Annotated in this window: 51 protein-coding genes (2 of these 51 only partly in view); 27 read left to right on the top strand and 24 right to left on the bottom strand. The window is 73.8% G+C overall.

The genetic code is table 11. From position 1 onward, the window contains the following. Together ACZ4E1_RS04340 and ACZ4E1_RS04335 are read right to left on the bottom strand one after the other, a co-directional pair. Positions 1-74, bottom strand: the beginning of a protein-coding gene (locus tag ACZ4E1_RS04340; protein WP_467535693.1) for a SulP family inorganic anion transporter. 1,648 nt of this gene lie to the left of the window's left edge; the window shows 74 of its 1,722 coding nt (coding positions 1-74); its start codon is at positions 72-74; the stop codon falls past the left edge of the window. After that, positions 71-412, bottom strand: coding sequence for an ArsR/SmtB family transcription factor (locus ACZ4E1_RS04335; RefSeq protein WP_188340635.1), 342 nt, complete (start codon positions 410-412; stop codon positions 71-73). Before ACZ4E1_RS04335 ends, ACZ4E1_RS04340 begins: the two co-directional genes overlap by 4 nt. A 140-nt stretch (positions 413-552) precedes the next feature. Between ACZ4E1_RS04335 and ACZ4E1_RS04330 the strand changes: the two genes are divergently transcribed. The 4 genes from ACZ4E1_RS04330 (at position 553) to ACZ4E1_RS04315 (ending at position 4,614) form a co-directional block, all read left to right on the top strand. Next, positions 553-915: a zinc ribbon domain-containing protein YjdM gene (locus ACZ4E1_RS04330; RefSeq protein WP_467535690.1), complete on the top strand. Its 363-nt coding sequence runs from the start codon at positions 553-555 to the stop codon at positions 913-915. A gap of 18 nt (positions 916-933) precedes the next feature. Next, positions 934-1,749, top strand: coding sequence for an alpha/beta fold hydrolase (locus ACZ4E1_RS04325; RefSeq protein ID WP_467535688.1), 816 nt, complete (start codon positions 934-936; stop codon positions 1,747-1,749). Positions 1,750-1,771: 22 nt separating this feature from the next. Next, entirely contained in the window at positions 1,772-3,199 is a 1,428-nt protein-coding gene (gene pdxR, locus ACZ4E1_RS04320) for a MocR-like pyridoxine biosynthesis transcription factor PdxR (protein WP_467535686.1), read from the top strand. 74 nt (positions 3,200-3,273) lie between these two features. Further along, positions 3,274-4,614 (top strand): choice-of-anchor A family protein, encoded by a 1,341-nt coding sequence (locus tag ACZ4E1_RS04315; protein WP_467535684.1) that lies wholly within the window; start codon positions 3,274-3,276, stop codon positions 4,612-4,614. On the opposite strand, the gene ACZ4E1_RS04310 is transcribed toward ACZ4E1_RS04315, so the two are convergent. After that, the gene (locus tag ACZ4E1_RS04310) at positions 4,611-5,489 is read right to left on the bottom strand and encodes an oxygenase MpaB family protein (RefSeq protein ID WP_467535682.1); all 879 of its coding nucleotides are present in this window, start codon (positions 5,487-5,489) and stop codon (positions 4,611-4,613) included. The two genes, ACZ4E1_RS04315 and ACZ4E1_RS04310, sit on opposite strands and share 4 nt — an antisense overlap. A gap of 137 nt (positions 5,490-5,626) precedes the next feature. On the opposite strand from ACZ4E1_RS04310, the gene ACZ4E1_RS04305 reads away from it, so the two are divergent. Next, positions 5,627-5,998: a VOC family protein gene (locus ACZ4E1_RS04305; RefSeq protein ID WP_467535680.1), complete on the top strand. Its 372-nt coding sequence runs from the start codon at positions 5,627-5,629 to the stop codon at positions 5,996-5,998. Here the strand turns inward: ACZ4E1_RS04305 and ACZ4E1_RS04300 are convergent. Continuing rightward, a complete protein-coding gene (locus ACZ4E1_RS04300; protein ID WP_467535678.1) occupies positions 5,995-7,056 on the bottom strand; it encodes an enoyl-CoA hydratase/isomerase family protein in 1,062 nt (353 codons plus the stop codon). The genes ACZ4E1_RS04305 and ACZ4E1_RS04300 overlap by 4 nt on opposite strands. Before the next feature lie 194 nt (positions 7,057-7,250). Between ACZ4E1_RS04300 and ACZ4E1_RS04295 the strand changes: the two genes are divergently transcribed. Together ACZ4E1_RS04295 and secD are read left to right on the top strand one after the other, a co-directional pair. Further along, positions 7,251-7,835, top strand: a complete 585-nt coding sequence (locus ACZ4E1_RS04295; protein WP_467535676.1) for a hypothetical protein — start codon at positions 7,251-7,253, stop codon at positions 7,833-7,835. Between the two features lie 66 nt (positions 7,836-7,901). Beyond that, positions 7,902-10,181 (top strand): protein translocase subunit SecD, encoded by a 2,280-nt coding sequence (gene secD / locus ACZ4E1_RS04290; protein WP_467535674.1) that lies wholly within the window; start codon positions 7,902-7,904, stop codon positions 10,179-10,181. 239 nt (positions 10,182-10,420) lie between these two features. On the opposite strand, the gene ACZ4E1_RS04285 is transcribed toward secD, so the two are convergent. Continuing rightward, complete coding sequence (locus ACZ4E1_RS04285) at positions 10,421-11,434, bottom strand: NAD-dependent epimerase/dehydratase family protein (RefSeq protein ID WP_467535672.1); 1,014 nt, start codon at positions 11,432-11,434, stop codon at positions 10,421-10,423. A gap of 134 nt (positions 11,435-11,568) precedes the next feature. Next, positions 11,569-12,030 (bottom strand): hypothetical protein, encoded by a 462-nt coding sequence (locus tag ACZ4E1_RS04280; protein ID WP_467535671.1) that lies wholly within the window; start codon positions 12,028-12,030, stop codon positions 11,569-11,571. Positions 12,031-12,176: 146 nt separating this feature from the next. Here ACZ4E1_RS04280 and ACZ4E1_RS04275 point away from each other — a divergent pair, with 146 nt between their 5' ends. After that, the gene (locus tag ACZ4E1_RS04275; protein ID WP_467535669.1) at positions 12,177-13,958 is read left to right on the top strand and encodes a translation initiation factor 2; all 1,782 of its coding nucleotides are present in this window, start codon (positions 12,177-12,179) and stop codon (positions 13,956-13,958) included. A gap of 11 nt (positions 13,959-13,969) precedes the next feature. Here the strand turns inward: ACZ4E1_RS04275 and ACZ4E1_RS04270 are convergent, their stop codons facing one another. The 3 genes from ACZ4E1_RS04270 to ACZ4E1_RS04260 all read right to left on the bottom strand — a co-directional run bounded on the left by ACZ4E1_RS04270 (position 13,970) and on the right by ACZ4E1_RS04260 (position 18,566). Then, positions 13,970-14,665, bottom strand: coding sequence for a dihydrofolate reductase family protein (locus ACZ4E1_RS04270; protein ID WP_467535667.1), 696 nt, complete (start codon positions 14,663-14,665; stop codon positions 13,970-13,972). A gap of 38 nt (positions 14,666-14,703) precedes the next feature. After that, complete coding sequence (locus ACZ4E1_RS04265) at positions 14,704-16,722, bottom strand: tetratricopeptide repeat protein (RefSeq protein ID WP_467535666.1); 2,019 nt, start codon at positions 16,720-16,722, stop codon at positions 14,704-14,706. Between the two features lie 167 nt (positions 16,723-16,889). Further along, positions 16,890-18,566 (bottom strand): amidohydrolase, encoded by a 1,677-nt coding sequence (locus tag ACZ4E1_RS04260; RefSeq protein ID WP_467535664.1) that lies wholly within the window; start codon positions 18,564-18,566, stop codon positions 16,890-16,892. Positions 18,567-18,715: 149 nt separating this feature from the next. Here ACZ4E1_RS04260 and ACZ4E1_RS04255 point away from each other — a divergent pair, with 149 nt between their 5' ends. From ACZ4E1_RS04255 to ACZ4E1_RS04245, 3 genes are all read left to right on the top strand, one after another. Continuing rightward, positions 18,716-19,318: a TetR/AcrR family transcriptional regulator gene (locus ACZ4E1_RS04255; protein ID WP_467536643.1), complete on the top strand. Its 603-nt coding sequence runs from the start codon at positions 18,716-18,718 to the stop codon at positions 19,316-19,318. Between the two features lie 196 nt (positions 19,319-19,514). Continuing rightward, on the top strand, positions 19,515-19,880 hold the full coding sequence (locus ACZ4E1_RS04250; protein WP_467535662.1) for an anti-sigma factor antagonist: 366 nt from the start codon (positions 19,515-19,517) through the stop codon (positions 19,878-19,880). 27 nt (positions 19,881-19,907) lie between these two features. Then, entirely contained in the window at positions 19,908-20,384 is a 477-nt protein-coding gene (locus tag ACZ4E1_RS04245) for a hypothetical protein (protein WP_467535660.1), read from the top strand. A gap of 12 nt (positions 20,385-20,396) precedes the next feature. Here ACZ4E1_RS04245 and ACZ4E1_RS04240 read toward each other — a convergent pair whose 3' ends face one another. Beyond that, positions 20,397-20,657 carry a hypothetical protein gene (locus ACZ4E1_RS04240; protein WP_467535659.1) on the bottom strand — a complete coding sequence of 87 codons (261 nt, stop codon included), beginning with the start codon at positions 20,655-20,657 and terminating at the stop codon, positions 20,397-20,399. Between the two features lie 89 nt (positions 20,658-20,746). Between ACZ4E1_RS04240 and ACZ4E1_RS04235 the strand changes: the two genes are divergently transcribed. Then, positions 20,747-21,616, top strand: a complete 870-nt coding sequence (locus ACZ4E1_RS04235) for an ATP-dependent DNA ligase (protein WP_467535657.1) — start codon at positions 20,747-20,749, stop codon at positions 21,614-21,616. Positions 21,617-21,634: 18 nt separating this feature from the next. Here the strand turns inward: ACZ4E1_RS04235 and ACZ4E1_RS04230 are convergent, their stop codons facing one another. The 4 genes from ACZ4E1_RS04230 to ligA form a co-directional block, all read right to left on the bottom strand. Continuing rightward, positions 21,635-22,087, bottom strand: coding sequence for an iron chaperone (locus ACZ4E1_RS04230; RefSeq protein ID WP_467535655.1), 453 nt, complete (start codon positions 22,085-22,087; stop codon positions 21,635-21,637). Positions 22,088-22,150: 63 nt separating this feature from the next. Further along, on the bottom strand, positions 22,151-22,492 hold the full coding sequence (locus ACZ4E1_RS04225; protein ID WP_467535653.1) for a helix-turn-helix domain-containing protein: 342 nt from the start codon (positions 22,490-22,492) through the stop codon (positions 22,151-22,153). A 26-nt stretch (positions 22,493-22,518) separates the two neighbouring features. Next, positions 22,519-22,929 (bottom strand): VOC family protein, encoded by a 411-nt coding sequence (locus ACZ4E1_RS04220; RefSeq protein WP_467535651.1) that lies wholly within the window; start codon positions 22,927-22,929, stop codon positions 22,519-22,521. Between the two features lie 94 nt (positions 22,930-23,023). Further along, positions 23,024-25,114 (bottom strand): NAD-dependent DNA ligase LigA, encoded by a 2,091-nt coding sequence (gene ligA / locus ACZ4E1_RS04215; RefSeq protein WP_467535650.1) that lies wholly within the window; start codon positions 25,112-25,114, stop codon positions 23,024-23,026. A 77-nt stretch (positions 25,115-25,191) separates the two neighbouring features. On the opposite strand from ligA, the gene ACZ4E1_RS04210 reads away from it, so the two are divergent. The 3 genes from ACZ4E1_RS04210 (at position 25,192) to ACZ4E1_RS04200 (ending at position 27,733) form a co-directional block, all read left to right on the top strand. Then, positions 25,192-25,764 (top strand): GNAT family N-acetyltransferase, encoded by a 573-nt coding sequence (locus ACZ4E1_RS04210; RefSeq protein WP_467535648.1) that lies wholly within the window; start codon positions 25,192-25,194, stop codon positions 25,762-25,764. A 190-nt stretch (positions 25,765-25,954) separates the two neighbouring features. Further along, positions 25,955-26,560 carry a hypothetical protein gene (locus ACZ4E1_RS04205; RefSeq protein WP_467535646.1) on the top strand — a complete coding sequence of 202 codons (606 nt, stop codon included), beginning with the start codon at positions 25,955-25,957 and terminating at the stop codon, positions 26,558-26,560. Positions 26,561-26,710: 150 nt separating this feature from the next. Then, the gene (locus tag ACZ4E1_RS04200) at positions 26,711-27,733 is read left to right on the top strand and encodes a metallophosphoesterase family protein (RefSeq protein ID WP_467535644.1); all 1,023 of its coding nucleotides are present in this window, start codon (positions 26,711-26,713) and stop codon (positions 27,731-27,733) included. 43 nt (positions 27,734-27,776) lie between these two features. Here ACZ4E1_RS04200 and ACZ4E1_RS04195 read toward each other — a convergent pair whose 3' ends face one another. Genes ACZ4E1_RS04195 through ACZ4E1_RS04185 form a run of 3 tightly spaced genes read right to left on the bottom strand, consistent with a single transcriptional unit; the run spans position 27,777 to position 32,036 of the window. Beyond that, entirely contained in the window at positions 27,777-28,880 is a 1,104-nt protein-coding gene (locus ACZ4E1_RS04195) for a C45 family autoproteolytic acyltransferase/hydolase (RefSeq protein ID WP_467535642.1), read from the bottom strand. A gap of 57 nt (positions 28,881-28,937) precedes the next feature. Continuing rightward, a complete protein-coding gene (locus ACZ4E1_RS04190) occupies positions 28,938-30,545 on the bottom strand; it encodes an amidohydrolase (protein ID WP_467535640.1) in 1,608 nt (535 codons plus the stop codon). Between the two features lie 45 nt (positions 30,546-30,590). Next, positions 30,591-32,036, bottom strand: a complete 1,446-nt coding sequence (locus tag ACZ4E1_RS04185; protein WP_467535638.1) for a purine-cytosine permease family protein — start codon at positions 32,034-32,036, stop codon at positions 30,591-30,593. Positions 32,037-32,124: 88 nt separating this feature from the next. Between ACZ4E1_RS04185 and ACZ4E1_RS04180 the strand changes: the two genes are divergently transcribed. The 3 genes from ACZ4E1_RS04180 to ACZ4E1_RS04170 are packed head-to-tail and all read left to right on the top strand — an operon-like array spanning position 32,125 to position 34,548. After that, positions 32,125-32,793 carry a TetR/AcrR family transcriptional regulator gene (locus ACZ4E1_RS04180; protein ID WP_467535636.1) on the top strand — a complete coding sequence of 223 codons (669 nt, stop codon included), beginning with the start codon at positions 32,125-32,127 and terminating at the stop codon, positions 32,791-32,793. A 58-nt stretch (positions 32,794-32,851) separates the two neighbouring features. After that, positions 32,852-33,871 carry an endonuclease/exonuclease/phosphatase family protein gene (locus ACZ4E1_RS04175; protein ID WP_467536641.1) on the top strand — a complete coding sequence of 340 codons (1,020 nt, stop codon included), beginning with the start codon at positions 32,852-32,854 and terminating at the stop codon, positions 33,869-33,871. A gap of 11 nt (positions 33,872-33,882) precedes the next feature. Beyond that, positions 33,883-34,548, top strand: coding sequence for a class I SAM-dependent DNA methyltransferase (locus ACZ4E1_RS04170; RefSeq protein WP_467535635.1), 666 nt, complete (start codon positions 33,883-33,885; stop codon positions 34,546-34,548). A gap of 88 nt (positions 34,549-34,636) precedes the next feature. Here the strand turns inward: ACZ4E1_RS04170 and ACZ4E1_RS04165 are convergent, their stop codons facing one another. After that, a complete protein-coding gene (locus ACZ4E1_RS04165; RefSeq protein WP_467535633.1) occupies positions 34,637-36,823 on the bottom strand; it encodes a choice-of-anchor P family protein in 2,187 nt (728 codons plus the stop codon). A gap of 332 nt (positions 36,824-37,155) precedes the next feature. On the opposite strand from ACZ4E1_RS04165, the gene ACZ4E1_RS04160 reads away from it, so the two are divergent. Next, positions 37,156-38,922 carry a serine/threonine-protein kinase gene (locus ACZ4E1_RS04160; RefSeq protein ID WP_467535631.1) on the top strand — a complete coding sequence of 589 codons (1,767 nt, stop codon included), beginning with the start codon at positions 37,156-37,158 and terminating at the stop codon, positions 38,920-38,922. A 14-nt stretch (positions 38,923-38,936) separates the two neighbouring features. Here ACZ4E1_RS04160 and ACZ4E1_RS04155 read toward each other — a convergent pair whose 3' ends face one another. Further along, complete coding sequence (locus ACZ4E1_RS04155; protein ID WP_467535629.1) at positions 38,937-40,220, bottom strand: low temperature requirement protein A; 1,284 nt, start codon at positions 40,218-40,220, stop codon at positions 38,937-38,939. A gap of 152 nt (positions 40,221-40,372) precedes the next feature. Between ACZ4E1_RS04155 and sph the strand changes: the two genes are divergently transcribed. From sph to gap, 3 genes are all read left to right on the top strand, one after another. Continuing rightward, entirely contained in the window at positions 40,373-41,356 is a 984-nt protein-coding gene (gene sph / locus ACZ4E1_RS04150) for a sphingomyelin phosphodiesterase (protein ID WP_467535627.1), read from the top strand. 51 nt (positions 41,357-41,407) lie between these two features. Continuing rightward, complete coding sequence (locus ACZ4E1_RS04145; protein WP_467535625.1) at positions 41,408-42,370, top strand: GlxA family transcriptional regulator; 963 nt, start codon at positions 41,408-41,410, stop codon at positions 42,368-42,370. A 121-nt stretch (positions 42,371-42,491) separates the two neighbouring features. After that, a complete protein-coding gene (gap, locus tag ACZ4E1_RS04140) occupies positions 42,492-43,490 on the top strand; it encodes a type I glyceraldehyde-3-phosphate dehydrogenase (protein ID WP_467535623.1) in 999 nt (332 codons plus the stop codon). Positions 43,491-43,520: 30 nt separating this feature from the next. On the opposite strand, the gene ACZ4E1_RS04135 is transcribed toward gap, so the two are convergent. Continuing rightward, positions 43,521-43,880: a hypothetical protein gene (locus ACZ4E1_RS04135; RefSeq protein ID WP_467535621.1), complete on the bottom strand. Its 360-nt coding sequence runs from the start codon at positions 43,878-43,880 to the stop codon at positions 43,521-43,523. Between the two features lie 171 nt (positions 43,881-44,051). Here ACZ4E1_RS04135 and ACZ4E1_RS04130 point away from each other — a divergent pair, with 171 nt between their 5' ends. Next, entirely contained in the window at positions 44,052-44,762 is a 711-nt protein-coding gene (locus ACZ4E1_RS04130) for an SsgA family sporulation/cell division regulator (RefSeq protein ID WP_467535618.1), read from the top strand. A 208-nt stretch (positions 44,763-44,970) separates the two neighbouring features. On the opposite strand, the gene ACZ4E1_RS04125 is transcribed toward ACZ4E1_RS04130, so the two are convergent. Further along, positions 44,971-47,013: a SpoIIE family protein phosphatase gene (locus tag ACZ4E1_RS04125; protein WP_467535617.1), complete on the bottom strand. Its 2,043-nt coding sequence runs from the start codon at positions 47,011-47,013 to the stop codon at positions 44,971-44,973. A gap of 192 nt (positions 47,014-47,205) precedes the next feature. Here ACZ4E1_RS04125 and ACZ4E1_RS04120 point away from each other — a divergent pair, with 192 nt between their 5' ends. The 4 genes from ACZ4E1_RS04120 (at position 47,206) to ACZ4E1_RS04105 (ending at position 52,729) form a co-directional block, all read left to right on the top strand. Next, a complete protein-coding gene (locus ACZ4E1_RS04120) occupies positions 47,206-49,245 on the top strand; it encodes a SpoIIE family protein phosphatase (protein ID WP_467535615.1) in 2,040 nt (679 codons plus the stop codon). Between the two features lie 184 nt (positions 49,246-49,429). Further along, positions 49,430-51,406: an ATP-binding protein gene (locus ACZ4E1_RS04115; protein ID WP_467535613.1), complete on the top strand. Its 1,977-nt coding sequence runs from the start codon at positions 49,430-49,432 to the stop codon at positions 51,404-51,406. 13 nt (positions 51,407-51,419) lie between these two features. Continuing rightward, entirely contained in the window at positions 51,420-52,205 is a 786-nt protein-coding gene (locus ACZ4E1_RS04110; protein ID WP_467535611.1) for a sigma factor-like helix-turn-helix DNA-binding protein, read from the top strand. 38 nt (positions 52,206-52,243) lie between these two features. Beyond that, complete coding sequence (locus tag ACZ4E1_RS04105) at positions 52,244-52,729, top strand: nucleoside deaminase (protein ID WP_467535609.1); 486 nt, start codon at positions 52,244-52,246, stop codon at positions 52,727-52,729. Positions 52,730-52,810: 81 nt separating this feature from the next. On the opposite strand, the gene ACZ4E1_RS04100 is transcribed toward ACZ4E1_RS04105, so the two are convergent. The 3 genes in view from ACZ4E1_RS04100 to fdrA are tightly spaced (at most 34 nt apart) and all read right to left on the bottom strand, a layout consistent with a single transcriptional unit that may run on beyond the window. Further along, complete coding sequence (locus ACZ4E1_RS04100) at positions 52,811-54,166, bottom strand: cytosine permease (RefSeq protein ID WP_467535607.1); 1,356 nt, start codon at positions 54,164-54,166, stop codon at positions 52,811-52,813. 34 nt (positions 54,167-54,200) lie between these two features. Then, positions 54,201-55,658: a YlbE family protein gene (locus ACZ4E1_RS04095; protein ID WP_467535605.1), complete on the bottom strand. Its 1,458-nt coding sequence runs from the start codon at positions 55,656-55,658 to the stop codon at positions 54,201-54,203. After that, on the bottom strand, positions 55,655-55,918 hold the 3' portion of the coding sequence (gene fdrA / locus ACZ4E1_RS04090; protein ID WP_467535603.1) for an acyl-CoA synthetase FdrA. 1,287 nt of this gene lie beyond the right edge of the window; only the last 264 of its 1,551 coding nucleotides appear in the window; its start codon lies beyond the right edge, outside the window; it ends in the stop codon at positions 55,655-55,657. Before fdrA ends, ACZ4E1_RS04095 begins: the two co-directional genes overlap by 4 nt.

Genomic DNA, 55,918 nt, shown 5'->3' with positions numbered 1-55,918 from the left:
GTGAGGTCGGCGCGGTGCGGCAGCAGGGCGGTGACCCGGCCCACCAGCGACCGGGCGCGGCGGGTCGGCTTCATCGGGTACCGACCTCGGACTCCTGCAGCTCGGCCAGGAGTTCGCCCTGTCCGGCGAGCATCTCGGTGAGGATCCGGCGGGCGGCCCGCATCAGGTCGGCGACGTCGCCGCCGGCGAGCGCGTACACGACGGTGGCGCCCTCGCGCCGGGAGCTGACGATGCCGGAGCGGCGGAGCACGGCGAGCTGCTGCGACAGCGCGGCGGGCTCGACCTCGATGGCGGCGAGCAGGTCGCGTACCGGTGTCGGGCCGTCCTGGAGAAGCTCCAGGACCCTTATCCGCACGGGGTGACCGAGCATCCGGAAGAACTCGGCCTTGGCCTGGTACAGCGGAACCGACACGTGACTCCCCTCCTGAACTGCCCGGACTTCCCTCGCGCCTCCCGGGCTTCCGCATGCGGGAGCTTCCCGAGACGACCGCTTCACCATCTAACGAATTGCATAATTTCGCAATTCCGCGACTCCCTACCTACACTCCCCCGGTGACTGAATCGCTTCCGCCCTGCCCCCAGTGCTCCAGTGCCTACACCTACGAGATGGGCGCGCTGCTCGTGTGCCCCGAGTGCGCCCACGAGTGGTCCCCCGCCGCCGGCGACACCGCGTCCGGCGATGCTGACGCCCAAGGCGTCATCAAGGACGCGGTGGGCAATGTGCTCACCGACGGCGACACCGTGACCGTCGTCAAGGCCCTCAAGGTCAAGGGCAGCCCCTCGGGGATCAAGGCCGGCACGAAGGTGCGTAACATCCGCCTGATCGCGGACGCCGTGGACGGCCACGACATCGACTGCAAGATCGACGGCTTCGGAGCCATGCAGCTCAAGTCGAGCGTGGTCAAGAAGGCCTGAGCCGAGAGGGGAACCGGCATGGGGGACGCCGGATCGTGGACGGAGCGCGTCGTCGTGCGCGACGGGGTGCGTCTGGTGTGCCGGGACCGGGGCGGCGACGGCCGTCCCGTCGTGCTGCTGCACGGCCTGGCCGGACACTCCGGCGAGTGGGACGCCCTCGCCGACGCGCTCGGCCCCCGGCACCGGGTGGTCGCCGTCGACCAGCGCGGGCACGGAGCCAGTGAGCGTCGCCCGGCGGACACGGCCCGCGCCGCGTACGTCGCGGACGTCGTCGCCGTCGTGGAGCAACTGGGCCTGGAGCGGCCGGTCCTGGTGGGCCAGTCGCTCGGCGGCCACACGGCGCTGCTCACCGCCGCCGCGCACCCGGACCTGCCGTACGCGCTCGTGCTCGTCGAGGCGGGCGCGGGCGGTCCGAACGCGGGGGTGCAGGCCGAGATCGGCGGCTGGCTGGAGTCCTGGCCGACCCCGTTCCCGTCCCGCGCGGCGGCCGTGGAGTTCCTCGGCGGCGGCCCGGTCGGCGAGGGCTGGGCGCGGGGGCTCGAGGAGCGGGACGGTGGCTGGTGGCCGCGGTTCGACGCCGACGTGATGGTCGCGTCCCTCGCGGAGATCGCCGAGCGGTCGTTCTGGACCGAGTGGTCGGCCGTCACCTGCCCGACGCTCGTGGTGCTCGGACAGAACGGCATCATCGCGCCCGGCGAGGCGGACACCCTGCTCGCGGCGCGCCCGCACGTGCGCGCGCTGAGCGTCCCCGGCGCGGGCCACGACGTCCACCTCGAACACCCCGGGGTCCTGTACGAAGCGATACGCCGTTTCCTAGGCGAACTGGAGTCCTGACCGACAGGTAGGGTCCGTGATCATGACAGAGACCAGGGAGGCGGCGGGCCGCCCCGCGGCGCCCGAGGTCCCCGGTACGGATCTCCATCTGGAGCTGTCCGGGGAGGGCAGTCTGCGGGTCCGGCTCATGCACGCGCTGCGCGAGGCCGTCCGCTCCGGGCGGCTCGCCCCCGGCACCCGCCTTCCCCCGTACCGCACGCTGGCCCGCGATCTCGGCATCGCCCGCAACACGGTCGCCACCGCCTACGCCGAACTCGTCGAGGAGGGCTGGCTGTCGGCCCGGCAGGGCTCGGGCACCCAGGTGGCGCCGCGCGGCACCCCGCACCGCGCCGCCCCGGCGCAGCGGCCGGGCCGGCCCGAACGGCCGCGGGTCCTGCACGACCTGATGCCCAGCTCGCCCGACGCGTCCTCGTTCCCCCGCTCCGCCTGGGCCACCTCGGCGCGCCGCGCCCTGGCGACGGCCCCCAACGACGCGTTCGGCGTGGGCGATCCGCGGGGGCGGCCCGAGCTGCGGGCGGCGCTCGCCGAGTATCTGGGCCGGGCGCGCGGGGTACGCACCGAGCCCGACCGGATCGTGGTCTGCTCCGGCTTCGCGCACGCCCTGTCCCTGCTGAGCGGCGTCCTGCGCGGCCCGCTCGCGGTGGAGTCCTACGGCCTCTCCTTCCACCGCGGCCTCGCCGAACGGGCCGGCCCGCGCACCGTCCCGCTGACGGTGGACGCGCACGGCGCCCGCGTCGACGAGCTGGCGGGCAGCGGCGCCGAGGCCCTGCTGCTCACCCCGGCGCACCAGTTCCCCACGGGCGGTCCGCTGCACCCGGAGCGCCGGGCGGCGGTCGTCGACTGGGCACGCTCGCACGGCGGCCTGCTCGTCGAGGACGACTACGACGGGGAGTTCCGCTACGACCGCCAGCCGGTCGGCGCCGTCCAGGGCCTCGACCCCGACCGGGTCGCCTATCTCGGCTCGACCAGCAAGAGCCTGTCCCCCGCGCTGCGGCTCGGCTGGATGGTGCTGCCGGGCCCGCTGGCCGAGGCGGTGGTGGCGGCGAAGGGGCCGCGGGAGATGTGGTCCGGGGTCGTCGACCAGCTGACCCTCGCCGACTTCCTGGCCTGCGGCGCGTACGACCGGCATCTGCGGCGGATGCGGCAGCACTACCGGCGCCGCCGCGACCTGGTCGTGCGCACGCTCGCCGAGCGCGCCCCGCACGTCCGGGTGAGCGGCATCGCCGCCGGACTGCACGCGGTCCTCGAACTCCCGCCCGGGACCGAGGAGTCGGCGCTGCGCGCGGCCCGGCGGGCGGGCCTGGCCCTGGACGGGCTGCACGCCTACCGCCATCCGGACAGCGCGATGCCGCCGCGCGACGGACTGGTCATCAGCTACGGCACTCCCCCGGACCACGGCTTCGCGGCCGCCCTGGACACGCTCTGCGAAGTCCTGCCCAAGGCACCCTGAGCCACTGATCCGTTCCCGTGTCCTCACGGAGTGGCAGCCGCGGCCCCGGCGCGGACCGGCCGATTCTCGACCGTATGACTGTCCTCTCCACCGTTCTCTCCCCGCGCGGGGCGGCCCGGCGCTCCCGGGTGCGCGCGACGGGTCTGGCGTGCGCGGTGCTCGCCGGGGCGCTCCCGCTCCTCGCGCTCGGTCCGGCCGCCGCGGCGGCCCCGCTGCCCGGCGGCCGTGACAGTGGCGTCGCGCTCTTCGCCGGGGGCGATCTCCTGGTCCGGGGCGGCGCCGCCGGGGCCGAGGGGCCCGCCGTCGTCCTCGGCGACTTCGACATGAACCGGTCCGGCACGGACCGGGCCTACTCGCTCGGGGCTCCGGGCACCGGCCCCGACCTCCTGACGACCGGCGGCGACGTGACCGTGGCCGGCGGGCAGCGCCTCCTGGCCGGGTCCGGTGCCGTGCGGCACGCCGGGGCCGTCACCGGCGAGGTCGACGCCCGGAGCGTCGTCCGGGACACCTCCGCCGTCGCACGGTACGCGCGGTGGCGCGACGAGTTCACCGGCGTGAGCCGCTGCTACGCCCGGCCCGGCGGCACGCCGCGCGCGGCGACGGGTACCGCCGTGCGGGCCTCCGACGGGCGGATCGTCCTCACCGGCGACGGCGGCTCCCGCCTCCAGGTGTTCGACGTCGACTTCGACCTGGCCGGGGCGGACGACGGCCCGGCGGACCTGTCCTTCGCCAGGATCCCCGACGGCGCGACGATCCTGGTCAACGTCCGCGGCACGCACCGCACACTCCACACCGACGGCGCCGCCGCCGGACTCGACGCCCACCGGGACCGTCTCCTGTGGAACTTCCCGGACGCCACCGACGTGACGCTCACGGGCGGCGGCCGGATCGAGGGCAGCGTCCTGATCGGCGAGCAGAACTCCATGGCCAGAGTGTCGGCCGCCGAGGTCGACGGGCGCTTCCTCACGGCCGGCTCGCTCACGCACACCGGCGACAAGAGCCCCGACGGCGGACCGCGGTTCCACAGCCGGCCGTTCCTCGGCGAGCTGCCGGACTGCTCCGGCGCGTCCTACCGGGTGGGCCGGGTGAGCGTGCTCAAGAAGGACGCCGCGACCGGGTTCGCCCTCCCCGGCGCCGAGTTCGAACTGTGGCGGGAAACCAACAAGGCGCCCGGCCTCCAGACGTCCGGCGCCGGACCCGACACGAAGGTCGGCGGGACCTGCACGACCGACGGCTCCGGGCTCTGCTCCAGTGCCGTCGGCCTCGGCACGTACTACTGGCGGGAGACGGCGGCCCCGGCCGGGTACGCACCGGCCGGCACGGCCGTGTCCGGCCCGCTGACGCTCACGGCGGACAACGCGCCGGACGGCGTCCGTGCCGTCACGACGAGCCGGCTGATCACCCAGACCCCCTAGTTCTGCTCCTCGCGCTCGTGCACGGGGCAGCCCTGGGGGAAGGTGCCGAGCTCCGCGACCCGGTAACCGTTCGGGTAGCCGCGGACGTTGGAGCTCTGGCGGGCGAACTGCGGTGTGCGGCGCGGCGGGAGCAGCCGCACGAGACGGCCGCGCAGCCGCATCCCGCCGCGCACGGTGCGTTCCAGCGCGGGCGGCGGGTCGGCGTAGCCGAACGCGGCGCGCAGCGGGGCGTCCATCAGACACAGCGAGGCCTTGCGCATCAGCGGGGCCAGTGGGCCCGGGTACCAGGACGCCATCAGGTCCAGGGTCGCCTCGGAGATGGCGTGCCCGCCGTCGTCGAACGTGAAGTGGCGGCGCTCGTAGTCCTCCATGAGCGCCTCGAACTCCTCGAAGGTCTCCGGGATGTCGCGAATGTTCATGCGGGCGCCGAGGGCCCGGTAGTAATGGGTCGCCGCCCGCACCTCGTGACGGGAGTAGGGCCGCCAGCCGTAGTCGTCGAGCCAGCGCTTGGGGACCACGACGAACGTGGCGAGCACGTACCGGAAGTCGTCGTTGGAGATGTCGTAGGCGCGGTGCATCTGGTTCATGCGGCGAATCGCCTCGCGCCCCTGCGGCGAGTCGAGGCCGTGCTCGCCCGGCGCGTCGAGGATCAGCACCGTGTCGTCGTAGCGCTTCTGCGGGCGCGCCGTGAACTCCCCCGTGTCACGCAGGAGTCGGCCGATGCTCGGCACCGCGTACGTGCGGTACAGGGCGAAGCCCAGGGCCTGCATCGTGTCCCAGGGGAACTCGTGCGCGGTGCTGATGCGGTAGATCTCCTCGAAGTCCTTCTCCGGGTCGAGGCGGCGGATCTGCTGGAGCCAGTGGTCGCGGGGCACGGGGGTCCTCTCCTGGGGCCGGTGGGCGACGGCGCCCCCATGATCCCGGCCCCGGGGCGCGCGGGTCCACCGGTGCGCGTGTCGGCCGCCGGGAGCCGTCGGTTTCCGGCCGCGCGGGCCGTGACAGGATCGCGTCCATGATCTCGGTGGTGCAGAACGTGGCGATCGACTGTGCGGACGCGTACGAACTGGCGCGGTTCTGGAGCGAGGTGACCGGCGGCGCGCTCGATCCGGAGGACGGCCCCGGCGCCCGCGAGACCCGGGTGCTGCTCCCGGAAGGCCCGGCCCTGTACTTCAACCAGGTGCCGGAGCCCAAGACCGTCAAGAACCGGGTCCACCTGTGCCTGCGCCCCGACACCACGCGCGACCGTGAAGTGGACCGGCTCCTCGGTCTCGGCGCCACGCTCGTCGGGGACCGCCGCGCTCCCGACGGGACGGGCTGGGCGGTCCTCGCCGATCCCGAGGGCAACGAGTTCTGTGTGCTGCGCAGTGCGGCCGAGCGCGGTTAGCCGAGGCCTCCGGCGAGGCCGAGTTCGCGCGCACCGAGCGGGGCGAAGTGGCGCTCCACCTCGGCCTCGGTCACCTCGGCGAGTGTGGCCGGGGACCAGCGCGGGTTGCGGTCCTTGTCGATGATGCGGGCCCGCACGCCCTCGGGCAGGTCGGGCGTGGCGAGGGCCGCGCAGGCCACCCGGTACTCCTGGTCCAGGGCCTGCTCCAGGGTGTCGAAGGCGCGGGCGCGGCGGAGGGCGGCGAGGGTCACCTTGAGGGACGTGGGCGACTGGGCGAGCAGTGTCTCGGCGGCCTCCTTGGGCACCGGGTCGCCGTACGCGTGCAGCCGGTCGACGATCTCCTCGACGGTGTCGGCCGCGTAGCAGGCGTCGATCCAGGGGCGCTGAGCGGCGAGGACGCCTTCGGGTGCGGGGCGCGCGTGGCGGGCCACGACCTCGGCGGCGGGCGCCGACGCCAGTTCGTCGAGGAGGTCGGGCAGCGCGGCGGCCGGCACGAAGTGGTCGGCGAGGCCGCAGAGCAGCGCGTCGGCGGCGCCGACGGAGTCGCCGGTCAGCGCCAGGTGGGTGCCGAGTTCGCCGGGGGCGTGCGCGAGGAGGTGGGTCCCGCCGACGTCCGGGACGAAGCCGATGCCGACCTCCGGCATGGCGACCCGGGAGCGCTCGGTGACGATGCGGAGGCTGCCGTGGGCGGAGAGTCCGACGCCGCCGCCCATGACGATCCCGTCCATCACGGCGACGTACGGCTTCGGGTAGTGCGCGATCCGGGCGTTGAGGTGGTACTCGGCGCGCCAGAACGCCTCGGACCGGGTGCCGTCGCCGCTGCGCGCGTCGTCGTGGAAGAGGCGGATGTCGGCGCCCGCGCACAGGCCGCGCTCCCCCGCGCCGCTGATCACGACGGTCTCGACGGCGGGGTCGTGCTCCCAGGCGTCGAGCGCGGCGGCGACGCTGTCGATCATCGGGGGCGTGAGGGAGTTCAGCGCGCGCGGCCGGTTGAGCGTGATGTGGGCGGCCCGGCCCCGGGTGCTGAGGAGTACGGGGGCGTCGGCTTCGGCGGTCACAGGCTGTCGTTCCTTCCGGTCACGCGTGGTGCTGAACACCGCTATCCCTATCACCCGCCTCCGACCGCCGGTTCCAAAGGCCCCCCGACGCGCTCTCCTTGACCACGGCTCCCGACGCCCCTCCGTGTCGCCTAGCCTGTCCGGAGCGGTACACCCACGGACGACCGGACGAGACGACGAACGGGGAGGCGACGGTGCGCAGTCACGCCCGCTCCGCCCCCGCGCCCGTCGCGCGCGCCGGCTGTCCGGCGGCCCCGCCTGAGGCGCAGCCGGGCCGACCGGTGAGCGCCGCGTCCGCCCGGATGTCACGCGCCGACGGATCCTCTTCCCTGCCGCGTGCGGGCAGGGCCGTACCCAGACCTCGTCCTACCCAGGGCCGCCGCCCGCGGGCCCGGGTCGTCGTCGCGCTCGCCTCGGCCGCGCTCCTGTCCCTCTTCGCCCTGCTCGTGCCGGGCACCGCGGTACCCGCCGCCGGCCCGGGGACGTCGCCGGCGACTGCCGCCGCGGCCTCCTGGGAGGGGCATGGGCCGGACGGGTCCGGGTTCCATGCCGTGCTGTCGGGGCATGTCGCGCGCGGGACGCCGCCGGAGGTGCCCTGGCACCACAAGCCCGGTCTGGTCACGTCCACCGCCGGCGCACTCCCGGCGCGCACGCTGCCGGGGCGCACCGACGCCGGGACCGAACCCGTCCCGGGCACGGCGCGGCACACGCACGACACGGCCGGGCCCCGCGCCCCGCCCGCACCTCCACGCAGTGACGTCACCTCAGGCCGCGCCTGACCTCAGGGTCGGCCGCGCCTCACTTCTTCCTGCCGTGGAGCAGTCATGTCCCGTAAGCATTCCCGCATGCCCTTGTGGCGTGCGCTGATCGCCCTCGCGGTGATCGCGGCGTCCCTCGCCATCGCCCTCACCCAGTCCGCCCGCCTCGGCCTCGACCTGCGCGGCGGCACCCAGATCGTCCTGGAGACGAAGGACGCGCCCGACACGAAACTCAAGGCCGACGCGGAGGCCACCGACCGCGCCCTCGAAGTGCTGCGCCGCCGGGTCGACGCGCTCGGTGTCGCCGAGCCGACCCTGTCCCGGTCCGGGGAGCGGCGGATCATCGTCGAACTGCCCGGGGTCCAGGACCCGCGCGAGGCCGCCGAGGTGATCGGCCGCACCGCCCAGCTCACCGTCCACGCCGTCACCGGCACCGTCGGCAAGGCCGCGAAGGACGACCGGCGCACCCTGCGCGACCCCGACGGCGGAGGCGGTTTCCTCCGGCTCGCCGAACCGGCCCTGAGCGGCGACGGTGTCCGGGACGCCGAGGCCGTCCTCGACCAGCAGACCATGGCGGGCTGGACCGTCGCCCTGGACTTCCGCAAGGACGCGACGGCCGCGTGGGCGCGGCTGACCGGCGAGGCCGCCTGCGCCCCGCAGGGCTCGCCGGAGCGGCGCGTGGCCATCGTCCTCGACGGCCGGATCGTCTCCGCTCCGAGCATGAACCCGTCCGTCCCGTGCCGCACCGGCATCACCGGCGGCGACACCCAGATCACCGGCGGGTTCACGCAGCAGCAGGCCCAGGACCTGGCCGCGCTGGTGAAGGGCGGCGCCCTCCCGGTCCCGGTCGACGTGGTCGAGCAGCGGACCGTCGGCCCGACGCTCGGCGCCGACGCCATCGAGGCCTCGACGCACGCGGCCCTCATCGGTCTCGCCCTGACCGCACTGTTCATCGTCGTCGTCTACCGCCTCCTGGGCGCCCTCGCCACCGTCGCCCTCGCCCTGTACGGACTGATCTCCTACGCGGCCCTGGTCGCCCTGGGCGCCACACTGACGCTGCCCGGGCTCGCCGGGTTCGTGCTCGCGATCGGGATGGCGGTCGACGCGAACGTCCTGGTCTTCGAGCGGGCCCGGGAGGAGTATCTGGGCTCGCGCACGAAGTCGTCGGCGGTGCTCGACACGTCGGTGACGCGCGGCTTCGGCAAGGCGTGGAGCGCGGTCGTCGACTCGAACGTCACGACATTGCTCGCGGCGGGCCTGCTGTTCCTCTTCGCGACGGGCCCGGTGAAGGGCTTCGGCGTGACCCTGTCGATCGGTGTCCTCGCGTCGATGGTGTCGGCCCTGGTCGTCACCCGGGTCCTCGCCGACTTCGCGCTGCGCCGCGCCGCCGTCCGCCGGCGCCCCTCCCTCACGGGTGTGACGACGACCGGCCGGGTCCGCGCCTGGCTGGCCCGCCGCGATCCGCGTCTCGTCCGCCGGCGGCGCCGCTGGCTGGGTGTCAGTTCGCTGCTCGTGGTGGTCGCGGTCGCGGGGATCCTCGTACGGGGCCTGGACTTCGGCGTCGAGTTCACCGGCGGCCGGATGGTCGAGTACAGCACCGCCCGCTCGGTCGACGTGGACACGGCGCGCACGGCGGTGGCGGACGCGGGGTTCCCGCGCGCCGTGGTGCAGGAGTCGGGCGACGGCGCCATCTCCGTACGCACCGGGGAACTGTCCGACGACCAGCAGCAGGACGTGAAGGAGGCGCTGGCCCGGCACGGGGGCGAGGTCACCGTGGAACGGGACGAGATGATCGGCCCGAGCCTCGGGGACGAGCTGCGCACGAAGGCCCTGATCGCGCTGGGGATCGCGGTGCTCGCGCAACTGGCGTACCTGAGCGTCCGGTTCCGGTGGACGTTCGCGGCGGCGGCCGTCGCGGCGATGACGCACGACGTGCTGATCGTGGTCGGCCTCTTCGCGTGGCTGGGCAAGCCGGTCGACAGCGTGTTCCTGGCGGCGCTGCTCACGGTCATCGGGTACTCGGTCAACGACACGGTGGTGGTGTTCGACCGGGTGCGGGAGGCACGGCGGCGCGACCCGCGCACGAGCCTGGAGCGGACCGCCGACAAGGCGGTGGTGCAGACCTTGCCGCGGACCGTGAACACGGGGATGGGGGCGCTGTTCGTCCTGGCCGCGCTGGCGGTGCTCGGGGGTGACTCGCTCGCGGACTTCTCGCTCGCGCTCATCGCGGGGGTCGTGGTCGGGATGGCCTCGACGGTGTTCACCGCGGTGCCCCTCGCGGTGACCTTGGAGTCCCGCGCCCCGGCCGCGCCTGTTCCGCGGCGCGGGGCACGGGAGGTGCGGGGCGGCACGGGGGCGGTCGTCTGACTCTCCCCCGGTGGGGGCTGGTCGCGCAGTTCCCCGCGCCCCTGAGGTGCATGCCCTTCGGGCGCACCTCATAGATGAGGGCTGAGCAGCGCTGCTGCTCAGCCCTCATCGGGGAAATGCGGCGCGCAGCGCCAGGCATTTCAGGGGCGCGGGGAACTGCGCGACCGGCCACGACGGCGGGAGAGCCGCCCGGTCAGGGGCACCCGGCAGACGAGTGGGCGCCCCCGCCCCGAGCGGAGCTACCCGCTCAGGCCGACCTCCGCCAGAATCGCCGCCTCCTTGTCCGGCGCGATCCCGTGCCGCTCCCACCCCGCCTGCTGCCCGGCGACGGAATCCGCCCCGTCCCGGAGCCACGCCCACGTGTCGGCCACGGTCCGGTCGAGCGGACGGCACGTCAGCCCGGCCTCCAGCGCGGCACTCACATCGACCACACCGTCCGTCCCGGGCCACAGCGGCAATTCGGTCCGCCCCCGCACCCCGTGCCGCGCGAGCACCTCCTCGGAGGTCCACACGAGCCGTCCCTGATGCCCCGTTGCGTCGAGGCAGGACGTCAGCAGGTCCCGCATCGTGGCGTGGCCGCGCGGCGCGGTCACGTTGAAGACCCCGGCCGGCGCGGACACGGCGAACGCGGCGACGTCCCGCGCGTCGATCGGCTGCACCGGGCGCTCCGGTTCGCGGGGCGCGAGGATCTCGCCGCCGCGCGCGCACCGCCGCAGCCACCACGGCAGCCGCCCGATGTACTCGCCGGGGCCGAGGATCGAGCCGGGCCGCAGGATCGTGGTGCGGTCCGCGCCGAAGGCCTCGGTCACCGCCCGCTCGCAGCCCGCCTTGCGCATCCCGTCCTGCACGGCGGCGTCGAGCCCTTCGTAGTACTCGGGCCCGGCGTCGGCCGGTGTGTCGTACGTGGCGGAGGACTCGGTCAGCACACCCGCGTCCCAGTTCCGGTAGACGCTGACGCTGGAGACGTAGATGTACCGGTCGGTGACCTCGGCGAGCGCCCGGGCGCCGGCGAGGACGTGACGGGGCGCCGTGTCGGACCCGGAGGTGTCGATGACGACGTCCCACGGGCCGTACCGGGCCAGCCGTTCGAAGTCGTCGGCGCTGGCGCGGTCGCCGTGGACCGCGAGGGTTCCGGGCAGATACGGGGTGCTCTGTCCCCGGTTGAAGGTCGTGACCTCGCAGTCGTTTGCGAGGGCGTGGCGGGCAACTGCTCTGCCGAGGAACCAGGTTCCTCCGAGAAGGAGTACGTGCATGGGTCGATCCTGCCGGGCTGTGACGCTCGCCACCATCGCCCGTAGGACGTACGTGCGGGGGTTCGAAGTGATCACCGGAGTGATCAATAGGCTGAACCCATGGAGTGATCAATACGGGACCGGACCCCCGACCGCTACGGGGCCGGCGTCCCCAGAGCGGTCCGCGCGGCCTCGGTGAACTGCCGTTTCGTGTCCCGCAGATCGTCGGGCGCGGCGTGCCGGCGCAGCGCGGCGACCAGGGCGCGGGCGGCTTCCGCGACCTCGTCCGGGCCCTCCAGCTCGACGGCGCCCGCCGCCCGGTGCAGAGCCGCCTCGTCGCCGGCCTGCCCGCGCCCGGTGCGCTCGGCGAGCAGCCGGTCGTCCGCCGCGGCGAGGAACTCCGTGTACGTGCGCCGCCGCAGCTCCTGCGCGCGCAGCCGCGCCTCGCCGGACAGCGTCAGCCGGACCGACGCGAGCAGCGCGTCCGCCTGCCGCTCCCCCGCGTGCCGGGCCGCCTCGGCCTGCCGGATGCCGGCGGAGCGCCCGTACCAGCCGGTGACGACGCTGCCCGCGAGTGCCGCCCCCGCGGCGATCAGTGCGACTGCCCACTCACTCATGCGGCCATCCTCTCCGCCCGGCGCCCGGCCGCGCCCCGTTTTCCGTGATCGTGCGACGGTAGGATCACCCCATGCCGCCGACCGACCCCGAGAAACCTGCTCTGACCTGCGAAAACCTCCCTCCTGACGCGAGCCCTCCCACTAGGATGGAGACTTCGACGGGCGACGGGCGACGGGCGACGGGCGACGGGCGACGGGCGACGGGCGACGGGCGACGGGCGACGGGCGACGGGCGACGGGCGACGGGCGACGGGCACCGCACCGTGCTGCTCGCGGTCCGGTCCACGGTCGCGCTGCACCGGCTTCTGGACGCGCTGCCGGCCCTCTCCGGTGACGAGCGCATCACGCGTCTGTTCACCCTGATCCCGGGCTCGGAGTTCGGCACGGACGTGCTGTCCGCCGTCGAGGCCGTGGGCGGGCGCGTCCTCCCGTGGAGCGAGGCGCTCGGCCGTTCCTACGATCTCGTCCTCGCCGCCGGCCCGAAGGGCGACCCCGCGCGGCTGCCCGGCCCGCGTGTCCTCCTCCCGCACGGCGCCGGATTCAACAAGGCGATCCCGTCCGAGGGTTCGGCCGACTCCGCGTCCGGACTCGACCCCGCCTTCCTCACCCCGGCCCCCGTCGATGCGGCCGACGACACGGCGCCGCTCGCCCTGTACGCGCTGGCCCACCCGGACCAGCTGACCCGGCTCACGGCCGCCGCCCCCGAGGCCGCGCGCCGCGCCGAGGTCATCGGCGATCCGACGCTCGACCGCCTCCTGGCCTCGCGCCCGCGCCGCGACCGCTACCGGGCGGCGCTGCGCACCGGCCCGCGCACCCTGATCGCCCTCACCTCCACCTGGGGCCCGCACTCCCTGCTGGGCCGGCACCCCGACCTCCCCGCCCGGCTCGCCGCCGAACTCCCCCACGACGAATATCAGTTGGCCCTCATCGTCCACCCCAACGAATGGAGCCGCCTCGGCCCGTACGAGCTCGGTCAGCGCCTCGAACCGGCCCTCGCCGCCGGACTCGTCCTGCCGCACCCCCGCGAGGAATGGGGCGCCGTACTGATCGCCGCGGACGCCCTCGTGACCGACCACGGATCGACGGCGCTGTACTTCGCGGCCACCGGCGCCCGCCCGATGGCCGCGACAGGTCGAGGCGGCGGCGAGCTCATCCCGGACAGCCCCATGGGACACCTCCTCGACCGCATCCCGGAGGCGAGCGACCCGGCAGAGCTCGTGGGCGCGCTCGCCGCCTGCCGCCTCGAACCCGTACGGGAGGCGGCACGGGCGGCTTTCGCCCACGAGGGCGAGGCCCTGCGCCGGCTGGGCGTGGAGCTGTACGACCTGCTCGATCTCACCCCGCGTCCGGGACGGCACGACGCCGCCCCGCTGCCGGATCCCGCACCCGCGCCGCGCGTGCCGACGGCCTTCGACGTGGCGGCCGAGTCCACCGTCCACGGCATCCGCGTCGCGCGCCGCCCGGCCGGGGCGGGCGCTCCGGGCCATCACCTCGCGGCGGAGCACGGGGCAGCGACCGAGCGGCAGGTCCGGTCGGCGGGTCTGCTGTTCCGGCGCCGCGATCTCCGGCCCTCCGGCGGGTCGGCACGGGTCACGTGGACCGCGGACGGCTGGGCGCGGGAGACCCTCGCCGCGTACCCGGGCTGCCGCACGGCCGCCGCCGAACTCCCGGACGACGCATGGCTGTTGCGGATGCGCGGGCGGGAACACCCGTACGTCGTCGAGGTCGGGGCGCTCACGGAGGAGGGGCGGCGGCTGGTGCGGGTCGATCCTGCCGCGGCGGTGTCGGCCGCACACGTCCACCTGGCCACACCCGGACGGCCCCCGGTGACGACGGAGCCCGTCCACCTGACCTGCCTGATCGGTGAACGGGCCTACCCCGTTCGGCTCAGGTCCGCCACGGACGCGGAGGCCCGCCAGGAGCTGTAGTGCCGCTCAGGTCACTTGCGCCAGAACAGATGGTGCGTGACGCCGCTCGGGCTGGGCACGACATCGCAGTGGTAGCGGTCGAGAAGCTCGTCGGGCGACTCCCACAGGCGCGAGCCGGCGCCGAGCTTCACCGGGGAGACCGTCACGTGCAGGGTGTCGATCAGGTCGGCGTCCAGGAACTCACGGATCGTCTGCGCGCCGCCGCCGAGCCGCACGTCCTTGCCCCGCGCCGCCTCCTTGGCCTGCGCGAGCACCGTGGCCGGGTCCGCGTCGACGAAGTGGAACGTCGTGTCGGACAGCGTGATCGACGGGCGGACGTGGTGGGTCAGGACGAACACGGGGGTGTGGAACGGCGGCTCCTCGCCCCACCAGCCCTCCCAGTCCAGGTTCTCCCACGGTCCCCGCTGCGGTCCGAACTTGTTGCGCCCCATGATCTCGGCGCCCATGTTGTGGTGGAAGTCCCTGGTCAGATAGTCGTCGAGGCCACGGCTGCCGCCGGGGTCCGTCCGGTTGGGCCAGCTCGCGGTGGCACCGGCCCAGGCGAACATCGTCCCCGGGTCGGCATGCCCGAAGGGCCGTTCGAGGCTCTGGTTCTCCCCGGCGCCGTAGCCGTCGCTGGAGACGTTGAAGTTCTGGACCTTCAGGAGCTGCTGGTGCTGCACGGTGTTCCTTCCATCGGCGCGGTTCAGGCGGGGCGGGCGTGACATGGGTACCGACCCCGCTCGGCGGCGAAACTCACCGGTGCTCAGCCCTCCGGCTGCTCCAGACCGTTGCGGCGGCGGATCTCGCGGGCCTGCGCACGGTGGCGCTCCGCGTCGTCGGGGTGTCCGTCCGCGTCGTCCAGCACGGCGAGCGCGTCGTGGACGCGGGCGACGTCGTGCACGGAGTCCCGGCCGTGCGCGCCTTCGAGCGAGGCCGCGTAGAGCGGTCGTGCCTCGGCGTACCGGCCCTGCCGGAGCAGCACCTCGGCGAGGGCGAAGCCGGTGCGCCGCGTCATGCGCTCGCGGCCCAGTTCCGCGGCCGACGCGTGGGCCTCGTCCAGGAGGTCGCGAGCGGTGCCGAGGTCACCGAGGTGCGTGAGGGCTTCACCCATCCGGTAGGTCTGGAGCAGGACGCCGTACGCGTTCTCGATGGCCACGTGGATGTCCCGGGAGGCGGCGAAGCGGTCCACGGCGGTCGTCCAGTCGCCGCGCAGCCCGGTGAGCAGGCCCTGGAACTCGATGACGGAGGCGGTCAGCTTCCGGTCCCGCCGCTCGGTCGCGTTCAGCAGCCCTGCCGCGGCCTCGGCGTGGTCGAGTTCCTGTCCCGCCGCGTCATGGGCGCCGGTCTCCCACAGGGCGCGGGCCAGCTGGCAGCGGGTGCGGACGATCCAGCGCGGGTTCCCGTTCCGCACGGCGGCGTCGACGGCGAGTCGCTGCACCTCGACGACCTCGGTCTGGCCCGGGTGGTCGAGGGCGTACGTCCAGATCGCCTCGGAGAGGGCGACGGCCTCGGCGTCGTGGCCGAGCGCGTGCGCCAGGCGCAGGCAGCCGAACAGGGCGTGCCGTTCCTCGGCCAGCCAGCGCAGGGCGCCTTCCTTGCGCGCCGTGGCGTCGGCTTCGCCCGTGGCTCCGGCGGGGTCGAGGAGGGCGGCCGTGTCGGGGGTGGTGTCGGGCAGGTCCCCGACTCTCGCTGCGACGACGAGGCGGGAGCCCGCGCCGAACAGGTCGGCCCGCTGGGCCTGCCGGACGTACCAGCCCAGAAGCCTCTGCCGTGCCGCGTCGGCCTCGCCCGGCTCTGCGTCGCTGCGGGCGCGGCGTCGGGCGTGCGCATGGAGCGGGCCGGGCAGCCGGAGCCGTCCGGCGGGGTCGCGCAGGTCCAGCAGGCCGACCCGGTCGAGCTCCTCGAGGGCCGCCAGGCCGTGGTCGCCGCCCAGCCCCAGCAGGGCGGTGGCCGAGTCCACCGTGAAACTGGCCGCCGGGTGGTACGGCAGCAGCCGGTACAGCGTGGCGGCCGGGGTGTCCAGTGTCCTGTACACCGCGTCCCAGATCCGGTCGACCTCCGGGATGCCCTGGTCCGTCCAGTCGCTGCGCAGTTCCTCTATGAGCCGGGGCAGCGGGCGCAGGCGATGGGCCCGGATCCAGCGTCCCGCGACGTGCAGGGCCGTGGGCAGCCCTTCGCAGAGCTTCAGCAGCGCGCGGACCGCCGCCGGATCCGCGGCGAGGCGGTGGTCGTGCGCGACCTGCCGGAGCAGTTCCCCCGCCGCCGCGTCGCCCAGCGGTGCGAGGGGCAGGTCCACGAGGTCGCCGTCGTCGAGGTCGTACAGCGGGCCCTGGCTCGTGAGGATCACGGTGCAGGCGCCGGAGGCGGGCAGCAGCGGGGCGACCTCGGACGCGTACCGGACGTTGTCCAGGACGAGGACGAAGCCCATCCCGGCCGTCTTGTCCCAGTACTGCCGGCTCTTCCCGTCGAACCCCTGCCGGACGTGGCCGGGATCCACTCCCAGCCTTTCCAGCAGCTCCGTCAGGACATCGCCGGGGTCGACGACGCCGTCGAGCCGGAACCTGTCGAGGTCGATGGTCCGGACGCCGTCGGGGTGCTCGTCCCGCACGGATCGGGCCAGCAGATAGGCGAGTTCGGACTTGCCCAGGCCCGCCGGGCCCCTCAGGCACACCAGGGCGGGGCGGGACCGGAACGTTCGCTCGGCCACCGCGCGCAGCGCCCGCTCGCGCTCGTCGTGCCGGTTGACGAAGTGGACGGGCTCCGGCGGGAGTTCGACCCTCATGTGCTTCCTTCCGTGCGGGCTGCGACGCTGCTTCCCGTACCTTTGCGCACTTCAGGGGTGTACGGCGCACCGTTGCGGAACTCCGGGCGCGTCGGACGGGTGATGGGCGCGAAACGCACGCGCGCCCGCCCCGGGGCGGTGGCCGGGACGGGCGCGGGAGGGCGTGTTCAGCCGAGGTCGGTGTCCTCGTGGCGGTGGACCTCCTCGCCGCCGACGACGACGAGCGCGGGCACGGTGCCGGGGATGTCCTCGGGGGCGGCGTCCAGGATGTCGCGCGAGAGGACCACGAAGTCGGCGGCCTTGCCGACGGTGAGCGAACCGCGGTCGTCCTCCAGGAAGTTGGCGTGGGCGGAGCCCATCGTGTAGCCGTGGATCGCCGTGGCGACGTCGACGGTCTCCTCGGGGCGCCAGGGCTCTCCCCCGCCGAGCGGGCGGCGGGTGACGGCGGTGTAGATGCCGACCATCGGGTCCATCTCGGCGACGTTCCAGTCGCTGGAGAAGGCCAGCACGGCGCCCGCCTCGTGGAGGCTGCGCATCGGCCAGGCCTTGTGCCAGCGGTCGGCGCCCACGTTGTCGGCCCAGTCTTTTCCGGGGCCCGCGACCTCGGGGGCGCAGTGGCGGGGCTGCATGCAGGCGACGACGCCGAGTTCGGCGAAGCGGGCGGTGTCGGCGGGGTCGAGGCATTCGACGTGCACGACCTGGTGCCGGGAGTCGCGGACGCCGTTGGTCTCCCGGGCGTGTTCGAAGGCGTCGAGGACGACCCGGATGCCGCGGTCACCGGTGGCGTGCACGAAGCACTGGAAGCCGCGCGCGTCGAGCTTCGCGAGGAGCCCGGCGAACTCCTCGGGCGGGTAGAAGGTGTCGCCGCGGTGATGCCGGCAGCCCGCGTACGGCTCCAGGAGTGCGGCGGTCCGGGGCTCGACGACGTCGTCGATGTAGAGCTTGAGGGGGCCGACGCGCAGCCGGTCGTCGGCGTACCGGCGGGCCGCGTCGGCGAACGCGTCGAGGTCGGCGTCGGTGGTGCCGCGCGGGTGGAAGAGGGCGGCGACCAGCCGGGAGCGGAGCCGGCCCTCGGCGCGGGCGCGCTCGAACAGGGCGAGGTCGTCGAGGGAGTTCTGCGGTTCGACGACGGTGGTGATGCCGTGGCCGATCGCGGCGTCGAGGGACGTGGCGAGGCGGCCGTACTGGCGCTCCGCGGAGGCCCAGGGGACGCCGAGTTCGCGCAGCGCGCGGTGGCCCTCGCGGGACAGTCCCTGGATGGCGAAGTTCTTGATGAACCCGGTGGGTTCGCCGGTCTCCGGGGCGGTCTGCGCCTCGCCGAACGGGAGGTGCGTGCGGTCACGGGTGACGCCGAGGCGGCGCAGGGCGGCGGTGTTGAGCCAGGCCGTGTGCACGTCGTAGCTGAGGACGAAGGCGGGGGTGTCGCCGGTGACGGGGTCGAGGTCGGCGGCGGTGGGCATACGGCCGCCGCCGAGCGCCGAGTAGTCGAAGGCCTCGGCCTCGATCCACTCGGCGTCCGGGTGGGCGGCGTGCCAGGCGCGGATGCGCGCGTGGACCTCGGCGAGGGTGTCGGCGCCGGAGAGCTGGACGCAGGCGGCGTCGGAGCCGAGGCGGACGTGGTTGTGGGCGTCGATGAACCCGGGCAGCACGAGCCGCCCCCCGGCGTCGATCACCCGCGTGCCCGGCCCGGCCCAGCCGGCGGCGTCGCGGTCGTCGCCGAGCCACATGATCCGCCCGTCCCGCACGGCCATGGCCTGCGCCTCGGGCAGCTCCGCGTCGACGGTGTGGATGCGCGCGCCGCGCAACAGCAGGTCCGCCTGGCCGTTGATGCCGGTCCCGGTCATGGGGTGACTCCTTTTAGAATGCCGTTCAATTTTTTTGAACAGCATTCAAGATGCAGTCCGGGGCGGGGGCGCGTCAAGACCCCGGAGCCGACGACCGGCTCGGTGCCGCGACGGATAGGGTCGGGGCACGACGAGCGGAGGGGCGTGTGGTGGCGGTGGCGGTGCGGGAACGCGGCGAGCGGCCCTCTGCGGAGCGCATCCTGGAGGAGGTCATGGCCGCGGTCGCCGAAGACGGGCTCGCGGAGCTGACCATGGCCTCACTGGGCCGCCGGCTCGGGATGAGCGGCGGGCACATCCTGTACTACTTCGGCAGCAAGGACCGGATCTTCCTGGAGGCGCTGCGCCACAGCGAGGGCCGCCTCGCGGACGAGCGCCGCGCGCTGCTCGCCCGGAGGGTCCCGGCCGAGCGCAGGCTGGAGCAGTTCATGGAGCTGTACCTGCCGCGCGGGCCGCGTGATCCGCGGTGGATGCTGTGGATCGAGCTGTGGGCCCGTACGCCCGGCGACGCGTCGCTCCGCGAGGCCCAGGACGAGCTGGACGCGGGCTGGCACGACGATCTGACGGCGCTGCTCGACCGGGGCGTCCGCCAGGGCCGTTTCGCCGAGCACGACCGGGCCGCGGCGGCGGGTCGACTCCTGGCCCTGCTCGACGGGTTGAGCACCCGCGTGGTGCTGGGGCTGCGGGGCGCGGACGCCGCTTCCGCCCTGTCCGAGGCGAAGGCCGCGGCGCGTTCACTGATCCCCCGAGCCTGAGCTCCCGCCCATCCGAACTGACGGCCGCCTTGTCACCCACTCAGGAGAGCCGCGCGGTGCAGGCACGTTTCGCTTGACGCGGCTCCTTCTACCGTGGACGACGGTCGCCCCTGCCCCCGCCGACCAGCAGCACCCTCCTGGGTGCTGCTCAGCGACGGCCTCGGGCAGACGGGGCCCCGTCCTCCGAGGGATGCCGATGACCTCCCTGTTCCACCTCTGCACGGCCTGCCCCCACGCCCAAGTCTCCCGCGACCTCCGCGACGGCCTCACCGTCGTGCGGATCCGCGGCGAGGTGGACATCGCCACCTCTCCCGAGATCCAGGCCCGCCTCGACGAGGCGACCCGGCCCACCGTGCCGCGCGTCCTGATCGACCTCACCGACGTGGAGTTCATGGACTGCTCCGGCCTGCGCCTGCTCGTACGGGCCGAACGCCGGGTCCGCGAGCGCTCCGGCGAACTGCGCCTGCTCTTCCACCAGCCGGCGATCCACAAACTGCTCCGGGCCGGCGGCCTGGCCGCCCGCTTCCGCACGGCCGCCCCGCCCCTGGAGCGCTCGCCGTGAGCGTGCTGCGGCGGGCATGATGCCCCCATGCACGACCAGATCACCGTCCAGTGGGTGCACACCGTCTGGACGAAGGAGTCCCGCGGCGGCGCGGCGGCCGGCCGCAGGAACGCGGCACCGGTCGGCTTCGCGCTGCCGGCCGGGCCCCGGTCCGGCGTCCACGTCGTCCGGATGCACGAGGACGACGGCTTCACGCCGTACGACACCTTCCAGGAAGCGCGCGGCGTCGACCTGCGGATCGATGCCCAGGGCGGGCGGTTGCGTGTCCATCCGAAGCTGCCCGGGATCGGCCTGTACACCCGGCGCCGCCGGCCCCCCGCCGTCCGTCTCGAACCCGGCCAGTGGGTCCGCTGGCACCTCAACCACCGCTACAGCAGCGCCCTCGGCATCCGCGGCTGGACGTACTGGCTCGACACCTACAACGTCGCCTACGGGCCCGTCACCGAGGACGTCTTCCTCTCCGCGCCCCCCGTCCTGGTCGACGAACGGACCTGGCTGCGCTGACGCCGGGCCCCGTCACGGCGTGTCCCCCTTCCATCGGAGGCGCCCCGGCCCCGCCACCGCGTACAGGGCCCGGCCGCCCGGGCCGAACGCGCCGAGCTCCGTGGGCAGCGACACCTCTCCGGGCAGCTCCTGGCCCGGCGGGAGGGTCACGTCGAGCAGCAGTCCGTCCAGCGGGCCGCCCACCAGCTCCGCGTAGGCCCGGCCCGGCTGCGGGCTCGCGTCCTCGTGGTCGGCCCCGTACACCCGGCCCCGCATGAATTCCTGCTCGTCCATGAGGTCGAGCCTCGCATCCGGCACTGACAACGCGGCCGGTCGGAGTACGCCGTCGCGCGCTCCCTGCGGGGTCGGCCGAGGCTGGAGACGTGGAGTATCCCGTGGCCGTCGCCCTCAGCGAGACCGCCGACGAGCTGCCCGTGGGGCCCGGCTGGTGGTACGAGCCCGCGTTCGAGGGCGAGCGGCTCGTGCTGCACCGGTCCGCGCGGGCCGTGCGCTGCCAGTCCCGCTCCGGCCGCACGGTGACCACCGCGTGGCCCGACCTCGCGGCGGCCGCCCGGACCGCGCTGCCGGCCGGCACCGTCGTGGACGGCGAGGCCGTGGTGTGGACCGGCGGACGGCTCGATCTCGCGGCGGCGCGGGCCCGTGCGACCGCCGCGCCGCGCGGGGCGGGGGCCCTCGCCGCCGACCGTCCGGCCTCCTACGCGGTGTCGGACTGTCTGGCCCTCGGCGGTCAGGATCTGCGCGGGCGTCCGTACGCCGAGCGGCGGGCGGTGCTGCTCGACCTGCTCGACGACGTGCCGCCGCCGCTGCAGCCCGTCCCGGCGACGGACGATCCGGAGGTGGCCGGGGTGTGGCTGGAGGGGCTCGCCGCGCAGGGGGTCGACGGGGTCGTCGCGAAGCGGGCCGGCGATCCGTACCGCGCCGAGCGGATCTGGGTGACCGTGCGCGGCGGTGCCCGGGGCTCGGTCGAGGTGGAGGTCGTCGGATACGTGGGGCCGCCGTCCCGGCCGCATCGGGCGGCCGTGCGGCTGCCCGACGGGTCGCGCGCCCTGTCGCAGGCGCTGACCGCACCGGCCGCGGCGGAACTGGCCCGGCACGTCCAGGACGCGGGCCCCGGACGGCGGGCCCGGACGGCCGGGGGCGAGCGCTACACGACCACGGCGGGCGGTCTGTTCGCCGAGATCGCGCTCGCCGCCGCGCGCGACGGCGGCTTCACCGTCGTCCGCCTGCGGTAGGACGCGCCGCCCGGGCGCTCAGCCCGCGGCGCGCTTCACCAGGTCCGCGATGCGTGCCTCGACCTCCGGGGTGAGCTCGGTGACGGCGAACGCGGAGGCCCACATGGCGCCCTCGTCGAGGCGCGCCTCGTCGCTGAACCCGAGTGTGGCGTAACGGGACTTGAACTTCTGCGCCGACTGGAAGAAGCAGACGACCTTGCCGGCCCGCGCGTAGGCGGGCATGCCGTACCAGGTCTTCGGCGCGAGGTCCGGGGCGTTCTCCTTGACCAGGGCGTGGATCCGCTCGGCGAGCACCCGGTCGGCGTCGTCCATCTCGGCGATCTTCGCGAGGACGTCGGCCTCGGGGTCCGCCTTGGTGCCCTTCTTCCGGGCCGCCTTGACCTCCTGGGCGCGCTCCTTCATCGCGGCGCGCTCGTCGTCGGTGAAGCCTTGCTCCGTGTCCGCCGCGGCGGTCTTCTTCGTGGTGGCCATGACGTCGTTCCCTTGTGAGCCGTGGTGCTGGACATGGGTGTGGGTGTGGTGGGGCCGTGCTGGTCAGACGGTGGTCCGGGCGCGGACCCAGCGGTCGAAGACGCCGCGGGTCGGCGCGCCGACCAGCCGGTGCAGATCGGCCGCGGGCACGTCGGTGCGGTGCAGCAGCACCGTCGCGCGCTCCACGCGCCGGGCGCCCAGATACGCGTACGGGGACGTCCCGTAGGCGAGCCGGAACTGCCGGGTCAGTTCGCGCGGCGGCAGGTCCGCGGCGCGGGCCAGCGCCTCGACGTCGAGCGGCCGTTGGTACTCCCGGTCGATGCGGTCGCGGACCCGGCGCATCCGGGCGAACCGTTCGAGCCGCCACGCCGCGGTGCGGGCGCGGGCCCATCCTGGACGGCACATGCGAAGCCCCCTCCTGTGCCGGTGCGTCAGCGCAGCTCTTGGATGCGGACGAGGTTGCCGGCGGGGTCGCGGAAGGCGCAGTCGCGGATGCCGTAGGGCTGGTCGACGGGCTCCTGGACGACCTCCGCGTCGGTGGCCTGCACCTTCTCGAAGGTCTCGTCGAGGTTGCGGGTGGCGAGGAGGATCCAGCCGTAGGTGCCCTTGGCCATCATCTCCCGGATGGTGCGGCGCTCGTCCTCGGTGATGCCGGGGTCGGCGGCGGGCGGGGCGAGGAGGATGGAGGTGCCGGGCTGGTCGACGGGGCCGACCGTGATCCAGCGCATCTTCCCCTCGCCGACGTCGCTGCGGACCTCGAAGCCGAGGGAGTCGCGGTAGAACGCGACGGAGGCGTCCGGGTCCTCGTGCGGGAGGGCCGTGGTGTGAATGGTGATGTCCATGGCCGTAACGGTAGGCGGGGCGGGGCGGGGACGCTTCTCGATTCCTGATCGCTCCGGCAGCGAGATGCGGAACCCGCGCCACCGCCCCGTGCCCTCAGTCCAGCAGGGCGGCCACCATCTCGGCGAACTCGTCCGGCGTGGCCAGGCGGATGCCGAGGTCCTCTGCCTTGGCTCGCTTGGACCCGGCGCCCTCGCCCGCGACGACGAGGCTCGTGTTCTTGGAGACGCTGCCCGAGGACTTGCCGCCGGCGCGCTCGATCAGCTCGTTCATCTGGTTGCGGGACAGCTTCTCCAGGGGGCCGGTCATGGCGCCGGTGACGGCGACCTTCATGCCGGCCAGGGGGCCCGCGTCCGCGGCGGCGCCGTCCGTCTCCTCGGTGCCCTCGGCGGGCGGCGGGGTGGCGCCGGGCTCGGTCATGCTCAGGCCCGCCGCGGCGAGCCGGTCGATCTGCGCGGCCAGCTCCGCCAGTTCGGCGACGATGACCGGGGCCTTCTCGGCGCCGATGCCGTCGACCCGCTGCATGGCCTCCGCGTCGGCCGCCCGGATGTTCTGCATCGTCGCGAAGTGGCGGGCGATGCGGCGGGACATGGAGCGGCCGGTGCCGCGCACGCCGAGGGCGCACAGGACCCGTGACAGCGGCTGGGCCTTGGCCCGCTCCAGCGCCGCCATCAGGTTGTCGGTGCTGGTCTCGCCCATGCGCTCCAGGCCGAGGAGCTGCTCGCGGGTCAGCCGGTCGAACAGGTCGGGCAGGCTCTCGACGAGTCCGGCCTCCACGAGCTGGACGACGCGGGTCTGGCCGAGCCCCTCGATGTCGAGCTGGTCGCGGCCCGCCGCGTAGCTGATCGAGGCCACCACATGGCAGTTGCGGCCACGCTCGCAGCGCCAGCGCTGCTCGCTCGTGTCGATGCCGGAGCCGCACTGCGGGCACTCGGCCGGGAAGACGATCTCCTGCTCGTCACCGGTCCGCAGATGGGCGACGGGCGCCTCGATCCTCGGGATGATGTCACCCGCCTTGTAGACCATGACCTGGTCGCCCAGGCGCAGTCCGCGACGGGTGATGTCGGCGGGGTTGTGCAGGGTGGCGTACGTGACGGTGGAGCCGTCGAGCTCGACGGGCTCCAGGACGGCGCGCGGGGCGATGATGCCGGTGCGCCCCACGTTCCACTCCACGGCGAGGAGCCGGGTCATCTTCTCGACGGCCGGGAGCTTGAAGGCGACGGCCCAGCGCGGGGCACGGGTGCCGGAGCCGGCCGTGGCCTGGTCGGCGGCGAGGTCGGCCTTGACGACGATGCCGTCGATGCCGAAGGGCAGGTCGGCGCGGAGTTCGGCGATCGCCTTGACGCGCTCCAGGACCTGTTCGACGGAGGTGAGGACGACGCCGGGGACGTCCGTGCTCGCCGGGGTGTTGATCCCGAGGGCGGCGGTGCGGTCCATGAGCGCGCCGTGCGCCTCCTCGGCCAGCTGCGCGGCGAGGGTCTCGGCGGTGTGGGGCAGCGGGAGCAGTCCGTAGCCGAAGAAGGTCATCGGGACCGTGTAGGCGCGGTCCTTGGCGCGCAGGGTGCCCGCCGCCGCGTTGCGCGGGTTCGCGAAGGGGTCGCCGCCGTGCTCGGTGCGGACCTCGTTGGCGTACTCGAACTGGGCGGTGGTCATGAGGACTTCGCCGCGCACTTCCAGGGTGACCGGCTCGGTGAGCTCGGCGGGCAGGCCCTCGATCGTGCCGACGGCGTGCGAGACGTCCTCGCCGGCGGTGCCGTCGCCGCGGGTGACGAGGCGGACGAGGCGGCCCTCCTCGTAGCGGGCGGCGATGGCGAGGCCGTCCAGCTTGGGCTGCACGTTCCAGCTCGCGACCTCGCGGCCGATCCTGCGCTCCAGGGAGGCCGCCCAGGTGGTGAACTCCTCGTCCGAGAACACGTTGTCCAGGCTCAGCATCGGGACGGTGTGCGGGACGTCGCCCTCGACCGCGCCGCCCGCGACCTTGCCCGAGGGCGAGTCGGCGAGGACCTCGTCCGGGTGCTCCGTCTCGTACACGGTGATGGCCCGCACGAGCCGGTCGTACGCGTCGTCGTCGAGCGGGGAGGTGCCGCCCTCGTAGTACGCGGCGGAGGCGCGCCGGGCGTCCGCCACGGCCTGGGCGTAGGCGGCGGCGTCGGGCAGCACGAAAGGAACGGCAGAAGTCGTCGTCATGCCCTCCATCCTGCCTCCCACCACTGACAATGCCGTTCCGCCGCCTCGTGGCGGGACCGCGTGGCAGGGTGACGCGCATGACTCTCGACGTGCGCCCCGCCTCCGTTTTCGAAGACGTCCGTGCCGTGATCGGCCCCAAGTCGGCGGACGCGACCGTGTGTTGGTGTCTGAGCCATCGCGTCCCCTCGAAGGTGGACCACACCCTGAAGGGCCAGGAGCGCGGGGCGTACGTGGCGGAGCTGTGCCGCGCGGAGCCGGCGCCGGGGGTGCTCGCGTACGACGGGGACGTGCCGGTGGGCTGGGCGGCGGTGGCGCCGCGCGCGCAGACCTCGTACGCGCGCAGTCGGGTGATCCCGCATGTGGACGATCTGCCGGTGTGGTCGCTGTGGTGCGTGCGGGTGCGGCCCGGGCACCGGAAGAAGGGGGTCTCGCACGCGCTGATCGAGGGCGCGGTCGCCTACGCGCGGGAGCGGGGCGCGCCGGCGATCGAGGCGTACCCGCTGGACAACGGGGAGGCGCGGGTCGACACGACGATGGCGTACGTGGGGATGCGGCGGAACTTCGAGCGGGCGGGGTTCACGTTCGCGGCCGAGACGAAGTCGAAGCTCGTCGGGCTGCCCCGGATCGTGATGCGGCTCGATCTGCGCTGAGGGGCGCGCCCGCGCGGTGACGAAGCCGTGACACAAAAGGGGGCAACTGCCGCGGGACCCCGCGGGTCGTACGGGGCGAGGGCGGGAGACGGCAGGCGGGTGTGTGCGCCGCCGTGTCGCCCCTCCCCCGGGCCGCTCACGTCGTACGGCCCGGATCACCCGGCAGGCCGACCGACATGGGGGAACGACGATGAACGTACGAGTACACCGGGGCACGGCGGCGATCGCGGCGGCGGTGGCCGTCGCCGCGATCGGGGCGCTGGCCGCACCGGCGGGCGCGGCCGGCACCCCGCGCTTCCTGTCCCCGTCCCAGTTGCCGCCGCACCCGTCGTCGGCCTGGTACGCGGGCCCGGTGACGGCCGGGCAGCCCGACCCGCTGCCGATGTGCGTGGGCGACGCCCTGCCGTCGACCTCCGTGCACCGCGCGTACTTCACGGATCTGGACACCAACGCGCTCCAGGTGACCGTGGTGGAGCGGGACGCCCAGCACGCGAAGGCCTTCGCGGCGCTGCTCCGCAAGCATCTGGACAGCTGCGCGAAGGACGTCATGGCCGAGTACCCGGACGTGACGGCACGCCAGAAGTACTACGGGAAGCTGCCGGTGGAGGAGGGCGCGGTCGTCTACGGGGTGAACACCCGGACCACGTGGGGTGCGACGGACATCAACCTGTTCTCGGTCGGCCGGGACGGGCGGATCGTCACCGTGGTGCGCTGGGGTCAGATGGGCGGCTTCCGGGACGCGCCCGTGGCCGCGTTCAAGAAGACGACGGTGACCGCGGTGAACAGGCTGCGCTGACGGGTGGCCGAAAAGCGCGGGTCGGTCCCACGGATCGTCCCGCGCTGTTCATTCCCCCGCCCCTTCGGTCGCGTAAAGATAACGGGTCTGGTCCGAAGTGCCGTGCGCCGTGGGGGTGTCCGGCACCGTATGGGGAAGGAACCCTCGATCGTGCGACGCAGATCCCTCATCACCGCGACGGCCGGAGCCGTCACACTCGGCGGTCTCACCTCGCTGCCCGCCGAGGCGGCGGCTCCGGCTCCGGCGCAGAACGGAGGCAGGCCGGTGACCACGTTCGACGTCATCAGCGACATCCAGGGCGACCTGGGCGACCTGGCGGTCGCGCTGCGGGACATCCGGGCGACGAACCCGCACGGTTCGGGGCTCGCGGTGGCCGGGGACATCACGCCCCGCGGGTACGACGCCGAGTACGCCGAGGTCGGGAAGGTCCTCGCGCGGGAGCCTCGGCCGCGCGAGATCGCCTGGGCGATCGGCAACCACGAGTTCTACGTGCCGAAGTGGGCGGACCCGCAGACGCTCGCGCAGGCCACCTGGCCGAACGGGACGACGGAGGACTCCCTCTTCCGCTCCTTCTACAGGTTCGCGGAGCGCGGCCGGGTGTACGCGGAGACGACGTTCGGCGGGATACCGGTGCTGACCATCGGCACGGAGAAGTACATGCACTACCACGACCCGAAGCTGTGGGACGAGGTGTGGCTGAGCGAGGCGCAGTTCCAGTGGCTGGAGGAGCGGCTGCGGTACTGGGCGGGGCGGCGCAGGCCGGTCATGGTGATCACCCATCACCCGCTGCCGAACACCGTCTCGGGCACCCGCAACAAGCTGTACCTGAGCGACTACCTCCAGGCCGACCGCCTGCTCGGGCTGCTGGGCCACTACCGGGACGTGTTCCTGTTCAGCGGTCACACGCACTGGGACCTGGGCCTGTCCGACTGGTACGTGCGCCGTGTGGTGCCCGGCACCGCGAACCTGGAGGGCTTCTCGGTGGTCAACACGGGCGCCGTGCAGACCGGGTTCACGGACAACGGGCAGGGCGGTGAGAACACGGTGCCCGGCGCCTTCAACCAGGGCCTCCAGGTGGAGGTGCACCGGGACCGTGTCGTCATCAAGGCCCGCGACTTCGCGTCCGGCACCTGGCTGAAGCAGGTGACGGTGCCCCTCGCCACGAGGATCTGAGCGAGGGGCCCGGGGCGCGGCCGTCCGTCTGTCTGCCCGTCTGTCAGGCGGCGGTCGCGTCCAGCACCCGCCAGTCGCGGGTGCCGAGGTCGGCGGGGGTGCCGTCCAGGATGCGGGCGGTACGGGTCGCCGGGTCGAGGGCGACCGTGGCGAGGCTGCCCCAGCGCTGGCCGAGCGGCTTGTCCGGATCGGGCAGGCAGGTGACGGCGGGCTCGCCGGCGCCCGTGACGAGGACGGCCGCGAGGTCGTCACTGGTGCGCACGGTCCGGCCGTCGCCGAGGCGGGCCTTGACGAAGTCGCGGCGCTCGCCGGAGTCCGGCTGGTACAGCCACGACTTCTCGTCGGCGGTGAGCCGCGCGGTCAGGAAGTGGTTGGTGCGGACGAAGGTGTCCTCCTCGGGGCCGACGGCGAAGACGCCGGCCGGGCTGAGGTCGAGGAGCGTCGCGTCGTGCTCGTCGAAGAGGGCGAAGGACCCGGACGAGGTGATGGGGGCGGAGCGTACGAGGTCGACGGCCTCGGCGACGCTGCCCGCCTCCTCCAGGACGATCGCGGCGAGGACGTGCATGGGGATGCCGCCGACGCCGTCGCGGACGTGGCCGAGGATGTTGAAGTGCAGGGCGAGGCCCGCGCTGTTGACGCCGATCTTGCCGAGGATGCCGTCCTCGGTGAGGCCCGCGTGGTCGTGCCGGCCGCCGCGCGACTCGACGGTGTGCCACATGGCGTTCAGCTCGACGTGCCAGTCCCAGGTCTGGACACCGAAGGGGTGCGGGGTCTCGGGCGTGGACCGGCGGACCAGGGTGGTGCACTCGCCCGGGGTGACGCCGACGCTGCGGGCCAGGATCTCGGTGCGGGCGTTGAGCGCGGCGATCCGCCAGAGGTCGGCGCCGCTGCCGGCGGCGATGCCCTCGATCTGGGCGCGGGCGCCGGGCCGGAAGTCGCCGATGACGTCGAGGGCGCGCTCGGCGTCGGCGCGGACCTGCTCCAGGGGGATCTCGCCGAGCGCGAACAGCCGGTCGTAGACCTCGATCGCGGCGGGCACCGCGTCACGCAGCCGCTCGCCGCGGACGACGCCGCGCTCGTACGGGTCGGCCGCGGCGGCGACGATGTGGCGGCGGTGTGCGGGGCGGGGAATCGGCGTCGCGGTCACGAGGGGCCTTTCACGTTCGGGGGTGGTGCGGGTGCGGGGTGGTGGCGGACGGGGCCGTCAGGCGTGGCGCCGGACGACGCCGTCGACGACGGTCGCGAGGACCGCGTTTCCCGGCTGCTGCTCCGGGGCGAGGTCCAGCGGGTCCGTGGCGAAGACGGTGAGGTCGGCGCGGAAGCCGGGTGCGATGCGGCCGGTCTCGTCGGCGGTGCCCGCGGTGTACGCGGCGGCGACGGTCATCCCGAGGTAGGCCTCGCGGGCGGTGACGGCCTGTTCGGGCTGGACCGGCGCCGTGCCGGGTTCCTCGACGGGCCGGCGCAACTGGCAGTCGGCGAGGGCGACGCGCGGGTCGCCGGGGCCGATGGGCCAGTCGGAGCCGAGCGCGACGACGGCGCCGTGGTCGAGGAGGTCGCGGGTGCGCCAGCCGCGTGCGGCCCGGGCGGGGCCGATGCGCCGCGACCAGTTGTCGGTGGCGTCGGCGCGGGTGTGCCGGGTGCCGTGCACGGGCTGGAGGCTGGCGACGACGCCGAGCTCCGCAAACCGGTCGAGGAGGTCGTCGGGCAGGGACTCGATGTGCTCCACGCGGTGCGGCGCGCGCCCAGCGGGCGCCGCCTCCTCGATGACGTCGAGGGCGAAGCGCACGGCCTGGTCGCCGATGGCGTGGGTGGCGGTGGGGATGCCGCGCTCGGTGAAGAAGTGCACGGCGGCCCGGTACGCCTCGATGTCGCGCCAGAGCGGTTCGCGGTTCTCCCCGTGGGTGTCGGGGCAGGTGAACCAGGCGGTGCCGTTGTCGGCGGTGCCGTCGAGCATGAACTTGGCGCCCTCGACGTGCCAGCGGCGGCCTCGGCGGCCCTGGAGACCGGCGATCTCCTCCCAGACCTCGGGCGCCGAGTCGGCGGGGACGAGCGGTGAGCAGCGGATGCGCAGCGGCAGGTCGCCGTGCTCCTCGATGTGCCGGTAGACGTCCTCGGAGGGGTCGGAGAAGTCGAGGGCGTGCAGTCCGGTGAGCCCTGCGGCAGCGAGCCGCTCCAGTTCGTCACGGACGTATCCGGCGGCGGTGGGGACGGGGATCTCGGGGTGGTGGGCGAAGACGAGGTCCATGGCCTGGAGTTCGACGACGTACCCGGTCGGGCGGCCGTCGGCGTCCACCTCGACGCTGGAGGCGTCCGTGAAGGTCTCCGCGCCGGTGAGGCCGCAGACCTCGACGGCGCGCGGGCTGATGACGAGGGCGTGGGCGTCGGCGGTCATCAGGGAGACGGGTGTGCCCGGGAAGCGGTCGGCGAGGAAGTCGCCGGCCGGGTCGCCGTCGAAGGCGTTGACGTTCAGGTCGGAGCCGAGGATCCAGTCCTCGGTCTCCTGTTCGGCGGCGACCTTGTCGAGGCGGGCGCAGATCTCGTCGAGGCTGTCGGCGCCGCGCAGGTCGACGCCGCTGCCGAGGGAGATCGAGCCCCAGACGGGGTGGGCGTGCACGTCGACGAGGCCCGGCAGGATCGTGGCGCCGGGGAACACGTGCACGGCGGTGTCGGGCCCGCGCAGCGGTGCGAGGTCCGCGGCCCGGCCGACAGCGACGATCCGGCCGTCGGTGACGGCGACGCTGTCGGCCGGGGGCGCGGGCTCCTCGGTCAGGGGCTGGACGTGCTGGGCTTGCACGATGACATCGGCGTGCACGGTGTTCCTTCGGCTCGTCGTTCGGATGCTCGGCGGGGGGTGCGCTCAGGCGCGCGGGATGGAGCGCAGGGCGCGCGTGGTGGCCCAGTAGACGGCGGCGGCGACGAGCATCCCGGAGGGGATCGCGAGGTCGACGCCGCCGAGGACGGTCGCGACCGGGCCGGTCCAGAAGGTGGTGCTGACCCACGACGCGGAGGTGAGGCCGCCGACGACGAGGGCGAGGATCCCGGCCCAGTGGACGCCGCTGCGGTACCAGAAGGGGCCGCCGCGCCGCTGTTCGAGCAGGTCGGCGCCGTGGTAGCGGTTGCGTCGCAGGATCAGGTCGGTGACGGCGACGGCCATGGCGGGTCCGGTGACCGCGACGACGAGCTGCAGCATCGTGTTGACGCTGGTCAGGAAGTCGAAGACGAGGATCGCGTAGAGGGTCATCGCGGTGCCGAGGACGCCGATGATGAGCACGGCGGGGATGCGGGCGAGGCGGACGCCGACGGACTGGATGGCGAGGCTGGCGCTGTAGGCGGTCATGCCGTTGTTGGTCATGGTGTTGACGACGACGGCGATGACGAAGACGGGGATGAACCAGCCGGGCAGGATGCCCTCCAGCGCGCCCTCGGGGTCCGTCATGTCGAGGCTGGTCGCGGCGAGCGCGCCGACGGTGGTGAAGACGACGCTGGGCAGGTACGCGCCGAAGGCGGTCCAGCCGGCGATCGCGACGGGGCTGCTGTCGCGGGGCAGGTAGCGGGCGAGGTCGGGGCTGTTGCTGTACGACAGCGGCGTGGAGGCGATGATCGTGAAGGCCGCGCCGAGCGTGGCGGCGAGCGCGGCGCCCTTGAGCGGCTCGGCCGGCGCGTAGGAGAAGTCGGCCTCGGCGAGCACGTAGCCGGTGACGACGACGAAGACAACGGTGAGCAGGACGCTGAGCGCGGTGTAGAGCCGGACGATCAGCGCGTAGCCGAAGATCGCGATCAGGACCGTGCAGGCCGCGATGGCGATGATGATCGCCGCGTCGACGGCGCTGTTGCGCGGCAGTCCGAGGCGGTCGGCGAGGCCGATGGCGGCGACGGAGGCCGCGGACCAGTTCAGGGCGAGGTAGGCGGCGGCGATGAGCCAGCCGGTGAGCACGAGGACGAACTTGTTGCCCACCACGCCGTACATCGCGCGGGAGATCACCGAGCCGCTGGTGCCGGCGACCGGGCCGCTCGCGGCGACGATGCCGGTGCAGATCCAGAGCAGGTTCCCGGCGAGGATCACGCCGATCGCCTGCGGGAGGCTCAGGCCCATGAGGATCATCGTGGCGCCGACGACGAAGCTCAGATAGCTCACGTTCGGCGCCGCCCAGACGGCGAAGAGCCGGCGCGGCCGGCCGGTGCGCTCGTCCCCGGGCACCAGCTCGATGCCCCGGGTCTCCACCCGGCCGTTCTCCCGCCCCGCGCGCTCCTGCCCGGCCTCTTCGGCGGGCGGCGCGGCGGCGGTGTCGTTCGTCGTCGTCATCGGGTCCTCTCAGGGCCTACGGCACCATCGCCGTTATTGGCCATCTGACCAACACGCTATTGGTCGCACATCCAATAACGTGGATCCCATGACGTCAAGGGTTCGCTCGACAGACTCGGCACAGGTCACCACCGGGGCTCCGGCGCAGGCCAGGAAGCCGCCGGGCGAGCGCCGCGCGGAAATCCTGCGGACCGCCGCCCGGATCGGCCTGGAGGAGTCGCTGGAGCGCATCACGCTGCGCCGCGTGGCGGACGAGCTGGGAGTGCGGCCCGGCCTCATCGGGCACTACTTCCCGGCCGACGACCTCGTCAGCGAGGCGTTCGCCCACGCGGCCGGCCATGAGCGCGCGTCCCTGCTGCCCGCCGACGAGCGCGCGCTGCCGCCCCTGCGGCGGCTCGCCCGCTTCCTCGTGCGCCTCACGGGCGACGACTGCCTGGACCTCGGCCGGCTCTGGCTCAACGCGCGCCACCTCAGCCGGTTCAAGCCGGGCCTGCGGGCGGCGGTGAGCGCCCAGGAGGCCGCGACCCGGGCCGCGCTGACCGAGCTGATCGAGGAAGGGGTGCGGGCCGGTGAGTTCACGGCCGACGAGCCTCTGGGCGTCACCGTGCAGATCCTGGTGACCGTCGACGGCCTCGGCTCCTACGCCAACGCGGACCCGGAACTCGACCATCCGGTGCTCGCCGACATGGCCCTCGCCACCGCCGAACGCCTGCTCGGTCTCGACGCCGGAACGCTGCGCACGCAGGCCTGCAACTGATCTTCCCCGACCGGTCGTCCTGTCCGGCGTGGACGAGACGAACGGAAGCACGGCCCCGATGCCGCGGGTGGAGAGCGAGACGGAGCCGATCCCAGCTCCGGAGGCACGGCGCGGGCGGCGCGGTTCCTGGTGGACGCGCGGCCGGGTGCTCGCGGGGATCGCCGCGCTCACGGCCGCGCTGCTGCTCGGCCACCGCCTGGTGCCGAACACGCCGGGGCGCCTGGGCAGCCTGCTGGAGGCGTTCCTGCCGTGGCTGGGCGTCGTCGTGGTGGTGCTGCTCGGCGCGGCCCTGCTGCGCCGGTCGGCGACCGCGCTGCTCGCCCTGCTGCTGCCGGTGGCGGCCTGGGCGTACCAGTTCGGCGGGCTGCTCCTGCCGGCGGAGACCTCGACACGGGCCGGGCTCGACGTGGTGCAGCACAACGCGAGCGACGAGAACGCCGACCCGGCGGCGACGGCCCGCACCCTCGCCGCCGGGCGGCCCGAACTCATCGCCCTGGAGGAGCTGTTGCCCTCGGCCGTGCCCGCGTACGCGAAGGCGCTGGGCCGCGCGTATCCGTACCACGCGGTGCGCGGCACGGTCGGCCTGTGGTCGCGGTACCCGCTCACCGGGGCGCGGGCCGTCGACATCAAGCCGCACGACATCCCGGACGACTGGCGGCGCGGGCTGCGCGCCGTGGTGCGCACGCCGCACGGCGAGGTCGCCGCCTACGTGGCCCACCTGCCGTCCGTCCGGCTCGGCGCGGGCGGTTTCGGTTCGGCCCGGCGCGACGAGAGCGCGCGGCTGCTCGGTGACGCGCTGGCGGCGGAGCCCACCCGTACGGTGATCCTGCTCGGCGACCTCAACGGCACGGTGGACGACCGCGGTCTGCGTCCGCTGACCTCCCGGCTGAACGTGTCGGAGCGCGGCTTCGCGTTCAGCTACCCCGAGGCGTTCCCCGTGGCGCGGATCGACCAGATCATGGCGCGCGGCGGAACCGTCGGACGGATCCGCGCCCTGCCCGCCACCGGCAGCGACCACCTGCCGATCGCGGCGCGGATCAGCCTCGGCCGACCGCCCGTTGTCAGTGGCCGCCCCTAAAGTCCTCCCCCGTGACAGACATCTCCGCGACCGCGGCCACCGACACCCAACTCACCACCACCGCCCGGGCCTACGACCACTGGGCCGAGCCGTACACCGAGCTGGTCCGCACCGAGTTCGACCGACTCCCCCTGGACCGGGCGATGTTCGCCGCGTTCGCGGACAGCGTGCGGGCGCAGTCCGGCGGGCCCGTCGTCGAGCTCGGCTGCGGGCCCGGGCGGCTCACCGCGCACCTGCGGGACCTGGGACTCGACGCCTCGGGGATCGATCTGTCGCCCGTGATGATCGACATCGCCCGGCGGACCTACCCGGACCTGCGTTTCGAGGTCGGCTCCATGCACGCGCTCGACCTGCCCGACGCGTCGCTGGCCGGGGCCGTGTCCTGGTACTCGGTCATCCACGCACTGCCCGAGGACGTGCCCGGCTACTTCGCCGAGTTCGCGCGGGTGCTCAGGCCGGGCGGCCATCTCCTGGTCGGGTTCTTCGAGTCGGAGGGCGGTCCCGTCACCCCGTTCGACCACAAGGTGACGACGGCGTACCGGTGGCCGGTCGACGAGGTCGCGCGCGTGGCGGCGGAGCGCGGCTTCACGGAGATCGGCCGCATGCTGCGCGAACCGCGCGAGGGCGAGCGTTTCCGGCGCGGCCATCTGCTGCTGCGCAAGGGGGACGTGGGCTGACGGGCGCGGGCCCGCGCGTCCCGCACGCAGGGCGCGGCCACGACCCGGAGGTCATGGCCGCGCCTGCTCGGAACTCAGGAGTTCCGGGTCACTCCGCGCAGTGGTGCGCCGCGGAGCGGGCGGCTCCGACGGTGACGTCGATGCCGGTCGCGCTGGTGAGGTGGACGGCGGTCACCTCGATGCCGTCGGCCGTCTTCTTCTGCTCGTTCACGACCAGCCGGGCCAGGCCCAGGTCGATCACCTGGTCGGGCGTGTCCGGCACCTCGACCACGGCGCCGGCGATCTTCAGGGTGAGCGAGGTGCTGCCGGTCCGCTGCGCGCAACTGCTCGTCGCGGTGGCGGTCAGACCGGACACCTCGACGACGGGCAGTCCGGCGATGCCGATGCGCGCCTTGCTCACCGAGGCCGTGGCCGTCGCCGTGCTCGGGCCCGTCTTCGTGTCGACCTTCGCGCAGAGCGTGTCGGCGCTCAGGACGAGTGTCGACACGGACGCGGTGCAGGGCGGGGCCTTGCTCCCGGCGCCCGCCGTGCGGACCTCGCCCGTGTCCGGGGTCGGGTCGATCTTGACCGACAGCAGGGGCAGCGGGACGTTCGCCGACAGGCCGAAGGCCCGGCCCGTGACGTACTGGAGGCTCACCGTGGCCTCGGCCTTCGACGCCTTGTACGCGTCGTCGCCCGCGAACTCGGCCGCGACGGGCACGGTGCCGTCCGCCGTGAGCGGCTGCTGGACGGAGGCGACGGTGCAGGCGGCCCGGCCCTGGTCGTCGGTCTTCGCCGCGCACTTCTGCGCCGCGTCGCCCGCGCCGAGGGTCAGGGCGACCTCGCGGCCGGTGACGGCGGCGCCGCCGTCCTTCTCGGTGAGGGTCGCGGCCAGTTCGGCCGGGGCCCCGTTCGAGACGGTCTTCACGCCGGTGTACGCGAGCTGCGTGTCCTTCTGGACGGGCGGCTGCGGCGCGCCCTCGCCGACGTCCAGCAGGTTGGCGTCGATGTTCAGCGCCACCCCGCCGTACGACTGCGTCAGATCGCCGGAGTACTGCTTCATGCGCTGGTGGTCGGCCCAGAGCGCGGCGGGGATCTTCGGCTCGTCGGTGGTGGGGTTGTCGTCCCACTTCGCGAAGTCGATGACGTCGGGGGCGAGGTAGCCGCCGCCCTGCGCCGCGTCGACGAGGTCGGTGATCAGGGATGACAGGCTGCCGTACGCGCCGGAGCGGTAGCCGAGTTCGTGGACGGTCCGGGTCCAGGACTCCAGGAACGCGGTGACGACGGCGCCGTGCTGCCCGTCGTAGTGCTCCATGTTGTAGTAGAGCACCGAGCCGGCGGGCAGCCCGAGGGCGCCGGCCGCCCGGACGGCGTCGCGGGCCGAGGTCGCCCCGTCCGCGACGGGGTCGTCGATGACGTCGCAGGTGCCGTTGCAGCTGCCCGCGTCCGCCGAGGCCTGCGGGCCGACATAGATCGGGAAGTACTTCCAGCCCGCGTCGTACTGGGCCTGCATCCAGCCCGCGTCGACGGTGACGCCGCAGCCCGCGTTCACGCCGCCGATGTAGACGCCGACGGCGCCGTACGGCGAGGCGCCCTTCCAGGCCTGCATCTGGGCGGCGGACGGCGCCGCGCAGCGGTCGAAGCCCTTGCCCTGGAAGGACGTCGGATCACCCGGCAGAGCGGCGGCGGCCGCCGTGCGGCCGTCCGGCGCCGCGGACCGGACCGTCCTGGCCTCGGACACGGGCAGGTCGGCGCTGCTCAGGACGCGCTCGACGTCCTTGCGGTCGCCGCTGTAGGTCGCCGTGATGTCGAGCCCGGGCGCCGTGGCCCGGTAGGAGTGGTCGGTCGTGTTGCGGGTGACGCGGGTGGTGGACGCGGCCCCCTCGCGCGTCCGGTCGGCGGGCTGGACGAGCATGGCCTCGGTGCGGCCCAGCGCCTTGGCCGGGCAGTCCTGCCGGGCGCCCGGCGTGCCGAGGTACACGGCGTGCCGGTCGAAGCGGACGCAGGTGTCCGGGTGCCGGTCGAGGTCGATCACGTCCCAGGTCGCGGGAACGGTGAACGTACGCCCTTTGTAGGTGACTTGGGACGGCTGCGATGATCCCCCGGTCGATCCGGCCGCCTGGGCGGCGGTGGTGGTGCCGAGTGTCCCGGCGGTGAGCGCCGCGGTGGCGGCGCAGGCGAGCAGGGCGCTGCGCAGGGTGCTGCGCGCGCTGCGAAGTGGTCTGTGCCGAGTGATGGTTCCCCCTGAACCCGGCGCCGGCCGTGCGTGGCCGGCGCAACTCCAGCGTTGACCCACGGGAGACTGCGGGACCGACGCGTCACCCGTCAATCGCCGGCCGGGGGCACCCACGGGGAACCGGACGCCCCGTCAGGGCCCGCGCCCTGCCCGGGTGTCACCCTTACCCGGAGTAGTACGCGCAACGTGTTCGAAATGTGGTGCGGGCGGACCGCGAAGGGCCGGGTCAGGCCCGCCTCCCCTTGCGCGGCCCACACACGTACGCACACCAGGCACACGGCGTCTCCACTCTCACCGGTTGTCCTGATCGCGCCCTCGGGCCCGCGGCCGGGCCAACGCCCTCTATTGTTGCGCGAGTTGAACGTCAGCACGGAACGGGGGACACGTCCGGCATGCCCAGGAGTCACGACGGCGCGAGGCGCGGTGCGGCCCTCGTGGAACCGCTGGAAGCGACGGATCCGCAGCGTGTGGGCCCGTTCCAGCTGCTCGGCCGGCTGGGCGCGGGCGCCATGGGGCGGGTGTATCTCGCCCGGTCCGAGAGCGGCCGTACGGCGGCCGTGAAGGTCGTGCACGAGGAGCACACCTCGGACCGCACGTTCCGGGACCGGTTCCGCCGCGAGGTCGGTGCCGCGCGCCGTGTCGACGACGGGTACACCGCGCGGGTCCTCGACGCCGACCCCGAGGCCGCGCGCCCCTGGATCGCCACCGGCTACGTGCCCGGCGTGCCGCTGGAACAACTGGTGAGGGAGAACGGGCCGTTGCCCGCCGAGACCGTCAAGGTGCTCGCGCACGGTCTCCTGCGGGCGCTGCGCACCGTCCACGCCGCCGAGGTGGTGCACCGCGACCTGAAACCGTCGAACGTGATGGTGACCGTCGAGGGCCCCCGCGTCATCGACTTCGGCATCGCCCGCGCCCTGGAGACCTCCGCCGAACCGCGGCTGACCGGGACCGGCATGGTGGTCGGCACGCCCGGTTTCATGGCGCCCGAGCAGGTGCGCGGGGGCAAGGTCGGTCCGAAGGCCGACGTCTTCGCGCTGGGCTGCGTCCTCACCTGGGCGCTCACGGGGCGCCTGCCGCACGGGGAGCCGGCGAGCAACAACCACTCCCTGATGTACACGATCGTGCACGACGCGCCGAAGCTGTCACTGATCGAGGACGACGAGCTGCGGGAGTTCGTCGGGCGCTGCCTCGTCAAGGACCCCGGCGAACGGCCCGACGTCGAGACCCTGCTGGCCGACTGCCCCTGGCCCGGGGGCGGTGCGGAGGACGGCGACTGGCTGCCGTCGGCCGTGGTGGTGCGGCTGGCGCGGCAGACGGCGCTGCTGCTGGAGATCGAGACGCCGGAGGACGTGCCGCCCGCGCCGGACCCCGAGGCCCCCGCCTCCGGAGAAGAGCCCGCACCGTGCACGCCCGCGACCACGACGGCCTCGGGCCACAACAAGACCGCCTGGATCGTGCTCGCCGCGGTCCTCGCCGTCCTGATGACCAGCGGCACGGTGTACTACTTCGTCAGCCAGCGCCCCGACAGCTCGGACCTGGCCGAGGGCCCGAGCCACACGGCCACCCCGTCGGACTCGGCGTCGGCGGGCTCCGCGTCACCGTCGGCGAGCGGCACGAAGGCCGCCGGCAAGAAGAAGGACAAGCCGAAGGCCCCGAAGAGCTCCGCCCCCGAGAACGGCGGCGCCGGCCGGGATGCGGACCCGGCGGGCGCCGCCGACGGGGACGAGGCGGACGCCCCTGCGGGCGGTGCCGGGAGCGGGGGCGGCAGCTCCGGTTCGGGCTCCTCCGGCGGCGACGGGCAGGCGGAGAGCGACGGGGTGCCGTCGTACTTCGTCGGTACGTGGAAGAACGACGCCACCTTCGGCCGCCCGAGCCGGATCACCGTGCAGCGCGCGTCGCCGGGCGAGCCGGCCGTCACGTTCCGCTCCACGACCGGCGCGGGCACTCCCTGCGTCTACGTGGCCCGGCTGATCTCCGTGCAGAACGGCGGCGCCCGCCTCAACCTCGACACCGGCGATCTGGACGAGTCCCGCTCGAGCATGGGGTGTTCGAGCCTGGCCGCCTCGTATCTCGACGCCGACGAGCCGTCCGGCCTCGACTACTTCGAGAACAAGGACTTCACTGCCGACAACAACGCCTGGAAGTACACCCGCGCCTGATCACCGCCGTGTTCTCAGGCACCCGCCCCGCGCAGCGCGTCCAGCATCCGCCGCTGGTGCCGGTGCCCCACCGTCTCGTACCCCACCACCGTGACGAACGGCGCCAGCATCACGACGAGCAGGCACACCGCCACCGGGACCTCGGCCGCCGCCAGCAGCACCGCGAGGGCCAGCATCGCGAGCGTGAGGGTGATCAGCAGGAGGTGGAGACGGTCGGTCGCGGACAGCAGCAGGGTGTGCAGCAGATAGATCGTCAGGAGGTAGAGCCCGACGGGCAGGGCGAGGGACAGGACGACGGCGGCGTGGCCGATCTTCGCGTGGTGCTCCAGGGCGAGGCCCGCGACGTGGAGTCCGGCGCCGGCGCCCGCGATGCCGGCGAACAGCGGGATGTGCCCGTATCCGAAGAGGTAGCCGCGCTCGCGCCGGTGCACCAGGATGTCGCCGAACGGGGTCGAGAAGTACACCCACCACATGCCGAAGGTCAGGCCGACGCCCGCGACGACGACGGCGACCGCGTTCCACGTCCACTCCGTGCCGTCCGCGCCGCCGAGCAGGTCGCCCGAGGAGGCGACGGTGCCGACGACGCCCTCGCCGAGCGTGATGATGGCGAACAGGCTGTACCGCTCGGCCACATGGTGCGGATGCCAGGGCGTGCCGCCGGCCCGGCCCTGCGCGAGGACGGGAAGCACGAGTTCCATGGCGCCGAGCACGACGAAGCACGGGAACACGACGGCCAGCGACAGATGCGAGAAGGCGAGCGCGACCCAGCCGAGCTGGATGACGACGATCCAGCGGATGTTGGCCATGCCGACCTTGCGGTACTCGGGTGACTCCTTGGCGGCGCGCCACCACTGGAGCACCATGCCGACGCGCATGACGACGTAGCCGAGCACGATCACCCGCAGTTCGAGGTGGTCGCCCTCCTCGACGGAGTGGAACATCGCCGGGATGCCCAGCGAGAACACCACCACGCCGATCATCGTGACCATGGTGAGGACCCGGTACAGCCAGTCGTCGGTGCCGAACGCGGAGGCGAACCAGCTGTAGCTGATCCACGCGACGCTGATCGCGAACATGGCGAGCACGAACGCGGTGACGGCCTGTCCGGCGTGCCCCGCGGCGACCATCTCGGCGAAGCGGGAGGCCGCGGTGCCGACCGCCACCACGAAGGTCAGGTCGAACAGCAGCTCCAGGGGGGTGGAGACGCGCTCCCGCTCCCCCGGGTCGCGGCCGGTCATCGGTACCCGGCTGTGCGCGAGTCTGCCCCGCCCGGGCTCTCGGTGATCGAAGTCGCTCATGGGCAGCATGATGCCTCACCGGCGGATCTCCTCAACCCGGTGTCGCGCGCGCCGCGCGGGCGCCATACTCGCCCCGGCAGAGTTGACATGTCCTCAACTTTTCGCCTGCGTGCGTTCATTTCACCGACTTCTCCCACCCCCCAGGAGTTCTCATGGCCCATGCCGCGCTCCCCCGGTTCACCCGCGTCGCCGTCACGGCCGCCCTCGCGCTGGCCGGTCTCGCGACCACGATGCCCGCGGCGCACGCCGAGTCGGCGACGCCGAGTCTGCGGGTCCTGACGTACAACACGTTCCTGATGAGCCGGAACCTCTACCCGAACTGGGGCCAGGAGCACCGGGCCTCCGAGATCCCGAAGGCCGACTTCTTCCGCGGCCAGGACGTCGTCGTCCTCCAGGAGGCCTTCGACAACAGCACGTCGGACGCGCTGAAGCAGGCGGCGTCGGCGCAGTACCTGTACCAGACGCCGGTGGTCGGGCGGAGCACGAGCGGCTGGGACGCGACCGGCGGCGCGTACTCGTCGACGACGCCGGAGGACGGCGGGGTGACGCTGCTCAGCAAGTGGCCGATCCTGCGCAAGGAGCAGTACGTGTACAAGGACGCGTGCGGCTCCGACTGGTACTCGAACAAGGGGTTCGTGTACGCGGTCCTGAACGTGAACGGCGCCAAGGTGCACGTCGTCGGCACGCACACCCAGTCGACGGACTCCGGGTGCAAGGCCGGGGAGGCGCAGGCGGACCGGGCCGCCCAGTTCCGGGCGATCGACTCCTTCCTCGCCGCGAAGAACATCCCGGCGACGGAGCAGGTGCTGGTGGCCGGTGACCTGAACGTGGACAGCCGCAGCGCCGAGTACGCGTCGATGCTCGACAACGCGAACCTGGCGCCGGCGGACGCGCGCACCGGGCACCCGTACTCCTTCGACACCCAGGAGAACTCGATCGCGCGCTACCGGTACCCGGACGACCCGCGCGAGGACCTCGACTACGTGCTGTTCCGCGCGGGGCACGCGCGGCCCGCCGGGTGGACCAACACGGTGGTGCAGGCGCCGAGCGCGCCGTGGACCGTGTCGAGCTGGGGCACGAGCTACACGTACACCGACCTGTCCGACCACTACCCGCTGGTGGCCTCGGCGGGCTGACCTGCCCGTACGGTGGCGCGCGGGCCGGGGCGGGCCACGTAGGCTCGCCTTGTGCCCGCCCCGTTCCCCGCCCTGCGCCGTGTCGCCGTCCTCGTGCTCGAAGGAGCCAAACCGCTCGACGTCGGCATCCCCGCCCAGGTGTTCACGACCCGCGCGAGCATGCCGTACGAGGTCCGGGTGTGCGGGGCCGCGCCCGGCCTGGTGACCGGCGGCGACGGGCTCGCGTACTCGGTGGCGCACGGTCTGGAGGCGCTGGGCTGGGCGGATCTGGTGTTCATCCCGGGCTACCGGTTCCCGGACCGGGAGGATCCGCCGCAGGCCGTGCTCGACGCGCTGACCGCCGCGCACGAGCGGGGCGCGCGACTCGCGGCGATCTCCACGGGTGCGTTCGCGCTGGCGGCCACGGGTCTGCTGGACGGACGGCGGGCCACGACGCACTGGCACTACACGCGGGCGCTGGCCGCCCGGCATCCGCAGATCCGGGTCGACGAGAACGTGCTGTTCGTCGACGAGGGCAGTGTGCTGACGTCGGCGGGCGCCGCGTCCGGTATCGACCTGTGTCTGCACATCCTGCGCGGCGAGCTGGGTGTGGCGGCGTCCAACCACGCGGCCCGGCGTCTGGTCGCGGCGCCCTACCGCAGCGGTGGTCAGGCGCAGTACGTGCCGCGGAGCGTGCCGGAGCCCCTGGGCGAGCGGTTCGCGGACACCCGCGAGTGGGCGCTGCACCGGCTGGGCGAGCCGCTCACCCTCGAAGTGCTGGCGCAGCACGCGGCGGTGTCGCCGCGCACCTTCTCGCGGCGGTTCCTTGCGGAGACCGGATACACGCCGATGCAGTGGGTGATGCGGGCCCGGGTCGACCTGGCGCGCGAGCTGCTGGAGCGCTCGGAGCGGGGGGTCGAGCAGATCGCCGCCGATGTCGGGCTCGGTACGGGCGCGAACCTGCGGCTGCACTTCCAGCGGATTCTCGGGACGACGCCGAGCGAGTACCGGCGGACCTTCGCGCGCGGCGAATAGCCGGCACGTCGCGGGGGCGTTTCGCGCGTGTGTCGCGATCCTTGCGGATCGTGGCGATCATCGCCCTGTTCGCCGCGGGCGCCGGGCGCGAGTCTTGGGGCGGACGAAAGGACTTCCTCACATGACCCGCATCGCCATCAACGGATTCGGCCGCATCGGACGCAACGTGCTGCGTGCCCTCCTGGAGCGCGACACCGACCTCGAGGTCGTCGCCGTCAACGACCTGACCGAGCCGAAGGCGCTCGCCCAGCTCCTCGCGTTCGACACCACGGCCGGCCGGCTCGGCCGCCCGGTGAGCGTCGACGGCGACACCCTGGTCGTCGACGGGCACCGCATCAAGGTCCTCGCGGAGCGCGAGCCGGTCAAGCTGCCCTGGCGCGAGCTCGACGTCGACCTGGTCCTGGAGGCGACCGGCCGCTTCACCTCGGCCGAGGCCGCGCGGGACCACCTGACCGCGGGCGCCCGCAAGGTGCTGGTCGGCGCCCCGTCGGCGGGTGCGGACGTGACGCTGGCGTACGGCGTCAACAACGACGCGTACGACGCGGCGGCGCACACGATCGTCTCGAACGCGTCCTGCACCACGAACGCGCTGGCCCCGCTCGCCTCCGTCCTCGACAAGCTGGCCGGCATCGAGCACGGCTTCATGACGACGGTGCACGCCTACACGCAGGAGCAGAACCTGCAGGACGGTCCGCACCGCGACCCGCGCCGGGCCCGCGCGGCCGGCGTGAACATCGTGCCGACGAGCACGGGCGCCGCCAAGGCGATCGGTCTGGTGCTGCCGCAGCTCGACGGCAAGCTGTCGGGCGACTCGATCCGCGTGCCGGTGCCGGTGGGCTCGATCGTCGAGCTGAACGCGACGGTGTCCCGCGAGGTCACCCGCGACGAGGTGCTGGCCGCCTACCGCGAGGCCGCGCAGGGTTCGCTGGCCGGTGTCCTGGAGTACTCCGAGGACCCGCTGGTCTCCGCCGACATCGTGGGCAACCCGGCGTCCTCGATCTTCGACTCGGAGCTGACCCGGGTCGACGGCAAGCACGTCAAGGTCGTCGCCTGGTACGACAACGAGTGGGGCTTCTCGAACCGCGTGGTCGACTCGCTCACGCTGCTCGCCCAGGGCTGAGCCTCCGAAACGCCGAACGGCGCCCGGTCGTCACGACTGGGCGCCGTTCAGTCTGCGCAGGGTGTCGTCGAGGCCGCCCTGGACGTCCGTGGAGGCGGGGGCGACCGCCGCGTCCGGGGCGATGACACCGATCACGTGATCGTCCGCGTGCACGACCACCGTGCACGGGGGCTCGACCTGCCGGGCCTGGTGGACGACGGTCGCCGAGTCGGGCGCGAACACGGCGCTCAGGTCGATCACGAACACGTCGGGCAGCAGGATCCTGGCCCGGGCGAGCGCGAGGGCGCTGTCGTGGGTGTGGGACAGCACATGCACCTCGGACACGCTCTCGGCCTGCGCGATCAGGCGGGGCGCCCGCGCGATCGAGGCCAGGACGAGGACAGTGAGCACCCGACCATTCTTCCCCTCCTGCGCCGGCCCTGGTCCGGCGCCACGCCTGCCATGATGTGATGCAGGTCACATAATCCGATGAGGAAACCGGCGTAATGCCAGGCCACAGGAGTGCTCTCTCACCCCGACGGTCACACCCGGCCGACGCCGCACCCACATCGGAGCCCCCTCATGCACGTCTCCCTGGAAACGCCCATCGGAGCCCGTCTGTTCACCCCGGACGGCCAGGAGTACGCCACCCCGGTCACGCTGCGCCACCATTCGGCCGACCCGGAGGTCGTCCGGCTCGCCTTCCCGCCGCATGTCACGCTCGACGGCCGCGCCGCCGTGTGGACGGTCGCCCGGGACCTGCTGGCGGACGGGCTCGAGTCACCCGCCCGGCACGGCAACGTCCGGGTGCTGCCGCACGGCCGGGCCCACACCGTCATCGAGTTCGGCTCCCCGGACGGGCTCGCCGCGCTCCGCTTCGACACCGAGGTGCTGCGTCGCTTCGTCGCCCGGACCCGCACCGTCTCCGCGAGCGCAGGAGCAAGCGCATCAGCGAGCGCAGGGGCGAGCGCGCAGAGGGCGCCACTGCCCCGGCCGCGCGCCGAGGACGTGGTCGTACCGCTGAACAGCCGCTCCCAGCAGGCCCACCTCCTCGGCCTGCGGCTGCGCGAGATGCGCCAGGAGCAGGGGGTCGCGCTGGCGCACGCGGCCGCCGCGGCGGGCCTGTCCCGGCTGTGGGCGGCGCAGATCGAGAGCGGCGAGATCCTCGACCTCGACACCGTGTCCCGCTACGCGAGCGGCCTCGGCGCCCGGGTCACCCTGTCGGTGGAGTACGCGACCGAGCGCACCGGTGTCCAGGTCGCGCGGCGCCGGACCTCGCAGTGCACCGGCTGACCCGCGGCCTCGTCCCGGAGTCAACCCGTGTCCCCCGCACCGCTCGTACGCATGGCAGGTCCCCGCCCCGGCGCAACCCCGGCGGCGGGGACGCGTTGGTCCGGCGGGTACACGGAGCGGCCGCCGCGCCCGGGATCGGGAGAAGCGGGGCCCGGCGGCCGCTCTCCCTCCCCCTCCTCCCGCCTTCCCCGCCCCGGGTGAACTCGGCTCAGCCGTCCGGGGCCTCGAAGTCGCACCACACGGCCTTGCCCTCGCCGCGCGGCTCCACGCCCCAGCGCGAGGCGAGCGCCTCGACGAGCATCAGGCCCCGCCCGGAGGTCGCGGTCTCGCCCGGAGAGCGGCGGTGCGGGCGGGCACTGGAGCGGTCCTTCACCCACAGCCGTACGTGCCGGGGCGTCTCGGGGAGCACTTCGAGGGTGAGGATGGCGCCGCCCTCGGTGTGCACGAGCGCGTTGACGAGCAGCTCACCGGCGGCGACCTCGACGTCGTCGGCGACCTCGCCCAGGCCCCACGCCGTGAGGTGCTGGCGCAGCGCCTGCCGGGCGTCGGCCAGTCCCTCCGGGTCCGCCTGGTGGACGTAGCGGTGGATGCGGGGCGCCTTCGGGGTGCCGGGGTCGGGGACACGGCGCAGCACGAGCAGTGCCACGTCGTCGCCGCTCCCCCAGGTCTCCCACAGGGTGCGGGAGAGGTGGTCGGCGATGTCCTCGGCGTGCTCGGGGCCCGAGCTGAGCGCGGTGGAGAGCGCGCCCATGCCGGCGTCGAGGTCGAGCCCCGGTTCCTCCACGAGCCCGTCGGTGCACAGCACCAGGGTCTCGCCGGGCACGAGGTCGAGGCGGGTCTCGGGAAAGTCCTCCAGGGCGAACTCGGTGGCGAGGCCGAGCGGCAGCCCGCCGGGCAGCCGGGGGATGCCGACCCGCCCGTCGACATGACGCACGAGCGGGGGCAGATGCCCGGCGCGGACCGCGCGGACGATGCCGGTGGCGGGGTCGAACTGGGCGTAGGTGCAGGTCGCGAAGCGTTCCGTGTCGAGTTCCGCGAGGAAGCGGGAGGCGCGGGAGAGCACGGTGGAGGGCGGGTGTCCCTCGCCGGCGAAGGCGCGCAGGGCGATCCGCAGCTGCCCCATGATCGCGGCGGCGTGGGTGTCGTGGCCCTGGACGTCGCCGACGACGAGACCGATGCGGCCGCGGGGCAGCACGATGACGTCGTAGAAGTCGCCGCCGACGGCGCGACCGCCCCAGGCCGCGTGGTAGCGCACGGCGACCTCGGTGTCCGGGACCTGGGGGATGTCCTTGGGCAGCATGGTGGCCTGGAGGCTCTTGGCCAGGTCGCGTTCCTCGTCGAAGAGGATGGCGCGTTGCAGGGACTGGGCGACGATGCCGGACAGGCCGACGCAGAGGTTGCGGTCGGAGTCGGTGAACTCCTTGCGGCCCCGGTAGAAGAGGGCGAGGCCGCCGATGGCGCGGTCCTGCGCGACGAGCGGCAGGAAGGCGGCGGAGCCGAGCCCGTGGTCGTCGATGTAGGGGCGCAGCCGGGTGAGCCGGTGGGCGATCTCGGGCAGTCGCTCCACGAACATCGGCCGGCGGTGGACGACCGCGTCGGCGAGCGGCACGGAGTCGTCGATGTTCTGCAGCTTGAGCTCGTCGAGGGCCTGCATCGACTGGCCGACGAGCGCGATGAGCTTCAGGTCCTCGCCCTCGACGAGACCGAGGACGAGCCCGTCGGCGGCGAACCGGTCGAGGCCGCCCGCGCCCGAGAGTACGGCCACGACGTCGTCGACCGTGACGGCCCGGGAAAGTGCCTCGGTCGTGCCCTGGACCATGAGGGCGACGCGGCTGCGCCGGTCGCCCGCGTCGAGCCCGGCCAGTTCGGTCGGTTCGTGGACCGCGGCCCGCAGCAGTCCGACGACGCGGACGGCGCGGCCGTCGTCGTCGCGCAGGATGCGGCCGGAGGCGTGGCTGAGCCGCATCGTGCCGTCGCGCATCCGGGTGTGGAAGTAGATGCCGTAGGCGTCGGAACCCGACTCGACCGCCGCGTTCACGGCCGAGGTGATGCGCACGGCCTCGGCCGGGACGATCCGGCTGCCCAGGGACGCGACCGTGCCGCCGAACTCGGCGCGGGTCAGGTCCACGACGGCGAGGCAGTTGTCGTCGAGGCTGAGCGCCCCGTCCTCCAGGTCCCAGTCGAAGCTGCCCACGTCGTTGAGGCGCAGACGTTCCTCGAGGCTGATCTCCGGCTTCTCCGCAGGTCTCATGTGACTCTCCGTTGCACCGCCCGGCCACCATAACCGCGCCCCGGCGGCCCCGCACGATCTGCGTCGGCCGGGTCGTGCCGGACGCCGGGCGGGGGGAGCATGGGAGGTGCCGCACGGAGGGAGAACGCACACATGGGCGACGGCGTTTCGGATCCCGCACGCCCCGCCCGGGGCACCGATCCTTCCGTGATCATGCCCGCGGGCGTTCTGCTCGACCTGCTGGGCGTGTGCGCCGTCGTGCTCGACGACCGGGGCCGGATCGTGCTGTGGAGCCCGCAGGCCGAGGACGTGTTCGGTTACTCGGCGGAGGAGGCGCTCGGCCAGTACGCGGCGTCGCTGCTCGTGAGCGACAAGGACCACGACCTGGTCAACGGACTGTTCGCGCAGGTGATGGCCACCGGCACGCCCTGGGCGGGCGCCTTCCCGGTGGTGCGCCGCGACGGCAGCCGCCGCTTCGTGGAGTTCCGGAACATGCGCCTGGAGGACGACGAGGGGGCCGTCTACGCGCTGGGGATGGCCGCCGACCAGTCGCAGCTCAAGGAGCTGGAGGCGGCGCTCGCGCTCTCGGACCAGCTCGTCTCCCAGTCCCCCGTCGGGCTCGCGCTGCTCGACCACGATCTGCGCTACGTCCTGGTCAACCCGGCGCTGGAGCGCATCAACGGCCGGCCGGCCGCGGACCACCTCGGGCGCCATCCGCGCGACCTGCTCACCTCCCTCGACGTCGAGGAGATCGAGAACACGCTGCGCCGGGTCCTGGAGACCGGCGTCCCGGTGATGGACCGGCACGTGGTGGGCCGCACGGCCGCGGCGCCGGACGAGGACCACGCCTGGTCGGTGTCGTACTACCGGCTCGAAGGGGCGAACGGGCAGATCCTGGGGGTGGCGAACTCGGTGGTCGACATCACCGAGCGGCATCGCGCGGCGGCCGAGGCCGAGCGCGGCCGGCGCCGTCTGGCGCTGCTCGCCGAGGCGTCGGCCCGGATCGGCACGACGCTGGAGGTCGAGCGGACGGCTCAGGAGCTGGCCGACGTGCTGGTGCCGGGGCTCGCCGACATCGCCGCGGTGGACATCCTCGACGCGGCACTGGAGCTGCGCCGCGGTGAGGAGGGCGAGGGGCCGCGCCGGTTCCGCGCACTCGGGTTCGCGTCCGCGTACCCCAATCAGGTGGCCGCGGCGGCGGACCGCATCGGGAGCCTCGCCGCGTATCGGGCCGACCGGCTGATCACACGGTGCGCGACGACCGGCCGGCCGATCATGGTGACGCACACGGGCCCGGCGGACCTGGCGCACATCGCGCGCAACCCGGAGGCGGCGCAGCTGCTCGCCGAGGCGGGCGTGCACTCGTACCTCGCGGTGCCGCTGATCGCGCACAACCAGGTGCTCGGTGTCGTCGACCTCGTGCGGGCCCGCAATCCGGTCCCGTTCGACCAGGACGATCTGCTGCTCGCGGGGGAACTGGCGGCGCGGACGGCGATCGCGGTGGACAACGCGCGCTGGCACCAGAGCGTGCGCACGGCCGCCGAGACGTTGCAGCGCAGTCTGCTGCCGGGCCCGCTGCCTCCGCTGCACGGTCTCGACGTGGCGTGCCGCTACCAGCCCGCGCAGTCCTCCTCGCAGGTCGGCGGTGACTGGTACGACGTGCTGCCGCTGGACGGCGGCCGGACCGCGCTGGTGGTGGGCGACGTGATGGGGCACGGCATCGACGCGGCGGCGGCGATGGGCCGGCTGCGCACCGCGACGCAGGCCTACGCGGATCTCGCGCTGCACCCGGCGGAGATCCTGCACCGGCTCGACCGCACCGCGTTCGCCCTGGAGACGCACATCGCGACGTGTGTGTACGCGGTCTACGACCCGTACCGGCGCGTGTGCCGGATCGCCAACGCGGGCCACATGCCACCGGTGCTGATCCCGCGCGGCGGGCCGCCGCGGCTGGTGCCGCTGCCGTCCGGGGCGCCGCTCGGGGTCGGGGGCGTGCACTACAGCACGACCGAGATCGCGCTCGGGCCCGGCGACCGTCTGGTCCTGTACACCGACGGGCTGGTCGAGACGCGTGGCGATCCGATCGACGACCGGCTGGAGCAGCTGCTGCGGCTGCTGAGCGGTCCGCAGGGCTCTCTCGACGAGGTCTGCACCCGGCTCCTGGAGGGGTTGAGCGGTCCCGGGGTCGCCGACGACGTGGCTCTTCTGATCGCCGAGGTGCCGGAGACGGACGGCGCGCCGGGCCCCGCGTGAGCAGGACGCGGGTTCGAGGGTTCGTCTCGGCGTGTGAACCGGGCGGCTCCGGCGCTACCGAGAGCGCACGGATCGCGTTGGGGTTGCCGTGGCACCGGTTGCAGTGACGGTTCTGCACAGCGTGCCGCACCAGTGCGGAGACCGGGGTCGCCCCGGACGGCAATAGAAGAACGGGGAGTTCAACGTGAGGCTACGTGCCGGCGGCGTGACGTCGCGGCCAGCGCCGGACCCGCGGGAGTCCGGGGGGCTCATCGGCCGGTCCCACGAGAGCGCGGCGCTGCGGCATCTGCTCGGCGCCCACCGGCTGGTGACCGTCACCGGGTTCGCCGGGATCGGCAAGAGCCGGCTCGCCGACTGCACGCTCGGCTCCTGGGACGCCCCGCCCTGGAGCCGGATGGTCCGGGTCCGCTGGGACGCCGACGTGACCGGCCCCGCCTCGCTCGCCGAGGCCGCCGCCGTGGCGCTCGGCGGCGCCCCGGGCGCGGACTGCGAACCCGCGGCGCTCGCCGCCCTGTGCGCCGCCGAGCGCACCCTGCTGCTCCTCGACGACGTCGACCCCGTCCAGGCCGAGTGCACCCGCCTCGTGCAGCAGCTCCTCATGGCGGTGCCCGGGGTCCGCGTCCTGGTGACCGCGCGGCGTCCCCTCGGCCTCGGCGAGGAGCAGGTGCTGCGGCTCTCCGCGCTGCCCGTCGACGTGCCCGCGGGCGCCACGGGCCCGGCGCCGGCAGTGCGTCTGTTCGTCGAGCGGGCCCGCGACAGCGCGGCGGAACTCCTCGCCCAGGACACCGAGTCGGCGCGCGTCGAAGAGGTGTGCCGACTCGTCGAGGGCGTCCCGCTCGCCATCGAACTCGCCGCCGACCAGCTCGACCGCTACAGCCTCGACGACCTCGCCGCACGCCTGCGCCAGGGCCAGGGCTGGCTCACCAGCTCCTACCCCGCGCTGCGCCGCCACCAGTCGGTGCGCGACGCGGTCGGTGCCAGTTACCAGCTGTGCGAGCGGTCCCTGCGCGTCGTCTGGGCCCGGGCCAGCGTCTTCACCGGCTCCTTCACCGAGGCCAGTGTCGTCGCGGTGGCTTCGGGCGGCGGCATCGACGCCCAGGTGATCCCGTCCTGCCTCGCCCAGCTGTCCGCGCTCGGCGTCCTCCGGGTGACCGGCGATCCGGGCGGGGTGCGCCGGCCCCGCTACCGGATGACGCGCGCCGCACGGGAGTTCGGCGCCTCCCGGCTGACCGAGGCCGGCGAGTATCCGGTGGCCGCGTCCCGGCGCACCCAGCACTTCCAGCAGGTGGCCGCGCACGCCGGGCGCTGCTGGGACTCCGGCGACCAGCTCGGCGCCGTGCGTCTCGTGCGCGACGAGCAGGACGATCTGCTGGCCACCGCGCACCACGCCCTGGAGCACCCGCACCCCGAGCACACCGACGCCGCGCTCGACACCATCGTCTCCGTCTGGTTCTGGTGGCTCGCCCACGGGCATGCCGCGACGGGCCTCGACCTGCTCGCCCGGCTCCTGCCGCTGTGCGAGCCGACGCGGCCCTCCGCGGTGCGCGGCACCTGGCTCGCCGCGTGGCTCGCGGCCGACACCGACCCGGCAGCCGCCCGCGCCTTCCTCGCCGCGGCCTGGCCCGCCGCGGTGCTGTCCGGCGACGACGTCACGCTCGGCCGCGTCGCCCATGTCGAGGGGATGCTGGCGCTGCGTCAGGGCGACACCCGGGCAGCCGCGGCGCACTTCGCGGACGCGGCCGAACTCGTCCCCGCGTACGTCCCCGGCGGCCCGTCCCCCGCCGTCAGCCTGTCCGCGCTGGCCCTGGTCCAGGCCGAGCACAGCCCGCGCGCGGCTCTGCGCGCCGCGCGCCGCGCCGTGTCCTGGCCCGGGGTGCGCGACGACGCCTGGGCGAACCTCCTCGCGAACTACGCCCGGGCCCGCGTCGACGCGACCCGCGGCCACCCGGGACGCGCCTGGCACCGGGCCCGCCGCGCCCTCGACGCGGGAGCCGCCCCGGCCGGCCACCCCACGGGCCCCGGGCACACGGCGCTCCTGCACCTGATCGCCGAGCTCGAGTCGGGCACACCCGCGCGCCCCGTCCCCGACCCCCTCTTCGTCCCCCACCCCCGCCCGTCCCGCGGCCCCCTCCCGGCCGACACCGCCTCCCACCACTCCTAGGACGTCCCCACCCATGCGATCTCCCCTGGCCACGGCTCCCCCTCAGGAGCGCGAGGAACCGAGCGGGAAGGGGCCCCGGCGCGCATCCGCCCCCGACACCCGGGCGATACTCCTGCGCGCCCTCACCCTCGACACCGCCATCCCCGCCCAGCGCACCGGCGAGGGCGACGTCCCGGCGCCCCGGGCGGAGCGAGCGCTCACGCCGGCGGCCGCCTTCGACGCGCTGTACGTCTATGCCGCCCCGGGCCTGATCCGCCAGGCCCATGTGCTGACCGGCAGCCGCCGGCTCGCCTTCGAGTCCGTGGAGTACGCCTTCCGCCGGGCCTGGGAGCGCTGGCCCGAGGTCGCCCTCGACACCGACCCGGTGGGCTGGGTGCGGGCCGAGTCGCACACGTACGCCCTGTCCCCCTGGCACCGGCTGCGCCGCTTCCCCGGGCGTCCGCTGCCCGTCCCCGAGGACCCCGCGGTGCGGGCGCTGCTCACCCTGACGCCCCGGCAGCGCCGAGCGGTGCTGCTCTGCGACGGTCTGGGTCTGAGCCCGTCCGAGACCGCCGCCGAGACCGAGGCCGGGACGGCCGCCACGCACGGCCGCCTGCGCAACGCCCGCGCCGCGCTCGACGCGTTCGGCGCCCCGGACCTCGCGGCGCTCCTCCACGAGGAGTCGGCGCGCACCGTCGCCCAGCCCTGGTCCGTGCGCGAGTCCACCGAACGCCGTGCCGTGGCGCTGACCCGCACCGTGTGGGCGGTCCTCGCGGCCTTCTCCGTGCTCGTCGCGGTGGTCATCGTCGTACGCTCATGAGGGGGCTTCGACACGGCGTACCGGATCTGGAAGGGGCCATGATGGACGAGCGGGAACTGGCGCATCTGCGCCGGTGCGTCGAGCTGGCGGAGGAAGCCCTCGAGGCCGGGGACGAGCCGTTCGGCTCGGTGCTCGTGGACGGTGCGGGGAAGGTCCGCTCCGAGGACCGCAACCGTGTCGCGGGCGGTGACTCCACCCGCCACCCCGAGTTCGAGCTGGCCCGCTGGGCCGCCGAGCACCTGTCCCCGGAGGAGCGCGCCGACTCCACGGTCTACACCTCCGGCGAGCACTGCCCGATGTGCTCGGCCGCGCACGCCTGGGTCGGGCTGGGCCGGATCGTGTACGTCGCCTCCTCGGCCCAGCTGTCCGAGTGGCTGACGCGCTGGGGCCGGCCGCTGGGCCCCGTCAATCCGCTGCCCGCGCAGGAGATCGCGCCGGGCGTCACGGTGGAGGGCCCGGTCGACGAGCTGGTGCCCGCGATCAAGGAGTTGCACCACCGGTTCGCGCAGCGCGCCGAGCAGTAGCGGCAGAGCGGAACGAGGGCGCGCCCCCGACCCTGTGCCGGTCGGGGGCGCGCCCTCGTTCTCCTGCCTACTTCGCCGCGGCTAGGCGGCCGGAGCGGGCTCCGGCTCGGCCTCGGCCACGGGCTCGCGGGCCAGGGTCCGCTCGAACACCGCGTAGGCGACGACCGCGACGACGAGTCCGGTGACCGCGTCGGACAGCTGCGGCGCCCACCAGTGGGCGACACCGCCGGCCGCCGCGCCGACCGCCCAGGCCACGAAGGCCGTCGGACGGACCGCCACCGTGGGACGCCGGTCCATCGCGCCGCGGCCACCGCGGGCGAAGAACATGTCGGCGATGAGCACACCGCCGAGCGGCGGCACGAACACGCTCAAAATGACCAGCCAGCTCAGGAAGTGGTTCCAGACGCCCGCGAGCGCGGCGGCCGTGCCGATGAGACCGAGGACGATCGTCATCAGGCGCATCGTCGTGCCGGTCAGGTGCGACCAGCCCAGGGCGCCGTTGTACAGGCAGTGGCTGCACACGGAGCCGAGGTTGACGAAGACGAAGACGGCCGCGATCACGTTCAGGATCCCGGAGTGCTCGCCGGTCAGGATCGGCAGGAAGTCGCCGCCCGTGGTGCCGGCCGAGGCGATGGCGCCCGCGGCGACGACGAGACCGCCGGTGATCTGGGCGACGAGGCTCGCGATCGGGAACGCGCTGACGGTCGCGAGGACGGCCTGCCGGCCGTTCTTGGACCAGCGGGTGAAGTCCGCGGTCATCGTGCCCGAGTCGGCGAACGTCGCCATGATCGTGGAGACGGCCGCACCGAAGGTGAGCGCGGACGCGCCGCCGACACCCTGGTACGAGAACACCGAACCCAGGTCGTGGTCACGGGCCACGATCACCAGGGCGATGACACCGGCGATGATGAACAGCGGCGCGGCGACCGCGCCCAGCCATGACAGCGCCTTGATGCCCAGGTAGGTCAGGCCTATGAAGCCCAGACCCGCGAGCACGGTGACGAGCTGCTCGTGCCAGCCGAACGACGCGTGCAGCGTCGCGCCGGTGGCACCGGTGTTGAACGCGAACCAGCCGACCACGATCGTGGCCAGGAACGCGGAGGCGACGATGTAGCCGCCGCGGCCGAAGGTGCGCGTGGCCTGCAGCGAGAAGCTCTCGCCGGTGGTGCCGGCGCGGTGGCTGAGGATCCCCACGTACAGGAGCATGACGAGGTTGGCCACGAGGATGGCCGCGAGCCCGCGCCAGAAGCCCAGCATGGCGACGACCACGCCGCCGGGGATGGCGTTGGTCAGGATCATCGGGAATCCGAACCAGACGGCCGAGACCGTCAGGAGCGACTTCCGGCGGTCGGCCGGGACCGGGCTGTGTTCGAACTCGTCGTCGAGTTCCCGGTCCGTGGACGTGGCCGCGTCCGCGGCGGAGCGGTTTGTTTTCATCGTGAGTGGGCTTCCGGGTGGGCGCTCGCGCGCGTCAGGAGGAGGAGCCGCCGAACGCCTCGGCGAGGGCGGTGGCGGCCTTGGTGAACGCCTCGGCCGGCGGGTGGGTGATGCCGGCGCCGATCATGCCGATGCCCGCGTCCTTGTGGGCGATGGCGGTGTTGATGATCGGGAGGATGCCGGTGTCGAGGACCTTGCGGACGTCGATGCCGGTGGGCAGGCCCTGGAAGTCGAGGGCCGGGATCGTCACGTTCGGGTTCTGCGCGGTGGTGATCTCACCCATGTCGCGGGTGTAGCCCATGGCCTCGGCCACGGTGCCGCCGACGAGGGCGACGATCGCGGGCGCGGCCGACATGGCGAAGCCGCCGAAGCCGTAGGTCTCGGTGATGGCGCTGTCGCCGATGTCGAGGCCGGAGTCCTCCGGCTTGTAGCCGGCGAACATCGGGCCGACGACCTTCTGCGCGGGGCCGGTGAACCACTGGCCGGGCAGACCGGCGACGCGGATGCCGAAGTCGACGCCGTTGCGGGCCATCGTGGTGACGACGGTGGAGTTCTCCACGCCGTTGGCGGCGTCGAGCGCGGCCTTGGCCATGGCCATCCAGGTCGGCCCGGAGAAGTAGTCGGAGGACGCGACGAAGTCGAAGACCTCCTTCTTCTGCTCGGTCGTGAAGGACGACTGGAGCAGACCCGCGGAGAGGGCCTGGAAGAGGAGCAGGGTGCCGGCGCCGTTGCGGTTGTGACACTCGTCGCCCATGTGGAGGGCCTGCGAGAGCAGCAGACGCAGGTCGACGGGGCCGGTGAACTCGACGGCCTCCTTGAGCATGGGGCCGAAGACGTCGCGCATCCAGACCAGGCGGTCGATGACGCTCTGGTCGTTGGCGCCCATCCGCAGGATCTTCGCCATCTGCTCGGACAGGTTGGTGTACGCGATGTTGCCGTGCGTCTCGTTCTTGACGATGTGCACGTACATCGACGCGGAGGTGACACCGGCCATCGAGCCGACCGAGTTCGCCTCGTGGCAGGGACGGAAGGTGATCTGCCCGGAGGCGGCGACCTCGGCGGCCTCGTCGAGGTCCTTGGCCAGGCCCTCGAAGACGATGGCGCCGGTGACGGCACCCTTCATCGGGCCGTTCATCCGGTCCCAGGTGATGGGCGGGCCGGAGTGCAGGATCGTGGTGGGCGTCATGCCGGGGACCACGTCGAGCGCGCGGCCGAAGCCGATGAGCATCGGGCGGGCGGCCATGATGCGCTCGACGGCCTCGGCATTGGCGGCGTCGATCTTCGCGGTGAGCTCGGGGCTCGCCTCGAGGGCGTTCAGGGCGCGGGCGGCGTCGGGATTGCCGCCGCCGGGCGGGGTCCAGTCGAGGGTGGAGACCTTGGCGTTCTGGGCCTTGATGTCCTCGTCGAACATCGCGAGGCCGACGTTGACGACGCTGAGGTCGTCGGCGAACAGCGCGGCGGCGGGCGTCAGTTCGGTGTTCTCGGTGCTCATGCCTGTGCCTTCTTCGCGATCTCACGGGCGAACTGGCCCGTCTCGGTGGAGCTGAGGGTGACGGTCACGCCGGCCGCGCGCAGGGCGGCGGTCTGGGCGGCGACCGAGGGGGTGTCCAGGTCGGTGCCGAGGACGTAGGCGACGACCTCCAGGTGGCGGCCGGCCTCCTCGGCGATGCGCTGGGCCTCCTCGATGGCGGGGAGCGTGGTGCCGACCGGGTCCTCGTGGGAGCCGAAGCCGAGGACGAAGTCCATGACGAG

It is taken from the genome of Streptomyces sp. NPDC025806, from assembly GCF_055558275.1.
This window is presented reverse-complemented; position numbering and strand designations above follow the sequence as displayed.

Excerpts from the sequence above, each read along its gene's own strand:
- ACZ4E1_RS04325 (WP_467535688.1), top strand. The coding sequence starts at position 934 with ATGGGGGACGCCGGATCGTGGACGGAGCGCGTCGTCGTGCGCGACGGG.
- pdxR (WP_467535686.1), top strand. The coding sequence starts at position 1,772 with ATGACAGAGACCAGGGAGGCGGCGGGCCGCCCCGCGGCGCCCGAGGTC.
- ACZ4E1_RS04315 (WP_467535684.1), top strand. The coding sequence starts at position 3,274 with ATGACTGTCCTCTCCACCGTTCTCTCCCCGCGCGGGGCGGCCCGGCGC.
- ACZ4E1_RS04305 (WP_467535680.1), top strand. The coding sequence starts at position 5,627 with ATGATCTCGGTGGTGCAGAACGTGGCGATCGACTGTGCGGACGCGTAC.
- secD (WP_467535674.1), top strand. The coding sequence starts at position 7,902 with ATGCCCTTGTGGCGTGCGCTGATCGCCCTCGCGGTGATCGCGGCGTCC.
- ACZ4E1_RS04285 (WP_467535672.1), bottom strand. The coding sequence starts at position 11,434 with ATGCACGTACTCCTTCTCGGAGGAACCTGGTTCCTCGGCAGAGCAGTT.
- ACZ4E1_RS04280 (WP_467535671.1), bottom strand. The coding sequence starts at position 12,030 with ATGAGTGAGTGGGCAGTCGCACTGATCGCCGCGGGGGCGGCACTCGCG.
- ACZ4E1_RS04275 (WP_467535669.1), top strand. The coding sequence starts at position 12,177 with ATGGAGACTTCGACGGGCGACGGGCGACGGGCGACGGGCGACGGGCGA.
- ACZ4E1_RS04270 (WP_467535667.1), bottom strand. The coding sequence starts at position 14,665 with ATGTCACGCCCGCCCCGCCTGAACCGCGCCGATGGAAGGAACACCGTG.
- ACZ4E1_RS04265 (WP_467535666.1), bottom strand. The coding sequence starts at position 16,722 with ATGAGGGTCGAACTCCCGCCGGAGCCCGTCCACTTCGTCAACCGGCAC.
- ACZ4E1_RS04260 (WP_467535664.1), bottom strand. The coding sequence starts at position 18,566 with ATGACCGGGACCGGCATCAACGGCCAGGCGGACCTGCTGTTGCGCGGC.
- ACZ4E1_RS04250 (WP_467535662.1), top strand. The coding sequence starts at position 19,515 with ATGACCTCCCTGTTCCACCTCTGCACGGCCTGCCCCCACGCCCAAGTC.
- ACZ4E1_RS04245 (WP_467535660.1), top strand. The coding sequence starts at position 19,908 with ATGCACGACCAGATCACCGTCCAGTGGGTGCACACCGTCTGGACGAAG.
- ACZ4E1_RS04240 (WP_467535659.1), bottom strand. The coding sequence starts at position 20,657 with ATGGACGAGCAGGAATTCATGCGGGGCCGGGTGTACGGGGCCGACCAC.
- ACZ4E1_RS04230 (WP_467535655.1), bottom strand. The coding sequence starts at position 22,087 with ATGGCCACCACGAAGAAGACCGCCGCGGCGGACACGGAGCAAGGCTTC.
- ACZ4E1_RS04225 (WP_467535653.1), bottom strand. The coding sequence starts at position 22,492 with ATGTGCCGTCCAGGATGGGCCCGCGCCCGCACCGCGGCGTGGCGGCTC.
- ACZ4E1_RS04220 (WP_467535651.1), bottom strand. The coding sequence starts at position 22,929 with ATGGACATCACCATTCACACCACGGCCCTCCCGCACGAGGACCCGGAC.
- ligA (WP_467535650.1), bottom strand. The coding sequence starts at position 25,114 with ATGACGACGACTTCTGCCGTTCCTTTCGTGCTGCCCGACGCCGCCGCC.
- ACZ4E1_RS04210 (WP_467535648.1), top strand. The coding sequence starts at position 25,192 with ATGACTCTCGACGTGCGCCCCGCCTCCGTTTTCGAAGACGTCCGTGCC.
- ACZ4E1_RS04205 (WP_467535646.1), top strand. The coding sequence starts at position 25,955 with ATGAACGTACGAGTACACCGGGGCACGGCGGCGATCGCGGCGGCGGTG.
- ACZ4E1_RS04185 (WP_467535638.1), bottom strand. The coding sequence starts at position 32,036 with ATGACGACGACGAACGACACCGCCGCCGCGCCGCCCGCCGAAGAGGCC.
- ACZ4E1_RS04180 (WP_467535636.1), top strand. The coding sequence starts at position 32,125 with ATGACGTCAAGGGTTCGCTCGACAGACTCGGCACAGGTCACCACCGGG.
- ACZ4E1_RS04175 (WP_467536641.1), top strand. The coding sequence starts at position 32,852 with ATGCCGCGGGTGGAGAGCGAGACGGAGCCGATCCCAGCTCCGGAGGCA.
- ACZ4E1_RS04160 (WP_467535631.1), top strand. The coding sequence starts at position 37,156 with ATGCCCAGGAGTCACGACGGCGCGAGGCGCGGTGCGGCCCTCGTGGAA.
- ACZ4E1_RS04155 (WP_467535629.1), bottom strand. The coding sequence starts at position 40,220 with ATGAGCGACTTCGATCACCGAGAGCCCGGGCGGGGCAGACTCGCGCAC.
- sph (WP_467535627.1), top strand. The coding sequence starts at position 40,373 with ATGGCCCATGCCGCGCTCCCCCGGTTCACCCGCGTCGCCGTCACGGCC.
- gap (WP_467535623.1), top strand. The coding sequence starts at position 42,492 with ATGACCCGCATCGCCATCAACGGATTCGGCCGCATCGGACGCAACGTG.
- ACZ4E1_RS04130 (WP_467535618.1), top strand. The coding sequence starts at position 44,052 with ATGCACGTCTCCCTGGAAACGCCCATCGGAGCCCGTCTGTTCACCCCG.
- ACZ4E1_RS04125 (WP_467535617.1), bottom strand. The coding sequence starts at position 47,013 with ATGAGACCTGCGGAGAAGCCGGAGATCAGCCTCGAGGAACGTCTGCGC.
- ACZ4E1_RS04120 (WP_467535615.1), top strand. The coding sequence starts at position 47,206 with ATGCCCGCGGGCGTTCTGCTCGACCTGCTGGGCGTGTGCGCCGTCGTG.
- ACZ4E1_RS04110 (WP_467535611.1), top strand. The coding sequence starts at position 51,420 with ATGCGATCTCCCCTGGCCACGGCTCCCCCTCAGGAGCGCGAGGAACCG.
- ACZ4E1_RS04105 (WP_467535609.1), top strand. The coding sequence starts at position 52,244 with ATGATGGACGAGCGGGAACTGGCGCATCTGCGCCGGTGCGTCGAGCTG.
- ACZ4E1_RS04100 (WP_467535607.1), bottom strand. The coding sequence starts at position 54,166 with ATGAAAACAAACCGCTCCGCCGCGGACGCGGCCACGTCCACGGACCGG.
- ACZ4E1_RS04095 (WP_467535605.1), bottom strand. The coding sequence starts at position 55,658 with ATGAGCACCGAGAACACCGAACTGACGCCCGCCGCCGCGCTGTTCGCC.